The organism is Roseomonas sp. OT10, from assembly GCF_020991085.1.
Taxonomy (GTDB): domain Bacteria; phylum Pseudomonadota; class Alphaproteobacteria; order Acetobacterales; family Acetobacteraceae; genus Roseomonas; species Roseomonas cutis.
The window spans coordinates 114,266-171,629 of the sequence record NZ_CP087720.1; the positions used below are offsets into that span (position 1 = coordinate 114,266).

The following is a 57,364-nucleotide window of genomic DNA, read 5'->3' on the forward strand; positions in this document are numbered from 1 at the left end:
CGCTGCGGCTGCCAGGATCCCAAAAGGTAGCTCCAGAGCTGGATCGCGAAGACGCTTTGTATCCCGGATGGCGCACGGCAATGTGGCCGAAATCGTCCAGAACGCCTTCGTGTGCCAGGATGCGGTTAGCGATCACGAGATCGCCCAGCAGCGCGTGGAGATCCTGGGTCACGCCAGATCTCCCTGCGAGGGCGAGGGCAGGCAAGACGGCTGACGGGGTAGGATAGGTTCCACAGGCATTTCCTCCTGATGACTTTTTAAAGGTCGCATGCGGACGGGCGGCATGCGGACAAAGATGTTGGCTCCCTTTCGCTGCCCTGTGCATCCAGCATGAAGCCGCGGAAAAATGTGGCGATGCCGGCATGATCGTCCAGTGGGAACACATGTGCCACATGTTGATCCGGCCGCACGATCACCACGCAGCCACGGCCGCGTTCGACGCTGCGGAGATCGAAGATATCAGGCCCGTTCCTCCTGTCGGCACAGAACACCTTCTCGTAGTCCGTTAGCCTGTATCGTCCCTTTGCGGGACGCAGCAGTGCGGGCAGGGCGCCGATGGCAATATCGCGATGCGGCTGCTGCAGGACCGCGCGCAGGTCGATCACCGTGTCGATGTCCTGGCCTGCCGGCGTGTAGCGCCGGATCGGTGAGGCGATGTCGTGCTCCAGGAATCGGCACAGCGCCTGGAGGCCCGAGGCCGGGTCGGCGGGGTCCTCCGCAGCGGCAAAGGCAAAGAGGCGCCAGCGCCCATCCGCCCTGACCGTGTGCCCCAGGTGCATCGGCTTGGCGTCCGCGAGCCGAATCACCGGCGCGGAATGGAAGCGCATGCCAATGGTGAAGCCTTGCGCGAGGTGCTGGTGCGTCGCCTCTCCCGTGATCCGAGAGGGTGGATACCGCATCGCCGTTCCGGCGGCAAATCGGCCCTGCTCAACGAAGTACTTCTGGAACTCGGCGGGATCAACGCCCTCGCTATTCGGATCATCAGGATCCTTCGGGGGCGCGGAAAACATCTTCGCCAGTTTGCGGTCGAAGGCAATCAGTTCCTCAGCGACGGCGTGGCGTTCCGCGGAATAGGTCGTCAATAACGCTGGATCGGCCTGTTCACGTAGCACGGCCGCGAGCTTCCAGCCCAGGTTGAACGCGTCCTGCATGGAGACGTTCATGCCCTGTCCGGCCTTGGGACTGTGGGTATGGCAAGCGTCGCCAGCGATGAAGACAGTCGGCAGGCGCGTGCCCGCCTGCTCCACGGGTACGTCATCGAACCGCTCGCACATGCGCTGGCCAATCTCGTAAACCGACCACCACGCCACTTCCCTGACCTCCAGCGTGTAGGGCCGCAAGATGCGCTGTGCCGCTGCAATGAGGTGGTTGACATCGATGTTGCGGCTAGCGACGCGTTCGTCCTCGTTCAATTTGTCTAGCTCGATGTAGAGCCGCACGAGGTAGCCACCCTCGCGCGGGATGATCAGCATGTTGCCTTCCCGAGCGGAATGGATCACCGCTTTCAGCCGCATGTCGGGGAAATCGCTGACAGCGAGCACGTCCATCACGCCCCAGGCCTGGTTGGCGGAATCGCCGCGCAGCGTTACGCCCAGTGCCTGCCGCACCGCACTGCGCGCGCCGTCGCAGCCGATCACGTAGCGGCAGCGGATCGTCTCGATCTTCCCTTCATGCCCGGGATCGATGCACTCGATGCGCGCGGTGACGGGGTGGGATGCCGCCTCGCTGGGCGGCGCGATCTCCAGCCCGGCTAAGCGGCGCTGGTAATCCGGTCGCACCGGCGCCGCGCCACGCCGCATGATGTCGAGGTAGAAGTCGTGAACGCGCGCCTGGTGGAGGATGACGTGCGGGAACTCGGACAGGCCGTCCTCGGTGTCCTGGATACGGCCGCTGCGCCGGATCGTCGAGCGGGCGGTGTCGTCGGGCTTCCAGAACACCGTCTCGTTGACCCAGTAGGCCTCGCGCAGCACACGCTCCGCGAAGCCGAAGGCATTGAACATCTCGATGGTGCGGCAGGCGATGCCGTCCGCTTGGCCCAGCAGCAGCGGGCCAGGCTTCTGCTCCACGATGCGTGTGGTGATGCCGGGGAAGGCGGAGAGCTGAGAAGCGAGCGTCAGTCCCGCCGGGCCGCAGCCGACGATCAGAACGTCCGTCACCTCCGGAAGAGGGAGGGGCGCGGCAGGCGCCACCGCACCGTCCGCCGCAGGCATGTCCGGATCGCCCGTACGGAAGCCGTTGAGGTGGAACTGCATGCTCATCTCCAGTGGACGGCCTTCGATGGCGGCCGAAGATGTGCAGAGCCTGTGACGCGGCACGCGATGAGACGGGGGCGTCGGTGGGCTTGCACGTCATCCTCTCTTGCGCGCTTCTTCAGCGCTAACGGATGAATGCATAAAGTACGTATACGCTCAATCGGTTGCCGGCGGCTGCCTGACAAACTTCTTCAGGAGAGCGATGAACTGCGCCTGCTCCGCCCGCGACAGGGGCTGCATCATCTCCGCCTGCGCCGCCACTACGCGGGCATCGATGGTCCGGAGCAGCATCGCCCCGCTCTTGGTCAGCGTCACGCTCTTCACCCGCCGGTCGTGGCGCGAAGGCTGGCGCGCAATCAGGCCCTTCGCCTCCAGTCGGTCGAGCACGCCGCCGAGCGTGGCCTTGTCGAAAGCGATCAGCTCCGAGAGCCGCGTCGCGTCGATGCCAGGCTGGGCGGCGACGGCCGTCATCGCGGCGTACTGCACGGAGGTGATGTCGTATCCAGAGAGATGGGCGGTGAAGATGGCGCCCGAAACTTGGTGTGCCCGGCGGATCAGATGGCCGGGCATGTCGTACATTGCGTCTATCAACATCAGGCGTTCCGCGGCGGTTGGGGCAGCAGAGCCTCTAGAGCAGATCGCACCGAAGGGAAATCGCTACCGGGGCTGAGCCCTCCACCCTGCCGTCCTGCACGGCTCCCGCGCCTGTGGCCAAGGGCCGACCCATCGGGTGTGCGCCGTTATCCCGGAAAGCGCTGCCCGACCCAGCGCGCGATATAGTCGAACATGTTGCGGACGCTGTTCTGGAACGCATCGGGGTTTGCGTCGCATGTCCGGCAAGGCGTGAAGCCGTGTGTGGCGCCCTCGATGAAGACCAGGTCCTTGTCGGCACTACGAGCGGCCTCGAACTCTTCCTCGGAGTCGCGGATGAACAGGTAGCCCGTCATGCCCATGATGAGGAGCGGCTTGCTGATGCTGCCCACGGCGCAGACCGTGGAGTTGTTCGATGAGCAATGGTCGATGCCGTCGAGGGAGTTGATGGAGCGCACCGCCTGCGTGCTGAGGTAGGAGCGGATGGACAGCAGCTTGGTGCCGCGGTCGAAGCTGTTGGTGGTCGCGAAGGTGTCCAGCTCCGGCGGGCTGACCGATTGGACGATCTGGCGCAGGATGCTGCCATCGTTGCGGAGCAGTTGCTGTGGCCGCATCGTGCGGCGCAGTGGCGCGGCCGTGTCCAGGCTGTGCAACTGCGACGCGCCGCCGGGGCCAGGCCCGGGATTGCCTCCGTGCGGGATGACAACGATGTCGTTGTCGGGGTACGGTCCGCGCCCTTCGGCGATGCGCTGGCGGCGGGCCAGCACGTCGTCAGTCAGCCGGTTCATGCGGGCCGATTGTGCAGCGTAGTACCGGGCCTGGAACTCCGCCGTGTAGCGGGAGGAGCCGTTTGGATCATAGCCGTTCGCCGGCTTGTAAGGGTCCAGGCCCGGGTCGAACCGGCCGGGCGTCTCGTCCAGCACGGCGCCGTTCAGGCTGCGGAGCAGGATCACCGGCACGCCGGGATGCGCGTCCGCCAGGATCAGGGCGTCCGCGGACGGCAGGCCGGCCAGGTCGTCGCGGCAAGGAACCAGCTTGCGGGGATCCTGGCAGAATGCGGTGCCGGCCTCGGCCACGGCCTGGTAGAAGCTCAGTGTCGGGCCGCCGCCGCTGTGCCCCAATAGGACGATGCTGCGGATGCCCGGCTGCCGGCGCAGAAAGGCGACGCCTTCCTTGACGTCGAGCGCGATGCGGTCCCAGTCCACCAACAGCTCGTTATTGACGAAGCGCGTGTTCATGCAGAGCGCGGCAAAGCCACGCCGCGGCAGCTCCGTGCAGCCGATGTGCCGCAGGTAGTCCGATGTCCTGTGGACGATCAGGAACGCCACATGCGCGTTCCGGCCTTCCGGCCGGTAAAACAGACCCTGTGCTGCGCCCAGGGGAACATGGCTCGGAGCTACCTGCGCCTGTGCCGGGCCGGCAAGGCCCATCGCAGCCAGGACGGCCAGGGCCGTGATCCGGATTCTTCGTTTCATCGTAACCTCCTGAGAGCCTGATCCGAAATTAAGTTGAGTGGTATCAGCGGGTTAGCTTGACGCCAGCCCAGGTCATTGATTCAGGGGTTTTTGCGAAAACTTCCGGAGATCAACGATGTGGACCGATACCACTCGGGCGCAGTATGCCCGTGCGGAACTGGCTTTGCCAAGCGATTTGACCGATGCCGAATGGGCACTGCTGGAGCCGTTCTTTCCGCCAGCATCGCATGTGGGCCGCCCGCGCAAGTGGCCACTCAGGCGGATTGTCGAGGCGATCCTGTATCTGCTGCGTGGCGGCCTGCCGTGGCGGATGCTGCCGCCCTGCTTTCCGCCGGTCTCGACGGTGCGGCGCTGGTTCTACCTGTGGCGGGACAATAGGCTGTGGTTGTCATTGAACCATGCTCTGTTGCTGATCGCCCGTGAGGGGACGGGTCGCGAAGCCTCGCCCAGCGCCGGGGTAATCGACAGCCAAAGCGTCAAAACCACGGAAAGCGGCGGACCTCGGGGCTATGATGCGGGCAAGAAGACCAAGGGCCGCAAGCGCCACATCCTGACCGACACCGACGGCAATCTCGTCCATGCGGTAGTCCACACCGCCGACATCCAGGACCGTGACGGTGCGCCGCTGGTGCTGGCCGAGATCATCAAGCGCTTCCCGTGGCTGCGCCATGTCTTCGCCGATGGTGGATATGCTGGCGACAAGCTCAGGGACGCCCTCCGGCGGATCGGCAAATGGACCGTCGAGATCGTCAAACGGTCAGATGCCGCAAGAGGGTTTGTCGTCCTCCCGCGCCGTTGGGTTGTCGAACGCACACTGGCTTGGCTCAATCGGAACCGCCGCCTCGCCAAGGACTTCGAGCAGACCATCGCATCGGCTACCGCATGGCTCTTCATCGCCTCGATCCAGCTCTTCGCACGCCGCATCGCAAGGCCATGAAATCACGCCGGATAATTATGAATCAGACTCTGAGACATAGGCGCCGTTGTCCCCGGTGCTGTCCGTGTGAATCCTCGTGGCGTGCCACGCCGCCAGGGCTAGAGCCTTCCGGCGGCTTCCAGGTAGCTGAGGTCGGTGTAGTCGCCGGCTGAGGCAGGGTGCCCGACATCAGCCGTCCGACCTGGGATGCATTGCCGAATTGGATAATCTCCGCCTCGATGCCCGCGCGCCTGAACCGCCCGTTGCGGGCACCGCCCAGAAAGAGACGTAGAAAAAGGTCCGGGAAACGATTGCCACTGCGAGGCGACGTTGCGCGCGCCCCGTGACGGCCGGGCGCGCCTGTGCCCGGCCCGCGCATTCCTGGCGCCAGCGCCGCCAGGGAAGGGCCCGAGCCGGACAGCAGGGAACGCCAATGACGGCCGGCCCGCACGCCGGCAGCATCCGCACCGCACATGCCGTGTGGCTCCCTTTCGCGACGAGAACCGCGCCCTGGCTGCCACGGACAGGGTGGCTTATCCGTCGATGGTTACGCTGACGGTCTTCACCTGCGTATAGGCCAGGAGCTCTTCCAGGCTTTCCTCCCGCCCGATGCCGGACTGCTTGAAGCCGCCGAACGGGACGCCGAGGAAGTGGTCGGAGCTGTTGTTGATCCAGACGGTGCCGGCCTCGAGCCGCGCCGCGATGCGGTGGGCTCGCGCGACGTCCCGGGTCCAGACGGAGGCGGTGAGGCCGAACTCCACGCCGTTGGCGTCGTCCAGCATCGCCGCCTCGTCGTCCCATCGCAGGATGGACAGGACCGGGCCGAAGATTTCCTCCCGCGCGATCTTCATGCGCATGGTGACGCCGCTGAACACCGTCGGCAGCACAAAGTGGCCGCGCGCCAGCGCCGGGTCGTCGGATCGAGCACCGCCGGCGACGAGCGTCGCCCCTTCCTCCCGCGCGGAGGCGATGTAGCCCATCACCTTGTCGTACTGCGCCTGGCTGACCAGGCAGCCCATGCGGGTTGCCGGATCGGTGGGCAGGCCGGGGCGGATGGCGGCGATCTGGCGGCGGACTTCCTCCACCACCGCGTCGTGGATATCGGCATGCAGGAAAGCGCGAGATGTCGAGCCACAGGACTGGCCGCACCAGGGGAAGTTCATGCCCTTGATCATGCCGGCCGCCACCTTGGCGGGGTCGGCGTCCGGATAGGCGATCAGCGCGTTCTTGCCGCCCAGTTCGAGCAAGCAGGGCACCACGCGCTCGGCCGCCGCGCGCAGCACCGCCTTGCCGGCCGCCACCGAGCCGACCAGCCCGATCTTGTCGACGCCGGGATGCGAGACGAGGGCCGCCCCTGTATCGCGGTCCCCCGACAGCACATTGAAGACGCCGGGCGGGAAATGGTCGCCGGCCAGCTCCATCAGCCGGAGCGCGGACAGGGGCGCCTGCTCGGGTGTCTTGACCACCACGCAGTTGCCCGCGGCCAGGGGTGCCGCCGCGCGCCAGGTGGCGAACATCAGCGGGTGGTTGTAGGCGATGATCTTGGCCACCACACCCCAGGGCTGGCGCAGCGTGTAGTTCAGGACGCCATCGCCGGAGGGGATGGTCTCGCCTTTGGCTTCGGTGGCCAGACCGGCAAAAAGGTCGAAGCCCGCGGCGGCGATGGCCACGTCCTTGATGAGGTCGGTGACAGGGTTACCGCCATCGACGGCATCCACCAGTGCCAGTTCCTCGGCGTGCGCGCGAAGGATGGTCGCGAACTCGCGCAGATAGCTCGCCCGCTGCACCGGCTTCAGCGCGGCCCAGGCGGGAAAGGCGGCGCGCGCGGCGGACACGGCGGCATCCACGTCGTCGGCGCCCGCGATCTCCGCATGGCCGAGGGCCTCGCCAGTAGCAGGGCTGGTCAGGTCCAGCACCCGGCCGGAAGCGGCCACATGGAACCGCCCGCCGTAGAACAGACCCCGGTTCCGCGGCAAGGTCACGGTGGACGGTGCAGTCAGGTCATGCATGGACGCGGAGCTTTCCCCATTCTTCCGCCAGGCATACCGGAACCCGCCGGGCAGGAACTCGGTCCGGCGCCCGGTCTGCTTGGGCTTTATTGCTTAGCCACCTAAGCTATACTGCCCCAGCCGATGACGCGCCGCAAGGCTTTCCGTGGACAGGCGGGACGGATGAGGCCGCGCAGTGCTCCAGGCTTTCAGACGGGATGCGGGCGGCTTTCGCCGATATCCCAGAATACGCCCGCCATCAGACGCAGACCCTCGCGGTATAGGGAAGCAAGGCCGTGCTCATCCGGGCCGTGCTGGCCGCAGCCGCCATAGGACATAGGGAGCCACATGACAGGCACGCCGAGGACGTCCTTGAAGAACTCGGAAGGCCCCGAGGCACCAATGTTGGGGATGATGTTGGCAGCGTGGCCTGCCGTCCGCTCCATGGATGCCGCCACCAGCTTCACCCAGGGGTTGTCGGGATCGGTGCGGGACGGCGGGAACATGTCGCGCTCATCGACGGGCACCACCTGCACCTCCGGGAAGCCCTGGGCGGCGAGATGCGCCCGCAGGGCAGGCACGACATCGGCGGCGGGCACATCCACGGTATGGCGGAGCTGGATGCGCGCCCGCGCCGTGCCCGACACTGCGCCGACCGGGCTTTCTGGCTGGCCGGAGATGCTGGCAAGCACGATGGCGCTGCTCCACATGTAAATGCGTTCGGAGCGGGAGAGGCCTGGCTCGCCCCATCCCTCGTCAGGAACGGGCGTGCCAGGCAGGTCGTCGATGACGACGTTGCGGCTCGCCTCGCGGACTGGCTGGGGGATCTCCTTCGGCGTCCAGCCTGGCACCAGGATGCGCCCATGGCGCGAGATGATGCTGGCGATGGCATGGGACAGGATCACCGGTGGGTCGGCCAGCAGGCCGCCCCAATGGCCGGAATGGTGGCTGCCCTGGCGCAGGTCCACCACCAGGTCGATGGCGATGCCGCCGCGGGTGCCGAGGGTGATGTCCGGGACTCGAAGCGACTGGCGCGGCCCGTCCAGCGCAATGAAGACGTCTGCGGCGCAGGCTTCCCGATGTCGTTGCAGGAACTCCAGCAGGCCAGGCGAGCCGGCTTCCTCGCCGGTCTCGATGAAGGCCTTGACGTTGAAGCCAAGCCGGCCGCCGCGCTCCGCCAGAACAGCGCGGATGGCATCCAGCGCGATTAGGTGCTGCCCCTTGTTGTCCACGGTGCCGCGGCCGTAGATGCGCTCGCCCTCGATCGTGAGGGTCCAGGGGTCGAGGCCCTCACGCCAGCGCTCCGGCATGGCGCGCACGACGTCGCCGTGGCCATAGAGCAGCACGGTGGGCAGCGTCGGGTCCTCTATCCGCGTGCCCAGCAGAACGGGGCCGTGTTCCGGTTTGGGATTGTCCAGGACTTGGTTCCGGAAACCCAGCTCCGCGATCATTGGGCCCAGGACGCCATGGCAGTAGTGTTCGAGATCGGCCTTGTGCCGTAGCGGATGGCTTTCGGTCGGGACGGCGACGAGTGCCCGCAAGCGCTCAATGAAGGCACCGCCATCAAATTCCTCGCGGGCGCGCATGATCGCGCCTTCTCTGGTTGCAGTCATTCAGTCAGCTCCGTGACGAAACTTCGCTCAAGGCGTCCGGGCCGGATCGTTCGGGCGTCGTCGCCCACCTGCCGCCTGCTGGCGTAAGGAGAAACGCCTGATGCGAGCGAACATCCGGCCGCACACAGGCGCGCAGCACAGTGCGCTTGGCCATTAAGCAAAGCTTGTCGGGACATGTCGGTCAACCGCTCTCGTCGATGTCGAAATAGGTGGAGGGCGGATGAATGGGCTCCGTGTCCGAGCATCAGGGCCAGCGTCCAGCACCTGCATGCGGCCGTCGTGCTAGAGGCGCAGCCCGTGTGATCGCCTTCGCGGCGCCTTTATCTGCCCGCACCTGAGCTCGGCTTTGGCCATCTGAGGCGGGCGTAGGCGGCGAGGCGGGTGACTGGCTAGGCTGGCGTGTCCCCGCCAAGAGACGCCGCCATGCTTCACTTGCCCTCCCGCTTCGCCGCGGTGATCCTGAGCTTTGCGCCGCTGTTTTTCCAGCGCAGTTGGCGACACGCCGAGGTGCTGCTGATCGGGGGCATCCTGGCGCCGGGCAAACGTACGGTGACCAGCCTGCTGCAGATCAGCGGGCTCGTGCGGGAGCGGCGCTTTGTGAACTTTCATCGGGTGCTGAACCGGGCAGTCTGGAGCCCCAGGGCTGCATCGCGTGTTCTGCTGGGGCACCTGATCGCGGCCTTCGCACCTGGCGGGCCAGTCGTCCTGGGCATTGACGACACTATTGAGCGCCGCCGCGGCAAGCGGATTGCAGCGCTCGGCATCTACCGTGACCCGGTGCGCTCCAGCCACGGCCACTTCGCGAAGGCTTCTGGCCTGCGTTGGATCAGCCTGATGCTCTTGGCGCCTGTTCCCTGGGCCGGTCGGGTTTGGGCACTGCCTTTCCTGTCCGCGCTGGCGCCCTCGGAGCGGTACTGTCGCGAGCGGGGCCAGCGGCACAAGAAGCTCACCGACTGGGCCCGCCAACTCATTCTGCAGACACGCCGATGGCTTCCAGGGCGCGACATCGTGCTGGTCGGCGACAGCGGCTTTGCGGCCCTGGAACTGCTGGCTGCCCTGACCCGGCACAGGATCACCGGGATCACGCGCCTGCGGCTCGACGCGGCACTCTATGACCCGGCGCCACCCCGGCTGCCCGGCACCAACGGTCGACCCCGCACCAAAGGGGCGCGGAAGCCCAACCTATCCGAGGTGCTGGTTGGCACCGACACGCACTGGCAGCGTGTGGTGATCCCAGGCTGGTATGGGGAGGGGGAGCGTGGCGTGGAGATCTGCTCGGCCACGGCCGTGTGGCGCCATAGTGGGATGCCCATCGTGCCGATCCGCTGGGTGCTGGTCCGTGATCCGCACCATCGGTTCGAGCCGCAGGCCCTGCTGTGCACCGAGCCTGACCAGACGCCCGAGCAGATCCTGCGTTGGTTCATCCAGCGCTGGCAACTGGAGGTGACCTTTCAGGAGACCAGGGTTCATCTCGGTGTCGAGACACAGCGGCAGTGGTCGGACCCCGCCATCGCCCGCACCACGCCATGCCTGCTTGGGGTATTCTCGCTCGTCACCCTCCTGGCCGCCCAGCTCAGGCCCTCAGAACGCAATGCCGCAGCGAGCAGCGCGTGGTACCGCAAGGAACGCCCGACCTTCAGCGACACCCTCGCCGCCGTGCGGCGGCACATCTGGTGCGAGCAAGGTTTCCTCACATCCCGGCACGGAGGTCACGGCGCAAAACCTCGGCGAGCACTCCAGCACGCCTGGACTTACGCACTCTGTCACGCCGCCTAATGGCCAAAGTCGAGCTGAGAGTCTGATTCATAATTATCCGGCGTGATTTCATGGCCTTGCGATGCGGCGTGCGAAGAGCTGGATCGAGGCGATGAAGAGCCATGCGGTAGCCGATGCGATGGTCTGCTCGAAGTCCTTGGCGAGGCGGCGGTTCCGATTGAGCCAAGCCAGTGTGCGTTCGACAACCCAACGGCGCGGGAGGACGACAAACCCTCTTGCGGCATCTGACCGTTTGACGATCTCGACGGTCCATTTGCCGATCCGCCGGAGGGCGTCCCTGAGCTTGTCGCCAGCATATCCACCATCGGCGAAGACATGGCGCAGCCACGGGAAGCGCTTGATGATCTCGGCCAGCACCAGCGGCGCACCGTCACGGTCCTGGATGTCGGCGGTGTGGACTACCGCATGGACGAGATTGCCGTCGGTGTCGGTCAGGATGTGGCGCTTGCGGCCCTTGGTCTTCTTGCCCGCATCATAGCCCCGAGGTCCGCCGCTTTCCGTGGTTTTGACGCTTTGGCTGTCGATTACCCCGGCGCTGGGCGAGGCTTCGCGACCCGTCCCCTCACGGGCGATCAGCAACAGAGCATGGTTCAATGACAACCACAGCCTATTGTCCCGCCACAGGTAGAACCAGCGCCGCACCGTCGAGACCGGCGGAAAGCAGGGCGGCAGCATCCGCCACGGCAGGCCGCCACGCAGCAGATACAGGATCGCCTCGACAATCCGCCTGAGTGGCCACTTGCGCGGGCGGCCCACATGCGATGCTGGCGGAAAGAACGGCTCCAGCAGTGCCCATTCGGCATCGGTCAAATCGCTTGGCAAAGCCAGTTCCGCACGGGCATACTGCGCCCGAGTGGTATCGGTCCACATCGTTGATCTCCGGAAGTTTTCGCAAAAACCCCTGAATCAATGACCTGGGCTGGCGTCAAGCTAACCCGCTGATACCACTCAACTTAATTTCGGATCAGGCTCTGAGAGCCTGCTCTGCAAGTCCCTGCTGACCAGACCGGGCACGCTTTTCCCGCTCGCCGGCGGGCACAAAGGGAGAACTTCGGGCCATTTGGAAGGTCTCGATACGACTTAGCTGCTCAAGATTTTCCCACATTGGGCCCAGAGGGGGCTTTTAGAACAGGCTCAGAGGCGCGCCGAGGTTCCGCCGGGTGCTTCTCCGTCTTGGCCGCCCGCCTCTTCGGAGCGAGCACTGGCTGGGCTTTCTCGTCGCCGGAATTCCGGATCCTGCTGCCCGAAGTTCTGGCGGGCGCGGCGCAACAGCGCGATGAAGAACAACTGCTCCTCCCGGCTCATGTTCCTCAGCACCCGCTCGTTCACCATGCGGGCAACTGGCAGGAGCTGCTCGCGGAGGCGGCGACCCGCGGGGGTCAGCAGGATGTGTACTTTCCGCTTGTCGGTTTCGCTGCGGACACGACGGATCCAGCCATCCGCCTCCATACCACGAAGCGCCACAACCGCCGTTGGCTCCATCATACCCAGACGCTGCGCCAGCTCCCGCTGGGTCAGCCCGTCTTCTTGCCAGAGTAAGCGGAGGAAGTACCAGTGGCCATGCAGGACGCCACGCTCCTGCACGAGTGTGGCCAGCTCCCGCTGGACCGCCCGGTTGAGGTCACGAATGAGGAAACCGGCACTTTCATCGAACGGCAGCGCATCATGAAGGCCATGTTCATTCGGTTCATCCTGCATGGAGGGATTGTAAGGACATCCGCGCTCCTCACCAAGTATCGGCCCGTTCCGACACCCGACGCCAGAATCAGCGCTTTACTTCGATCTCTAAGCACATAAGGATTGGCGCAACAGGGGTGGTCGGGAGCGGGCCCGACCGCATGCCAACAGCTTTGAGGAGGCGGGACGCATGGACAAGTCATTGGTCCAGGGGGAGCTGGAGGCGCCGGTACCGAGCGAGGGCGGCAGCATCTGGGGCAGTGACGTCGTGGCCGGGATGCTCCGCGCCCTCGGCTATCCCTATGTTTCGCTCAACCCCGGGGCGAGCTTCCGGGGCCTGCATGACAGCCTCGTCAACCGCAACGGCAACCGCGATCCACAGATGCTGCTCTGCCTGCACGAAGGCCATGCCGTCGCAATTGCGCATGGCTGGGCCAAGGTTACGGGAAAGCCGCTGGCTGTGGTGCTGCATAGCAATGTCGGCCTCCTGCATGGTTCGATGGGGCTGTTCAATGCTTGGTGCGACCGGGTGCCGATGATGGTGCTGGGCGCAACCGGCCCGGTCGATGCGGCCCGGCGGCGCCCCTGGATCGACTGGCTCCACACCTCTCAGGACCAGGGCGCGCTGGTCCGCTCCTTCCTCAAATGGGACGCGCAGCCCGCTTCGGTCGAGGCCGCCATCGAGGCGATGCTGCGGGCGGACATCCTGACCCGCACCGCGCCGCACGGCCCTGTCTACATCAACCTCGATGCATCGCTGCAGGAGCAGCGGCTGGAAGCTATGCCGGACCTGCCGGATCCGGCACAGTTTGCCGCCCCCGCCGCGCCGATGCCGGCGGCGGCCGATGTCGCGCGTGCCGCTGCGATGCTGGATGGCGCCAAATCTCCCGTCATCCTGGCGGGTCGGACATCGCGCGACCCAGTGGACTGGGGCCGGCGCGTGGCGCTGGCGGAGCGGCTCCACGCGCGCGTCCTGACGGACATCAAGGTCGGCGCCGCCTTTCCGACCGACCATCCCCTGCATGCCGGCGCGCCCGGCTTCTTCCTGGATGCGGCGGGCGCGGCGGTGCTGCGGGAAGCCGACGTCGTCCTCAGCCTCGACTGGCTGGACCTCGCCGGGACCTTGAAGCAGGCGGGCCGGCCGACCGCGCAGATCATCCAGGTTTCGATGGACCACCAGCTCCACAACGGCTTCGGCATGGAGCACCAAGCCCTGCCAAAGCTGGCGCTGCATCTGGCCTGCGCGCCGGATATCGGCGCAGCCGCCATCGCCGATGCCCTGGTGGCCGGGACTGGCAGCGCGCCGGCGGAGGCGCCCACTCGCCCGGCGCTGGCCCGCCCGGCGGACGATGCCGACCTCGATGTCGGCACTCTGGCCGGAGCACTGGGTGCTGGGCTGGAGGGGATCAGCACCTGCTTCGTCCGCCTGCCGCTCGGCTGGAAGGGGGATGCCTGGCATTTCGGCCATCCGCTCGACTTCCTGGGCTATGATGGCGGCGCCGGCATCGGCTCCGGCCCGGGGATGCTGATCGGAGCTGCTCTGGCGCTGCGCGGCGGCAACCGTCTGCCGGTAGCCGTGCTGGGGGATGGAGACACGATGATGTCGGCTTCCGCCCTCTGGACCGCGGCGCATTATCGGGTCCCGCTGCTCGCCGTAGTGGCCAATAACCGGTCCTTCTACAACGACGAGGTCCATCAGGAGCGCGTCGCGAAAGAGCGGCAGCGGCCGGTCGAGAACAAGTGGATCGGCCAGCAAATCAGCAATCCGGACATCGACATCGCTGCCATCGCACAGGCCCAGGGCGTGGTCGGTCTCGGCCCCGTTCGCACGTCGGGTGAGCTTGTGGAGGCGGTGCGGGAAGGCGTGCGCCGTGTGCAGGAGGGCGAATGCGTGCTGATCGATGCCCGCGTACTGCCTGGCTACAACCCCGCGATGTCGGCGGGCCTGACGCGCGATTCCTGATGGCGGTCCCCCTGCGGACCGAATCGATCAAGTCCGGAAAACCGGGCGAGGGAGAGACGAACTTGCAACGCAGAACTTTTCTTCAGGCAGGCTCTGGATTACTGGCCTCCGTCCTGCCGGCGGGGGCACAGCAGCCCGCGGCGTTCCCCACGAAACCCGTGCGGTTCGTCGTGCCATTCACCCCTGGTGGCAGCAACGATGTCGTGGCCCGGTTGGTGGCGGAACAGCTTTCCGCCCGCTGGGGTCAGCCCATCGTGGTGGAGAACCGGCCGGGGGCCAGTGGCAACATCGGCGCGGAGGCCGTCGCGCGCTCCGCTCCTGACGGCTACACTTGGCTGCTGGGCGCGAACCAGATCTTCACCACGAACCCCCACATCGTGCGCGGCCCCTTCGACGTGCTGACGGACTTCGCCTATACGGTGCGACTGGCCAACGTGCCCGTTGTACTGGTGACGCATCCCAGCGTGCCGGCTCGCAGCTTGGCCGATCTCGTCGCCCTGGCGAAGCAGAAGCCCGGCACGCTGAGCTACCCGTCCTCCGGTGCCGGCTCGTTCCAGCATCTGGGCATGGCGCGGCTGGTCGGGGAGGATGCCGTGCACGTTCCCTACCGGGGCGCCAACGCCCTGATGCCTGACCTGCTGGCGGGACGCGTACAGGTGTTCGCGGGGGCGGTGAACTCCCTGCTGCCGCATATCCATTCCGGCGCGCTCCGGGCGATCGCCCTGCTGGGCAGCACCCGCACGCGGCTTCTGCCGGAGGTGCCGACGGTGGTCGAGTTGGGGATGCCGGAAGCCCAGACCTCGGTCTGGCTCAGCATCGCCCTGCCGGCCGGTACGCCGCGCCCGGTGATCGACAAGGTCTATGCCGGCGCGGCCGACGTCATCCGCTCGCCCGAGGCGGCGGCCAAGCTGGCGGAGCAGGGGATCGAGCCGGCCATCCAGTCCCCGGACGAACTGTCCGAAACGGTGCGCTCCGAGTTTGCCAGGGATCGCGAGCTGATCGCCCGCCTCAACATCCGCGCCGACTAGCGGGCGCCCGCAAGACGTCCCGGCATGGTGGCGGGCCCCCATCCGGTGCGCGGTTGCAAAGGCCGCATCGCCGCTGATGCGAGTTTTTCATTGCATCGCTCCTGAACGGGGGCTTGGAGGAACAGATTAAGATGCGACATGTCGTCCTGGCGAAGGCCACCTGCCGCCTCGCGTTGCGAGTGGCCCTGCTGGCCGGGCTGGCGGCAGCCGCCATGACATCCGGCGCGGCCCGGGCGCAGGTCCTGACCTTCGGCAACAACGCCTCCGTGACCAGCATCGATCCGCATTTCTATACCGCGACGCCAAACCTGGAAGTCAGCAAGCAGATCTTTGATGGCCTGACCCGCACGGATGCGGACGGCAAGGTGCAGCCGGGCCTCGCGGTGTCCTGGCAGCAGGCGGGTCCGCAGGCCTGGGATTTCAGGTTGCGCACCGGCGTGACCTTCCATGACGGCACGCCATTCACGGCCGACGACGTGGCCTTCACCCTGTCGCGCGTGCCGATGGTGCAGAACAGTCCCGGCAGCTTCGTCATCTTCACCCGGTCGATCGAGCGGGTGGAGGTGGTCGATCCGCTGACGGTGCGGCTCCACACGCGGGGCTCCGATCCGCTGGTGCCGGTCAACCTGGCCTGGGTGATGATGCTCAGCCGCATCGTGCATGCCGATGCGGCAACAGAACGCTTTAACGACGGCAGCCTGGCCATCGGCACCGGCCCCTTTCGCTTCGCGGCCTATGTGCCTGGGGAGCGGATCGAGCTGAGCCGGAACGAGGCATACTGGGGCGAGAAGCCGGCCTGGAGCCGCGTCACCAACCGCACCATCCGCAATGCCGGCGCCCGCACGGCGGCGCTGCTCTCCGGCGACGTGGACATTATCAACGGCGTGCCCACGGCCGACATGGCGCGACTTCGCGCGGATTCGCGCCTGCGTGTCGAGGAAGCCACCGGCCTTCGCATCGTTTATCTCGGGCTCGATCTCATCCGGCCGGAGGCCAGCTTCGTGAAGGGCCCGAACGGGGAGGCGCTGGAGCGCAACCCGCTGCAGGATCAGAGGGTGCGCAGGGCTCTGTCCCTAGCCGTGGACCGGCAGACCATCGCCGACCGCGTGATGGAAGGGGCCGTGGCGCCGACCGCACAGGTGGTGCGGGAACAGCTGGGGGGCCATGTTCCCGGCCTCACCCCGGCCACCGACCCCGCCGAGGCACGCCGGCTGCTGAGCGCAGCCGGCTACGCCAGCGGGTTCCGCATCACCCTGCACGGTCCCAACGACCGTTACCTGAACGATGCACGTGTCATCCAGGCCATCGGGCAGATGTGGCAGCGTGTTGGCATCCAGACCACGGTGGAGCCGATGCCATGGACCGCCTATGCGGCCCGCGCAAACCGGGGCGAATTCTCGGCCTTTCTCCTCGGCGGCACGGCCGCGACGGGGGAAGCGTCCTATCCCTTGCGCTCCATCCTCGGGCTCCGGGGGGCGGATATGCCGCGCTATGCCAACCGCGACTTCGTTGCTCTGCTGGACCGGGCGACCGCGACCCTTAACGACGGTGAGCGGAATGGATTGTTGCAGGGAGCCGTCAGGATGGCGATGAACGACGTCGCCTTCATTCCGCTCTACATCCAGAAGGCGGCCTTCGCCATGCGGCGCGGGATCGGCTATGCCGCCCGCGCGGACGAGGCCATGCATGCCTCCGAGGTCCGGCCAGTGCCCTGAGGCGCGACCGGACCTTCACCCGTCGCTCAAGCCCCGATGCAGAATCCGAATCCCTGTTCCCAAGGCTCATGTCTGCCAGTTGAGTGGTGAAGCATGGGAAAGCCCGGCCGGAAGAGCGGCCGGGCACCTGCGCGGGATGGAAGGCTAGGGGAGGATCAGGCGATGGCAGCTTGCGCCATGGCCTTCTCGTCCTCTTCCTCTTCCATGCCGTTCAGGTAGGCAACCTCCTCATCCGAAGCGCCGAGAGTGCGCCAGTTCGCTGTCTTGGGCACGATACCCTGGTAGGAGCGCAGCTTCGCCTGCGGCAGGTGCGGCTCCTCGAGCCCGATCGGCGCGGCGCCGGCGGCGTGCCGGGCCACCGCGTCCAGCATGATGCGGCGGAACTGGATCACCGCGATGTCGCTCGCACCGAGCCGCTCGGAGGTGCGGTCCGCGATGGCGCCCATGGACTCCCACATGGCGATGTCCTGATTCGGAATGCCGGGAATGCCGGTGAAGGAATCCCCCGTCTTCATCAGATCCCGGTCTTGGAGGTAGTTGTTCCAGGCATGTCGCTTCATCGGGCGGAACTCCTCGTCCACGTCAACGCCCACCTCCGCCACGCAGAACTTGCGCCAGGCGGCCGTGGAGATGGCCTCCTTGCTCTCGTGCCAGGCTATGAAGTGAAAGTAGCTGCTGGTGTCGTCGCGCGGCACGATGAGGCTGGCGACGTTATAGGTGGAATTGGGCGGGATCAGCGCGATGAAAGGCGCGACGAAGGTGGTGATCCGCACGTAGTCCTGCGTCGCCGCGTTCATGATAGGGCGACGGATGGCGGCGTAGCGCATGCCGTAGTTAGTGACCTGCACCTGGATGCGCGGGTTCTTGTCCGTGGAGGGACGGATCCAGTGCGTGTCCAGCGCCTTCGCCTCGCCTCGGGCGGGCTTCATGTCAGAGGAATGCAGGGAGGAGGAGTGGGCGCTGTCAATCTGACCTTCCATGATCTGGGCCCAGTTGCAGGGCAGCTGGATCTTCACGATTGCAGCATGGGCCTCTGGCGTGGGCGCCCAGGGAGGCGGCTCGAACTCAGGCATGGCGTCGGCAGGACCCATATATACCCAGACGAAGCCGCCCGCCTCCCGCACCGGGTAGGCCTTGTGCTTCAGGCGCTCCGCGAAGCCGCTCTCCTTGGGCTCGGAGGGCATGTCAACGACATTGCCTTCCACGTCGAATTTCCAGCCGTGATACAGGCAACGCAGCCCACAATTCTCATTGCGACCGAACGCGAGCGATGCCTTGCGGTGCGGGCACATCTCGCCGAGCACGCCGAGCCGCCCGTCGCTGTCGCGGAAGGCGACCAGCTTTTCGCCGAACAGGGTCAACCGGACGGGCTTGCCATCGGGCTCGGCCACTTGCTCAGAGAGCAGCGCGGGCACCCAATGGCGGCGCATCAGCTGGCCCATGGGGGCATCGCCCTCCACGCGGCACAGGATCTCGTTTTCCTCGGCGGTCAGCATGGCAGCGTGTCCTTCCGGTGGCTGAACGCGGGGCGGGTCCGCCCTCAGCAAAGTGGTTAGATCTCTAATATCTAGTTCGGACGCACGCCTCGTCAAGCGGATTACCGGTTTCGCTGCTGTGACTCGGCCCGCGTATTAATAATGCGTCGCAATTGAAACTCGCCTCGACATGGCCAGAAAGATTCTCGGGCAGACTTGCGCTAACTATGTTAGATACCTAAGCATAATCCGGGCGGCAGCCGTAACGCCGCCAGAGGAAACATCTCCCCATGCTCGACGCGCCGGAAGCCGACACGGAGCTGATGACCCTGAGCGTTTCGCGGGCCGAGCCCGCCGCCGACGGCATTCAGCTCTTCGAACTGCGACACCCCGACGGGACGGAGTTGCCGCCCTTCACACCTGGCTCGCACATCTCCGTCCGCGTGCCTTCTGGCGCCATGCGGAACTATTCCCTGTGCAATGATCCGCATGAGCGCGATCGTTACGTCATCGCCGTGAAGCGGGAAGAAAAAGGCCGGGGCGGCTCCGTCGGACTGATCGACAACACGCAGGCCGGCGGCAGTCTCCAGGTCTCAGCGCCGCGCAACCTCTTCGAACTCGACCTACGCGCGCCGGAATACATCTTCGTCGCCGGCGGCATTGGTATCACGCCCATCCTTGCGATGATCCGATACCTGCAGGCGGAAGGCGGCAAACCTTTCCGGCTGTTCTACCTGACCCGCGCCGCCACCAGCACAGCGTTTCATAGCGAGATCCTCGACCCCGCCTTCGCCGAGGCGGATGCCGTGGTGATCCACCACGACGAAGGCGATCCCGAAAAGGCCTACGACCTCTGGCCGGTTTTCGAGGAACCGACCAGGGCGCATGTGTACTGCTGTGGTCCACGCCCATTGATGGACGCGGTGCGCGACATGACTGGACACTGGCCGGAACAGTCCGTGCACTTCGAGGACTTCGGCTCCGACCTGGTGCGCCCGCGCGCGGATGATACGCCGTTCACCGTGCAACTTGGACCGGACGGAGACCCGCTGGAGGTACCGGTCGGCAGCACCATCCTGGAAGTCCTGCGCGCCCACGGTCGCAAACTGCCCTCCTCGTGCGAAAGCGGCACCTGCGGCACCTGCCGGACTCGCTACCTCTCGGGCGAGGTGGATCACCGCGACATGGTGCTCAGCCCGTCGGAGCGGAAGTCCGCGCTGATGATCTGCGTCTCACGTGCCAGGTCTGGCAATCTGGTGCTGGACCTCTGACGGTGGCGGAGACGCCGATCCGCCTGGGCGTAGCGGGGCTCGGGCGGGCCTTCATGCTCATGCTGCCCACCCTGGCCCGCGATCCGCGCATCCGCATGGTGGCGGCGGCCGACCCCCGGCCGGAGGCGCGCGCCCGCTTCGAGGCGGATTTCGATGCCCGCAGTTACGAGACGGTGGAGGCGCTTTGCGCCGATCCTGAGCTGGACGCGGTCTATGTCGCCACGCCTCATCAATACCACGTCGCGCATGTGCGTGCCGCGACGGCGATGGGAAAGCATGTGCTGGTCGAGAAGCCCATGGCGCTGGCTGTGGAGGATTGCCTCGCCATGGTGGCCGCCGCGCGGCAGGCGAGCGTCCATCTTATCGTCGGGCATAGCCATTCCTTCGATGCCCCATACCTTCGCGCGCGTGAGATGATTCGCTCCGGCCGTTTCGGCGCGGTGCGGATGATCACGGCGCTGAACTTCACTGATTACCTGTACCGCCCGCGCCGGCCGGAGGAGCTGGACACCGAACAGGGCGGCGGCGCGGTCTTCTCACAGGCGCCGCATCAAGTCGAGGTGGTCCGCCTGCTGGCCGGCCGCCCGGCCCGTGCCATCCGCGCCAGTACCTCCGTCTGGGATCCCGCGCGCGGCACGGAAGGCGCCTACAACGCCCTGCTGGACTTCGGCAAAGGGCTCTCTGCCACGCTGACCTATAATGGTCACGGCCATTTCGATACGGACGAGTTCCAGGAGTGGACGGGCGAGATGGGTACGCAGCGCGATGCTGTCGCCTATGGTGGCGCGCGTGCGGCGCTGCGCGGCATTGCCTCTCCGGCCGACGAAGCGGCACTGAAGGAGAAGCGCGCTTACGGCGTGGGCAGTGGTGCAGCCGAGGCGCGAGCGGCTCCGTCGCCGCCTGCCTACAACCATTTCGGATTGGTCATCGCTTCCTGCGAGAAGGCCGATCTGCGGCCCACCGCGCGCGGCGTGCTGGTCTATGGCGACGACGAACGCTGGTTCGAGCCGCTGCCGCCGCCCGACATCCCGCGGTCGGAGGTGATCGACGAACTCCATGCCGCCGTCGTGCATGGCTTGCCTCCGCTGCACAACGGGGAGTGGGGCCTCGCCACCGCCGAGATCTGCCTCGCCCTGCTCCGATCCTCCCGGAGCGGTCAGGACGTGATGCTGAAGCACCAAGGGCCAACACAGACGGCCTCGAGATAGGGGAAGGGACTGATGACCATCAAATCCTGGGGGCGCCGTGACGCGCTCCGTCTCGCCGTCACCGCCGCCTCTGGCGCAGGCCTGCCCGTGGCCGCCGGCGCGCAGGGCTCGCGCAACGTGGTGCGCTTAATCGTGCCTTATGCGCCTGGCGGCACGACGGATGTCACCGCGCGGCTGCTGTCCAATCGCATCTCAGAGGGATTGGGCCAAACCTGGGTGATCGAGAATCGCTCCGGCGCCAACGGCGCGATCGGCGCGCAGGAAATCGCGCGCTCGGCCCCGGATGGGCTGAACCTGCTCTACTCAAATGAGGTGCATCTTGTCCTCAAGTTTGTACAGAGCGGTGTGCCATTCGATGCGCTGGCGGATTTTACTCCGATCCTGCGCACGGTTCGCATTCCATACGTGCTGGTGGGCGGGGCAAATAACATCCGCCAGGCCGATGCCAGGGCGTTGCTGGCAGCGGTGAAGCAAGACCCGAATCGCTTCACCTTCGCCGGGTCCACGCTCGGCTCGGTCGGCCAACTCGGCGCCGCGGCACTTGGGCAGAAGCTGGGCACAGAATTCACCATTGTCGCCTACCGTGGCTCCGGTCCCGCGGTGAACGACCTGATTTCGGGCGCTGTGAGCCTGATGTTCGCGCCGCTGGGTGCCGTGCAGCCGCTGATCGAGAGTGGCCAACTGAAGGCTTTCGCCGTCACCGCTAGCGGGCGGGTGCCGCTGCTGCCGGAGGCGCCCACCATGGTGGAGCTAGGCTATCCCGATATGGTCTTCGAGGGCTGGACTGGCATCTGGGGCCCGCGCGGCCTGTCGGCCGACAAGGTGGCCGCCGTCCACAAAGCGGCAACCGCCGCCCTGCGGGAACCGGAGATCGTCCAGCGGCTTGCTGCTATCGGCTGCACGCCCATTCTGGAGAGCAGTGCCGATTTCGTCCGCCTGACGCAAACTGAGCAGGCGCGCAACGGCGAGATCGCCCGCAACGCCGGCATCCGCCCCGAATAGAGAGGTTGACCCATGCCGCTGATCCGCGTTGAGCCCGTGCGGGATGAACGCTCCGGCCGATACTTCCTGGAGATCTACAGCCCGCATGACGCGCCGGCACCCTATGTGACGACGGAGCCTCGCTACCAGTCCGCAGCGGCGGCGGAGAATGACCTGGTAGCGATCCTTGCCGCTGCCGCCAGCACCGCGCGCAACAAGTAGGAGCTGAACGCTTTGTCATCTCTGCCTCTTTCTCTTGCCATCGGCGACTATGATCGCATCCGTCCACTCGTGGATGGCGCAGTCCGCATCGATGGCGTCGATCCCGTCTTCTCGATCCTGGACCCGGAAGAGATCTTCTTCCGGGCGTTCAAGTACGCGGATTTCGATATCTGCGAGCTGTCGCTGTCCTCCTTTACGGTGAAGACGGCCAACGGGGATTGCCCCTATGTCGGCATTCCGGTCTTTCCCTCACGCGCGTTCCGCCACACTTCAGTCTACATCCGGACGGATCGCGGCATCACGCATCCCGAGGACCTGAAGGGGCGCCGGGTTGGCGTGCCGGAATACCAGCTCACCGCCAACGTGTGGGTGCGCGCCATCCTGGAGGAATACGGGGTTGGGCCGGCCGATGTCACCTGGGTGCGCGGCGGCTACGAGCATCCCGGGCGGGAGGAGAAGATCGCGCTGAAGCTGCCGCAGGACGTTCGGCTGGAGAGCCTGCCGGCGGGGGCCACCATTTCCTCCGCACTGGCCGATGGCAGCATCGACGCAGTGATCGGCCCCCGCGCGCCCTCCTGCTACGAGAAGGGCCACCCGCAGGTCGGACGTCTGTGGTCGGACCCGGTGGCTGCGGCATCCGAATGGTACGGCAAGCACCGCATCTTCCCGATCATGCACCTTCTGGGCGTGCGCAAGGACGTGGTGGAGCAGCACCGCTACCTGCCGGGCGCGCTGTTCAAGGCCTTCGAGGAAGCCAAGGCCGTGGCTCTGGCGCGCCTGTCCAACACCGCTGCCACCAAGGTGACGCTGCCCTTCGTGGAGGAGCGGCTGCAGCACGCGCGCACGTTGATGGGAGAGGACTTCTGGTCCTACGGTCTGGAGGGAAATCGTCACGTGCTGGACGCCTTCCTGGAGGCCCACCATGCGCAAGGCCTTTCCAGCCGCCGCCTGCAGCCCGATGAGCTGTTTCATCCCGCGTCGCTGGAAGTTTTCCGACTTTGAGGAGGCCTCTTCCCAAGGCACCCTGCTCAGCCGGGCGGCTTGTTGAAAGGCCTGAATTGGCCATTCCAGAGTCGTGATAATGAGGGAGCGCCGTGCAATCATCGCCGTTCGAAATGGCAGAGCTGCCGCACTCCCGGTCGCTCCGCGGACAGGACGAGGGTATGTGGTGCAAGCAAAGCCGGCATAGTCGCCGACTCGAAGCTGGATGCCTGCTGCATCATAGCTTCTGCTCGGCACTGGAAGGTGAGCTTCTTTGGATCCACCTGCGCGGCGGCCGCCCTGGCTATTCGATGAGCAGCCATGGCCAAGCGAAGGTGCTTCGCGATGGGACTGCGATCAGACCACATCGAGGCGCTGTCCTACCTGTCACTCTGCGGCGAGGCGCCTGATGTTCCTGTCGGTTGACGACCTGTTCCTGTACCTGCGGCAAGAGGGCGCGTCGGGTGCCGAGCCGCTGTTGTTGCTGCACTCGCTGGGCACCGACCACCGCATCTGGGACGGCCCGGCCGAGGCGCTGCGGCAGAACTTCCGCCTGATCCTGCCGGACCTGCGCGGCCATGGCCTGACCACGGTGACGCCCGGGCCGTACGATATCGGGAGGCTGGCACGAGACATGCTGGCGCTGCTGGACGCGCTGGGGATCGAGCGGGCACATGTGGCCGGCGTCTCGATCGGCGGCATGGTGGCGCAAGCGATGGCAGCGCTGGCGCCGGAGCGCGTGCGCTCCCTGGTGCTGGTGGACACGGCAATGATCATTCCCCCGGCCGATCTGTGGCGCGGCCGGGCCGCCACGGTGCGTGCCGAGGGTATGGCGCCGCTGGTGGAGCCAGTGGTCGCCCGCTGGGTCACGCCCGCGGCGCTGGATGGTCCGGTGGGGCAGGGCCTGCGGGCGATGCTCCGCCGCACGGATCCCGAGGGCTATGCCGGTGCTGCCGAGGCGATCGCCGACGCCGATCTTCGCGCAGGCGCCCGCAACCTGCGCCAGCCGACGCTGGTGCTGGTGGGCGACGCCGATGCCGCGACGCCGCTGGCCAGCGCCGAAGCGCTGCGTGACGCCATTCCTGGCGCCGTGCTGGAGGTGATCTCAGATGCCTCCCACATCCCAACGGTGGAACGACCCGAGGCGGTGGCCGCGGTCATGCTCCGCTTCTTGGCGCCGGCGGCGGAGGACTCGCTGACGGCCGGCATGGCGGTGCGTCGCGCGGTGCTGGGGGCGACGCATGTGGACCGCGCCAGCGCCACCGTCACCGCCCTCGACGCGCCGTTCCAGGAGTACATCACCCGCAGTGTCTGGGGCGGCATCTGGACCCGGCCAGGCCTGCCGCGTCACACCCGGTCGCTGCTGACCCTGGCGATGATGGCGGCGCTGGGGCGGGAGGGCGAGTTCGTTCTGCACGTCCGCGCCACCCGCAACACCGGCGTGACGCCTGAGGAGATCGCGGAAGTCCTGCTGCAGGTCGGCGCCTATGCAGGCGTGCCCACCGCGAATCATGCACTGAAGCTGGCCAAGCAAACCCTGAGGCAGATGGAGGAAGAGCCGTGAGCGCCATCATCACGGGATACCGCAGACCCCTGACGGAGACGCAGCCGCCCTACGACGCTCCCGATTACGGCAGCACGCACCTGCGGCATCCAAAGCAGCCGCTGCTGCGCCTTCCGCATACCATGACCGAGACCAGCGCTCCCCGCTTCTCGCCCGAACGCTACCCGGCAACCGCCGACCTGACGGCTTTGCGGGACGGGCATGGCCACGCGATGGGCGAGCGCATCATCGTCGCCGGCCGCGTGCTGGATGAGGACGGCCGCCCGGTGCGCAACACCATGGTCGAGGTCTGGCAGGCCAACGCCGCCGGCCGCTACAACCATGAGGGCGACCAGCACGACGCGCCACTGGACCCGAACTTCAAGGGAAATGGCCGCGTCTTTACCGATGCAGATGGCTGGTACCGCTTCGTCACCATCAAGCCCGGCGCCTATCCCTGGCGCAACCACAAGAATGCCTGGCGGCCGAACCACATCCACTACTCCGTCTTCGGCGCCGGCTTCGCCCAGCGGCTGATCACGCAGATGTATTTCCCAGGCGACCCGCTGCTGGCGCTGGACCCGATTTTCCACGCCATTCCCGACGAGGCTGCGCGCAACCGCCTCATCTCGACCTTCGACCTGGAGCTGACCCAGCCGGAATGGGCGCTGGGCTACCGTTTCGACATCGTGCTGCGCGGCCACGAGGCCACCCCGATGGAGGATGATCACCATGACTGACGCGCCGACGCCCGAGGCCGGCCTCGTCGCCTCCGCCAGCCAGACCGCCGGCCCCTATTGGCACCTGGTGGACTTCCCGGAATGGGCCGACACCACGCGCCACTTCGCCGGCGCGGTGCCGCTTGGGGAGCGGATCACGCTGACCGGCCGCGTCACCGACGGCAGCGGCGCACCGGTGGGAGATGCCATGGTCGAGATCTGGCACGCCGACCCTAAGGGCGAATACCCGGATCCCGATGGCCCGCCGGGCGAGTTCCAGGGTTATGGCCGCTGTGCCACGGATGGCGACGGCGGCTTCCGCTTCGTGACCCTGAAGCCCGGCCCGGTGCCGATCGGCGGGCATGAGCGCGCGAATGCGCTGCAAGCGCCGCACGTGGCACTAGCGGTCTTCGCGCGCGGGCTGCTGAGCCACCTCTGCACCCGACTCTATTTCGAGGGCGAGCCGCTGAACGACACCGACCCCGTGCTAACCGCCGTCGAACCGGCGCGGCGCGGCACGCTAGTCGCCCGGCAGACCGCGCCGGGGCACTGGAACCTCGACCTGCGTCTGCAGGGCGAGGGCGAGACCGCTTGGATGGCGGTATAACCGCGAGCAACAGACGGCGTCCCCTGCCGGCGCCGCCTGAGAGCAGGAGCGATCCGTCATGACCCCCGTCGTTATCGCCGTCGCAATCACCGGCTCGGTGCCGCGCAAGCGTGACAACCCTGCGGTGCCCGTGACTCCGGCCGAGCAGGTGGAATCAACCCATGCCGCCTTCGAGGCCGGGGCAAGCCTGGTGCACATCCATGTCCGCAGCCCCGATGAGAGCCCGTCTTCCGACCCCGCGCTCTTTGCTCAGGTGCAGGAAGGCGTGCGTAAGCACTGCCCGGGGATGGTAATCCAGTTCTCGACCGGCGGGCGCGGGCGCGACCCGGCAGCGCGTGGAAATGCGCTGGAACTGCGGCCGGACATGGCATCGCTCTCCACCGGCTCGGTCAATTTCCCCACGATCGTTTACGAGAACCCGGCCTCGCTGGTCACGGACCTGGCGACCAAGATGCAGACTCACCGCGTGCGACCGGAGATCGAGGTGTTCGACCTCTCCCATATCCATGCGGCGCGGCGGCTTGTCGACGAAGGACGGATGGACGCACGCCCGCATGTGCAGTTCGTGATGGGCGTGCGCAACGCCATGCCGGCTGAGGAGCACCTGCTGGACCTCCTGCTGGCCGAGACCCGCCGCGTGCTGCCGCAGGCCACCTGGACCGCTGCCGGCATCGGCGCCAGTCAGGCGCGGGTCATGGAATGGGTGCTGCAACGCGGCGGCGACGGGCTGCGCACGGGGTTGGAAGACAATATCCGTATCACCCGCGAGCGGCTGGCCAGCAGCAATGCCGAGCTGGTGCAACTGGCCGTGGAGGCCGCGGCCCGCCACGACCGCCGCCCCGCCACCCCGGCGGAAGCCCGGCAGATGCTGGGGCTGGGCGCGGCCGCATGACCTTCTCGGCACTGGATTCCGCGCTGGTCGGGCCGCTCTTCGCCACGGAGGATATGCGGGCCTGCTTCTCCGACGAGGCGCGGCTGCGCGCCATGCTGGCGGCCGAAGCGGCGCTGGCGCGGGCGGAGGCAGGGCTCGGCATCGTGCCCGTCGGCTTGTCGGACGCGATCGAGGCCGTGTCTCCCGGAGATCTCGACCTGGCGGCGCTGGGGCGGCAAACGATGCTCTCCGCCGTGCCAACCATCCCTTTCGTGAAGGCGGTGCAGGCCCGCCTGCCTCCGGAGATGGAACGCGACTTCCACCGGGGCGCGACCACGCAGGACATCCTCGATACCGCCTTGGTGCTGCAGCTCCGGGACGCGTTGCGGCTGGTGGCGGCGGAGCTGGATCGCGTCCTGGCCGGGTTGTGCGCGCTGGCCGGGGCGCACCGGGAGACGCCTTGTGTCGGCCGCAGCTATGGCCAGCACGGGGCTCCGCTCAGCTTCGGCTACAAGGTGGCGGTGTGGCTCGCCGGCATCGCGGAGGCGGCGGAACGGCTGCCGGAAATCCGGCAAAGGCTGCTGGTGGCGTCCCTGGCTGGGCCCGTCGGCACGCTGGCCGGGCTGGGGATGCAGGGACCGGCGGTGCTGGAGGCCTTCGCGCGGGAGCTTGGCCTCGGGGCCACGTCCATTGCCTGGCATGCCCGGCGCGGGCACATCGCCGAGGCCGGCGGCTGGCTGGCGCAGTTGCTGGGCGCGCTGGGCAAGATGGCGACCGACATCGCCCACCTGGCCAGCACGGAGGTGGGGGAGGTGGCGGAACCCTACATGCCCGGGCGCGGCGGCTCCTCGGCCATGCCGCATAAGCGCAACCCGGTGTCCTGCACCGTCATCCTGGCGGCCCATGCGGCGGCGCCGGGGCATGCGGCGACGCTGCTGCATGCGATGGCCGTGGCGCATGAACGCCCGGCCGGGCTGTGGCACGCCGAATGGCATGCACTGCCTGCCCTGTTCGGACTGGCCTCCGGTGCGCTGCGGGAGGCGCGGGTGCTCGCGGAAGGGCTGGAGGTGGATGTGGCCCGCATGCGCGCCAATTTCGACCTGACGCGGGGCCTGCTCTTCGCTGACGCCGCCGCCGCCCGCCTGGGTAAGGCGCTGGGCCGGAGCGCGGCGCACGCGCTGGTGGAGCATGCCGCGGGGGAGGTGCGGAGACGCGGCGAGCCGCTGCGGGCCGTCCTGGAGGAGCTGCCGCAGGTCCGGGAGGCCGGTATCGACCTGTCCGCCGCCTTCGATCCCGGCCCGGCGGTGGCTGCCGCCGCTGCCTGGGTGGCGCCCGCCATCCGGAACGCGGAAGCCGCCCGCGGTGCCCTGCGCGTGGGCTGAGCGCCGGTCAATCCCGCGCCTGTGCCGCCATGCAGATGCCGGCCGTCACGGCGGCACGGATTCCGCGCGGCAGGGTTCGATGGCCTCGCGAAGCCCCGTGTCAATGCCGCCGGTTGTCGCTCTACGCGCCCATCATGCCGATCCCTGGCAAGGGCCGGAGCGGTACCCGGGCCGCCAGGCGCGGATGAACTGCATCAGGTTGGCCTGCATGTCCGTCATGACCTTGCCGCGCCGATAGGTGAGGAAGAGAGGCATGGTGATCTGCACGCCGGGAGTACGCACGACGCGGAGCTCACCCCGGGCGATCTCGGTCTGGACGGCCGATGCCTCAATGAAGGCGAAGCCTGCTCCGGCGATGACGGCGCGCTTGATGGCTTCGGGATGACCCAGCTCAAGCGGGACGCGGCGGTTGAGAATGCCCTGGGCGTAAAGCGCCTGATCCTCCAGGTCACGGCGCACCAGCTTGCGCGGCGGCCCGACGAAAGGGAGTTGCGCGACCTCCGAACGCGTTGCGCTGACGCCAACGCGCTTGTCGCCATTGGCAGCGATGAGGAGCAGGCGCTCCTCCCAGAGCGGCTCCAGCACCAGCCCGTTCAGGTCCTGCTTGGGGTCGAGCAGGAGCACGGCGAAGTCACATGCCCCGGTTCGGGCCGCTTCGGTTGCGAGCTTCGTGTTGGCGATCTGCGTCTCGACCTGGGTGCTCGGGTAGCGCCGCAGATATTCCACCAGCAACTCGGTCAGCGCGTAGGTTCCGACGGTCATGGAGGCACCGATGATCGCCATGCCCGAGGCGCCATCGCTGAGGCTGCTCAGCTCGCGCGACATTTCGGAGGTGCGGGTCAGAACCTCTTCCGCCCACCTGTGAAAGCGCAGCCCGGCGTCCGTCAGCACGAGATGCCGGCCGCTGCGCTGCACGAGACGGACCGCCAGCTTCTCCTCCAGGTCACGCAGATGCGCCGTCACGGCCGGCTGCGCCACGCCGAGATACTCCGCCGCGCGCGTTACGCTTCCCAGCTCCACGACGCAGGAGAAGATTTCAAGCTTCTGGATGGTCAGCTGCGGAATGGAGGGGCGCATCGCTCGGCGCACATGAGCAGGCACGGCAGTCTCCCATAACCTTGGTCTTATGAAACGCTAATTTCATTGCTATTAGACTTATTGATGTGGAGCAATATGCTTCAGCCCAATCAGTGATCCCGCAGCGGGTCGGCGAGAGCAGATCATCCAGGCGCTTCCGAGAGCTTGAGCATGGATCAATGAACTCCGGGCTTGCCTGCGTGCGCAAAGGTTGAGGAATCGCATGAATCCTGCAATTCAGGAGGGGCAATCCGCGGCGGGAGACACCTCTGGTCCCGCGTGGATGACGGCGCTGCCCCGGAACCGGGGTCTGTTCTACGGCGGGCGGTTCCATACGGCCGCCTCTGGTCGGGTGCTGGCGCTGAGCAGCCCGGCCACCGGCGAATCCCTGGGTCATGCGGAGATCGCGGGCGCCGACGACGTGGATGCCGCCGTGACGGCGGCACGAGCCGCCTTTCCCGCCTGGGCGGCGCTGAAGCCGGTGCAGCGGGCAACCTACCTGCGGGACTTTGCGGCCATCCTCCGCGCCCATGCCGAGGAACTGGCGCTGGTGGATGCCGTCGATGGCGGCAACCCCGTCACCGACCTCATCAAGGACGTGGCCATCGCCGCCGCGGGCTTCGACCTCTTCGCCGGCCTGGCCACGGAAGCCAAAGGCGAGACCATTCCTTCCGGCGATGGCGTCCTGAACTACACCCTGCGCCAGCCTTGGGGCGTGGTGGCCAAGATCATCGCCTACAACCACCCGCTGATGTTCGCCACCTGGCGCGCGGCGGCGCCGCTGGCCGCGGGCAACTGCGTGGTGGTCAAGACACCCGAGCAGGCGCCGCTCTCGGCGCTGCGGCTGATGGAGCTCGCCGGAGACCATTTCCCGCCCGGCGTGTTCAACGTGCTGTCCGGGGACCGCGAGACGGGCGCGGCCCTGGTCGCGCATCCCGGCGTCGACAAGATCGGGCTGGTCGGCTCGGTGGGCGCCGGCAAGGCGGTGCTGCGCGCGGCGGCCGAGCGCGTGGTGCCGTGCCTGCTGGAGCTGGGCGGCAAGAACGCGCTGATCGCCTATCCGGATGCCGATCCGGCCAAGGTGGCGGCCGGCATGATCAAGGGCATGAACTTCCCCTGGTGCGGTCAGTCCTGCGGCTCGACCTCGCGCGCCTTCCTGCATGCCGACATCCACGATGCGGTGCTGGAGGAAGTCCGCCGCCAGATCGCCACCATCCGCCCCGGCCTGCCCACCGATCCGGCCACCCGCATGGGCAGCCTGGTCAGCCAGGCGCAGTACGACAAGGTGATGGGCTATATCGCCGCGGGCCGGGAGGAAGGGGCGAGGCTGGTCGTCGGCGGGGCGCGGCCCGACGACCCGGCCCTGGCGCGCGGCCACTACGTGCTGCCCACGGTGTTCAGCGACGTGACGATGCAGATGAGGATCGCGCGGGAGGAAATCTTCGGCCCGGTCCTGTCCATCCTGCGATGGGACGACGAAGCGGCGATGCTGCGCGACGCCAATGGCGTGGAGTTCGGCCTGACCGCCTCGGTCTGGACGCGGGACGTCGCGCGAGCCCACCGCCTCGCGGCGCGACTGGAAGCCGGCACCGTCTGGATCAACAACAGCTCCGACCACTTCCTCGGCGTGCCGTTCGGCGGCTTCAAGCAGTCCGGCATCGGCCGCGAGGAAAGCCTCGATGAGCTGCTCGCCTATACCCAGCTCAAAACCGTCAGTGTGACCATCGACATGTGAGGTCGGCCAGGGCCCGGCATGAGCCGGCTGAGGACGAGAAGAAGAACCGGAGGGACCTTTCAATGACCGTCATGACATCCAGCCGCCCGGAAACGGGCGCCGCATCCGACCTTCGGGGCCACGTCGTCATCATCACCGGCGCGGGACAGGGGATCGGCCGCGCCTTCGCCAAGGCCTTCGCCGCCGCAGGCGCCGTGCCCGTCATCGCGGAGATGCACGCCGCGCGTGGAGAGGCCGTGGCGCGCGAGATCACTGAGTCCGGGGGGGAGGCGATCGCCTGCGCCGTGGACGTGGCGGATGCCGGATCGGTGGAGCGCCTCCTCGCCGAGGCGATGGAGCGCAAGGGGCGCGTGGACACGCTGATCAACAACGCCGCCATCTTCTCGACCCTCGCCATGCGCCCCTTCGAGCAAATCCCGCTGGAGGAATGGGAGGCGGTGATGCGCGTCAACGTCACCGGGACCTTCCTTTGCGCCCGCGCCGTCGCGGCGCCGATGCGCCTGGCGAAGCGCGGGCGGATCATCAACATCTCCTCCTCCACAGTCTCGATGGGTCGGCCCAACTACCTGCACTACGTCACCTCGAAAGCCGCGGTGGTCGGCATGACGCGCTCCATGGCGCGGGAGCTGGGGCCGGACGGCGTGACGGTGAACGCGATCCTGCCCAGCGCCACCTTCACCGAGGTCGAGCGCGCCACCGTGACGCCTGAGCAGCGCGTGGCCATCGCCGCCACGCAGTGCATCCCCCGCTCCCAGACGCCGCAGGACCTGGTCGGGGCGGCGCTGTTCCTGGCCTCCGACGCGTCCGCCTTCGTGACGGGCCAGGCTATCGCCGTGGACGGCGGCGCTACGCACCGCTGACGGCCGGACGGCCCTCGGGCCCGGAGCGCCCCTTGGGCCCGGGGCGGGATGTTGGGACACAAAGACCGCGCGTCACGGAGCGCACCGCGTAGGGAGAAGAAGCGATGAACGTATTCACATCCGGCCGCCTTGCCGGACTGGCCACGCTGGTAGTGATGGCGCTGGCCGCCGGTGCCGCCCACGCACAGTCGTCGCTGCAAGTGTCCGTCGTGCTGCCGCTGACGGGCAACGGCGCCTTCCTGGGCCAGGGCCAGCAACGCACGCTGCAGGTGCTTCAGGAGCAGGTGAACAAGGAAGGCGGCATCGGCGGCCGCCCGCTGGAATTCGTCTTCCGCGACGACCAGACCAGCCCGCAGGTGGCGGTGCAGCTCACCAGCGCGGTGGCCGCGCAGCGGCCTCCGGTCATGCTGGGCTCCTCCATCGTCGCCATGTGCAACGCCATGGCGCCGCTCGTGCGGAACGGCCCCGTCACCTACTGCCTGTCCCCGGCCGTCCAGCCGCCGGCCGGCAGCTACATGTACTCCTCGAGCGTCTCCACCCACGACCTGCTGGCCGCGGATATCCGCTATTTCCGCGCGCGCGGCTGGACCCGGGTGGCGCTGATCTCCTCAACCGACGCGACGGGGCAGGATTTCCAGAACGGCATCAGCGCCGCGCTGAAGATGCCCGAGAACGCCGGGATAGAGGTTGTCGAGAATGCCCGCTTCAACCAGACCGACGTCAGCGTCAGCGCGCAGATGGAGCGCATCCGCGCCGCGAACCCGCAGGTCCTGGTCGCCTGGACCACGGGCGGCCCGATCGCCACCATCTTCAAGGGCATCGTCCAGGCGGGGCTGAACATCCCGGTGGTGACCACGAACGGCAACCAGATCTTCGAGCAGATGGATCAATACGCGGAGTTCCTGCCGCGGGAACTCTATTTCGCGACCTCGCTCTTCCTGCCGCATGAGGGCCGTCCCAGCTACGCGCCGGAGGTGGAGCAGGCGCAGCAGCGCTTCTATACCGCGATGAATGCGGCGAAGGTGGCGATCGACATCCGAGCCGGCCTTTCCTGGGACGCAGGGAACCTGATGGTGGACGCGCTCCGCAAGCTCGGCCCCTCCGCCACCGCGGCGCAGGTCAAGGAATACATGGAGGGTCTGACCGACTGGGCCGGCATCAGCGGCGTCTATAATTTCCGCCAGTCGCCTTCCCGCGGCCTCGGCCCGGCCAATGCCATCATCACACGCTGGGATCCCGCCGCGCGCCTTTGGGCGGTGGTGAGCAGCGCGGGAGGCGGGCCCCTGCCGCAATGATGTCCATACGTGGCGCGCACCCATGAACACCTTTCTCCAGATCCTGATCGGCGGCCTGCTGCAGGGTGGCGTCTTCGCCATGGTCGCGCTGGGCTTCTCCCTCGTCTACCGCGTCACCGGCATCGTCAACCTGTCCCAGGGCGCCTTCTGCGTCCTGGGCGCGATGGCCATGTACTTCCTGCAATCCGTGCTGGGGCTGCCGATGCCGCTGGCCCTGGCCGGCGCGGCCCTGGCGACTGTCGTGATCGCGGTGCTGCTGGGCTCCTTCACCCTCTTGCCGGCAATCTCCACCCTGCCGCCCAGTTCCACGCTGATGCTGACGGCGGGCCTTCTGACCTTTTTCGAGGGGCTGGTGCTCATCCTCTGGGGCAGTCAGCCCTATGCGATGCCCCCCTTCTCGGGCGAGGCGCCGGTCGTCATCGGTGGCCTGCGCATCCCGTCCCAGGGCCTCTGGGTCATCGGCGCCTGCGCGGTGATGATTGCGGCGCTCTGGTACCTGCTGCAGCGCACGCGCACCGGCCGTGCCTTGCGCGCCTGCGCCGAGAACACGACCGCCGCACGGCTGATGGGCATCGACGTGCCCCGGATGATGCTGCTCAGCCTCGCCCTCGCAGCGTTCATCGGCGCCGTGACCGGGGTAACGATCGCGCCCATCGCCTCCATGCAGTTTGACACGGCGAACTTCTACACCACCTTCGGCTTCATCGCGGTGGCCATCGGGGGCATCGGCTCCTTCGTAGGCGCGGTGGCTGGCGGGTTGGTGCTGGGCGTGGCGACCCAGTTCGCAGCCGGCTACCTGTCTGAGATCTTCTCCACCACCCTCGCCCTGGTGCTGCTGCTCGCGGTGCTGGTGCTACGCCCTTCCGGGCTGTTCAGCGCGGGGCGGGCGCAGCGGACAGATGTACGGGTGGACCGGCACGCCCACCGCTCGATAGTGCGCTTCGACAGCCGCGCTTCCATCGCCCTCGGGCTCGCGCTGCTCGCCCTCCTCGCGGCAGCCCCGGTGCTGCCTCTGCCGGCGGGCATGACCGGCTCCCTCTGCATCGCGCTGATCGTGTTCATCGCGGTGCTCGGGCTGGACGTGCTCATGGGCTTCGCCGGCCAGGTCAGCCTTGGCCAATCCGGCTTCATGGCCATCGGCGGCTATGCGGCCGCCATCCTTTCCGCCACCTACGGCCTGTCGCCCTTCCTCAGCATCCTCGCCGCTCTGCTGCTGTCCGGCACCTGCGCCGCGGTGCTCGCGCTGGTGACGATGCAGCTGCGCGGCCATTATCTCGCGCTGGCCACCCTCGCTTTTGCGCTGCTGATCGATTCACTGGCCGTCGGTTTGGTCGATCTGACGGGCGGCCCATCCGGCTTCGTGGGCATCCCGGTGCTGGAGATCGGGCCGGTCGCCTTCGACACGACGGAACGGATGTACTATCTGATCCTCGCTGTCGTCGTGCTGCTGGTGCTGCTCTTCGCGGGGGGGCTGCGCTCCGGCTTCGGCCGCGCCTTGATGTCGGTGCGCGCGGACCAGGCCGCAGCCTCGGCCCTTGGCATGCGGGTCGGCTACATCAAAGTCGTGGCCATGGTGCTGAGCGCGCTGCTCGGGTCGTTGTCCGGCAGCCTGTACGCCTTCCAGTTCCAATTTCTGTCGCCCGACATGGTATCCACCATGCGGTCCTTCCAGCTCATTGCCATGCTGGTGCTGGGCGGCGAGGCGACACTGATCGGCGGGTTCTTAGGGGTGGTGCTGCTGACCCTGTTGCCAACCCTGTTCCAGCCCCTGGCAACCTACCGTATGCTGGCGGAGGGGGCGCTGCTGGTGCTCGTCTTCCGCTTTCTGCCAGAGGGTCTCTACGGGCGCGCGGTCATGGTGCTCGACCGGGCGTGGCCGGTTGCACCATCCCCAGGACGGCTGGCTGCGCGGGAGACGCGTGCATGACCAGCATCGCCCTTCAGGCCCTCGGCCTGTCCAAGCGCTTCGGCGGCGTGCTGGCCCTGCGGGACGCGTCTTTCGCGGTGACGGAGGGCAGCCTCTGTGCGCTCATCGGCCCCAACGGCGCTGGCAAGTCCACCATCTTCAACCTGGTTACCAACTTCTACCCGGCGAGTTCGGGCGAGGTCTTGCTGTTCGGCGAGCGCCTGGCGGGCCGCTCCGCCGCGGGCATCGCCGCAGCCGGGCTGGTCCGTACCTTTCAGACGGCCCGCGTCTTTCCCGGCATGACGACGCTGCAGAACCTGCTGGCCGGGGCGCGCATGCGCGAGCATTCCTCCGCCGCGGCGCAGATGTTGTGGCTGCCGGGCGCGCGGCGGGAGGAGCGGGCCCTCACCCGCCAGGCGGAGGCGCTCCTCGATCTCGTCGGCCTTTCGGCCTTCCGCGATGCGGCCGCCACCGATCTGCCCATGGGCGCGCAAAAGATGCTGGAGGTGATTCGCGCCCTGATGGCGCGCCCCCGCGTGCTGTTGCTGGATGAACCTGCCGCCGGGTTGAACGACACCGAAACGTCGGAGCTGTCCGCCCTGCTTTGCGCCGTGCGCGCCCATGGCATCACGGTGATGGTAGTGGAGCACAACATGAACCTCGTGATGAACATCGCCGATCAGATCGTGGTGCTGGATGCCGGCAGCGTGGTCGCCGACGGCACGCCGGCCGAGATCCGCATCAATCCACGGGTAATCGAGGCCTATATCGGGAAGGACGAGATGTCCGGTGCTTGAGCTGCGGGAGATTTCTGTCGGCTATGGCCGCGATGTCGTGCTGCCTGGCTGCAGCCTGCAGGTCCGGCCGGGTGAGGTGGTGGCGTTGATCGGCGCCAACGGTGCCGGGAAGTCCACCCTCGTGAAGGCGCTGTCCGGCCTGCTGCCATGTCGTGGCGGCAGTATCCTGCTGGACGGCGAGTCCATCGAGGCTCTGTCCCCGCGCGACCGGGTCCGCCGCGGCATCGCCCACGTGCCGGAGGGGCGGCAAGTCTTCGGAGGGCTGTCGGTGGAGGATAACCTGATCCTGGGCGCCTATGCACAGGCAGATCTCCGGGACGCCGCCTCGATCAAGGAACGGATCGCGGAAAGCTGCCTCTTCTTCCCTGCCCTGCTGGAGCGGCTTCGAGAGCCAGCCGGCAATCTTTCAGGCGGGCAGCAACAGATGCTGGCGATCGCACGCGGGCTGATGGGCCGTCCGCGATACCTTCTGCTTGATGAGCCTTCGCTGGGCCTCGCCCCCTTGCTGGTCAGCGAGATTTTCCGCCTGGTGAGCCGCCTGCGGGAGGCCGGGCTGAGCATCCTGCTGTCCGAGCAGAACGCGCGGCAAAGCTTGGCGGTGTCTGACCGGGCCTATGTGTTGGAAGCTGGGCACGTGACGATGCAGGGCGTTTCCAGGGATATCCTTGAAACGGATGAGATCGCCGAGAAGTACCTGGGGGGTGGCACGGCCATCGGGGCCGCCCCCGGCCGGCAGATGGCGCTGGACATCCGCCTGAAGGACATCCTGGCGTCCGGCTGAAATGCGGGCGCTCCGAGGCGGGACGGGCTGCAGATGGCGAGGCTCGTAATGGCGCAGCCCAGGCTTCAGCACAGCACCGCTCGGGCGGGCCTGGAGCAGGAGCGCCTGCGCAATCAAGCCGCGCCGCGTTGTGCCTCGCTTCCTCAGCTCAGCGGGTCCGGGGCGTGTCCCGTCAGTTGTTCAAAGCGGCGTGCATAGAGTGGCCAGACCTGGGGATTGACCAGGTGCGGCGGCACCTTCCCGGCCAGCACGTCGATCCATTGCTGCGCCGCCATCACGGACATCTGCCGCAACGCTTCCGCGGTGATGCCCGCGGTGTGCGGGCTGGCGATGACGTTGTCGAAGCACAGCAGGGGATGGTCGGCCGGCGGCGGTTCCCGCAGGAACACGTCGATGCCGGCGCCGGCGATCCGCTTCTCCGCCAGCAACGCCTGGTCCCCGGAGCCAAACTGGGGGATTTCACCTCGGGCACTTCACGGCAATCAACAATCCTGCCTCTCAAGCTCGTTGCGGACCCGCAGTCGGCGCGTCTGATGGGGACTTCCGGCCATCCTATGCCAGACCAAGAACTACCTGCAGTCTCCGCGGCCCGCAGGCAGGGTTTTCCTTGGTGTGAGATCTGACAGGTCCCCGCCGCAGAGCTGCTTCAGCGCGCGCAGCCGATCCGGCGGCAACCTTGCAGCGCTCGTTGCGAGTTCGATGGCCACATCCAGTAATGCCGGCCTTGCTGCCAAACGCGACGCGAGCCCCAATGAGAGAGCCTCCTGGGCCGTGATGTTGCGTCCTGTCGTGAGGAGGTCGAAGCATAGGCGCGGAGGCAGGTGGCGCCGCAGGACGGGCGCGATGAGTGATGGCAGGATGCCGTGCTGCGCCTCCGGGAAGGACATGCGGCTGTCCTCGGTCATCGCCAGGTAGTCGCAGCAGAGGGCGAAGGCTGCTCCGGCTCCGATGATGGCCCCCTGAACAGCCGCGACGACCGGCTTTCCAACCCGGCCGGGCGTCGCCAGGAGCGCTTCGCTCAACCGAAGGCGCATCCTCTCCGCCGCGCGATCGGCCGATAGCGCCCGCATTTCCGCGAGATCATTCCCGGCGCAGAAGACGGATCCTTCGGCCGCGACGACAATCGTCTGCACATCGTCGGCGGCCTCCGCTGCGTCGATGGCTGCAATGAGCGCTTCGGTCATAGCGCGATCGAGAGCGTTGCGCTTCTCGGGCCGGTTCAGGACTAGGAGACGGGCCAGACCGCGATTCTCCTGGCGGATCATCCGTCCGCCACCGCACTCGCTGGCGGGTCTTCAAACCCTTGCACCAGACCCATGGCACGGAGGACCGGCAGCCGGTCCTCCATTCCAAGCTCCCGGAGAATGTCTGCACTGTGCTCGCCGAGCATCGGCGGGGGCCTCAATTCCATTTCGCGCTGGCCGTCATACCAGATCGGGCGCCGAGGTGCCCTCACCGCGCCGTGTATCGGATGATCCAGCTCGTACACGGTTCCGAGATGCTGCACCTGAGGATCGGACTCGACATCCTGTATCTCGTGAACCGGCGCGAAGGGGACATCGGCCTCTTCCAGCCGTACCGTCCATTCGCGACGCGAGCGCTCGGCAAACACCTTCGCCAGCGCATGCGCCAGCTCACCGTACTGCGCGACCCTTCCCTCCCGGGTAGAGAAGCGGGGATCGTCATTCCATTCCGGGCGGTCGACGGCACGGAGCAGAGCCTGCCAGAACTTTTCTGGCGAGGAGAGATGCAAACCGATCTGCTTGTTGTCCGAGCAGGTGAGAACATAGGCCTGCGAGAGAGCGGCGCGCGTGTAGGTGCCGATCGACACGCCGGTCGCCGCGTACTGGGAAACGGCGTCGGTCATCAGCGCTATGGTCGCGTCCAGCATATTGACCTCAACGAGCCGGCCGATGCCGCGTGACGCTCGCTCAAGCAGGGCGCCCATGATCCCGTAGCAGGCGAACAGGCCCGTCGCGGCGTCCGCGAGGGCTGGTCCGGGCACCCGAGGTTCCGAGAACTCCCGCATCAGGGCAGCCATCCCGCCGATGGCCTGGCCGACCGTGTCATAGGCCGGCCGGCGCGAATACGGGCCATCGCGACCAAAGCCTGTCACCTCGCACAGGATCAGGCGTGGATTGTGCGCATGAAGGATCTCCCAGCCGATCCCGAGGCGCTCCGCGACACCCGGCCGGAAATTCGTCACCATGACGTCTGCCCGGGCCGCGAGGGCGAGAAGAACTTCCCGCCCGGCCGGCTTCGAGAAATCCAGGGCAAGGCTGCGTTTTCCACGATTGTGAGCCTGGAATTGCGGCCCGTAGAGGCCGCCCTGGAAACGCCGGAACGGATCGCCGCCGTCCGGCCGCTCCACCTTCACCACATCCGCCCCCAGCTCGGCCAGCAGCATGGCCGCATAGGGGGCCGTGATGAAGGAGCCGAGATCAAGCACGCGAAGCCCGCTGACGACCTTCATGTGATCTCACCCGACCTTCAGGCCCATGAGGCCCGCGAGCAGGTTCCGCTGCATCTGCGAGGTGCCGGCGCCAATGGTGGTGCTGCGCGCATCCCGGAAGTGTCGCTGCATGTCGAATTCCATGCTGTAGCCATAGGCTCCCATGACCTGCATCCCCGCATTCGCCGCACGCACATAGGCTTCCGACCCAAAAAGCTTCGCCATCGTAATCTCTGCCAGGGCATCTCCACCTTGCTCCAGCGCCCACGCGGCCCTGTGGGTCAGCAGCCGGGCGGCCTCAACATCCACGCGCATATCCGCCAGGAGATGCGCGAGCGCCTGATTGCTGCCGATCGGGCGGCCGAACTGCGCGCGCTCCCCGGCATAGGTGACGGCCATGTCGAGGACGGCCTGAGCGCTGCCGCAATACCCCGCCGCGGAGCACAGGCGCTCCAGGCGGAGGCCCGAGAGGAGGTAGCTCCATCCCGCGTTGGGTTCTCCCACCAGCGCGTCCGGAGGCACGCGCACGTCGTCGAAGGTGATCTCGTAGGTTCCGACGCACCTCCGGCCGAGCATGTCGAGCTTGCGCAGTTCCACGCCGCTCGCCGAGTTCGGAACAAGGAACAAAGAGATCGCATTCCGGGTTGGCGCCTGCGGATCGGACCGGGCATAGACGTTGAGCAAGGTGTTCGGGGCCCCGGCACCGGTCGACCAGAGCTTGCGGCCGTTCAGCCGCCACGCCTCTCCGTCCCACTTGGCCGCGGTGCGCATGGCCGCCGCATCGGACCCGGCATCCGGCTCGGAGACGCAAATCGCCATCCGCTGGACGCCAGAGATGATGGCGGGGACGATGTCTCTGCGCTGGGCCTCTGTGCCGTGACGCAGGATGTTCAGGCCGCAGAACACGCCGGCGGCATAGGCGGTGAAGAAGTCGAAGCCCTTCGCAGACATGGCCTCCGCGAGGACGACGAGGTCCAGCGGGGTGCCCCCGAGACCTCCATGCTCCTCTGGAAAGGGAAGGGCGAAGAGTCCGGCCTCGGCCCAGGCGTCATAGAGTTCCAGAGGATACCGGCCCTCCCGGTCGAGCGCACGGATATAGGACCGCGTCGCATGGCGCTCCATCAGTGCCCCTACGGTCTCTGCGAGTTGCCGCTGCGTTTCGCTCAGAGCGAAATCCATGCCGCGGCCTCCTCTGCATGCTCCTGCGGCACGGTCATGGCGCCTCCGCCTCCAGGGCATGCTGAGTCACCTCGCCTTCCGTTTGCTCCCACAGAGTGCGGGCGATGGGAGCCCGGAGTTCCTCGGCGATGTGTCCGACCAGTCCGACGGCGCGGCCAATGACCGCCACGCCGCGGCACAGGCGCCAGTCGAATCCCATCTCGGTCATGACGGCCCCGATGGCGCCGGTCGCGTTGATCGGCAGGGTGCGGCCGGTCCGCTGCTCCGCCGCTTCGGCGATCCTTCGCAGCAGCGCGACATGCGGGCCCGAGAAGCCATGCTCGGCCGCGATGTCGAAGAGCCGGGCCGTCCTGGGGTCCACGGGCTTGTGCACGGGATGCCCGAGCCCGGGGATGGGCCGCCGGGCCGCGATGTAGCTCTCGACGATCTCTGGCGCATCACGGCCATTCGCCTCCTGCAGCATGCGGGCGGCAGCTTCCGCGCCGCCGCCGAACATTGATCCCATCCCACATAGCCCGGCCGCGACAGCGGCCTGGAGTGCCTCCGGTGCGCCAAGATAGACGAGCCGCGCGGCCATGGCCTGCGGGGTCATGCCGTGCTCCACCAGGGTGACCAGGAGGGCGTTGAAGACCCGCGCCTCGGCCTTCGTCGGGATACGCCCGGTGATCTCAAGGAAGGCCATCGCGCCAAGATCGAGATGGCCGATGATCTCGCCGGGCAGGTCCCGGCCCTGGACAACCACGCGATCGGGCGTGCTGAATCCCATGTCGGAACGGATCGGCGTTCTCGCCCCTGCGCCTTGCGGGTCGGTCATACGGCTCACTCCACGCGCGCGCCACTGGCGCCGATAACCTGCGACCATAGCTCGGTCTCTCGACGGATCAGGGCCTGGAACTCCTCCGGGGTGCTCGGGGCGATCTCGCCACCGAGCGCCGCGATCGCCTGGCGCACTTCCGGCGTGGCGAGGGCCGCCGCGATCGCGTCTCGCAGGCCGGCCACGATCGCGCGGTCCACTCCGGCCGGGGCCACGACGCCATACCAGGAGGCCATGTCGAAGCCGGGTACGTCCCGCGCGATGGGAGGCCAGTCCGGGTAGGAGGCGATGCCTGCGGCCGGGGAGACCGCAATCGGCCGCAGGCGGCCCGCCTCGATCTGCGGAACGGCCGCGGTGATGCCGGACAAGGTCATCTGCACCTCGCCATTGGCCACGGCGGTCACCGCCGGGGCGACGCCGGAATAGGGCACCTGGAGAATTTGCGTGCCAGTGAGCTGCTTGAGCCATTCCATGGCGACAGCATGGGGGCTCGCCGGTCCGAGGGACGCGTAGCTGAACCGATTAGGCTGGGCACGAACAAGGCTCAGCAACTCGGCAAGTGTCGTCGCCTGGACGCTGGGATGCACCACCAGGACGTGAGGAATCCTTACGACGGTGCTGATCGGCAGGAGATCGCGCTGCGCATTGTACGGAAGGCGCATGTTCATGCTGGGATGGATGCAGACGGCATTCGTGATCAGGCCGATGGTGTAGCCATCGGATGCGGCCCTGACGACCGCCTCGGTGCCGATGCTCTCGCTCGCGCCGGGCCGGTTCTCTATCACCACCGGCTGCGCTAGAGTCGCTCTCAGCCGTTCGGCGAGCAGGCGTGCCGCGATATCGGTCCCGCCGCCAGGTGGATAGGGCACGATCAAGCGAAGGGTACGTTCGGGAAACTCCCGAGCTGCGGCTTCGGCGAGCGGTGCTGCGACTGCGGCGGCAAGCACGAGCCTCCGACCGATGCCAATATCACACGACTTGATCATGTTGCCTCCCTGAATGTTCAGTGCCGCCATACAAAGGCTGCGCGCTCCATGCCGCTTCGCGATACGCATGTCAGTGCCCGCGGCAGCGAGCCGACCTACTCGCTATCGATGTGAGTCGTCCGGTGGCGCGGCCGGCTGTGCACGAGACAGGGACCGGCGCCAGCGCCGACGGCTGTGTGACAGACCGAGGCCCGCGAGCAGGCCCGCCAGGCGGATTGGCGCTCCGATCCCTTCGACGACCGGTACCCCTATCTCCTTCGAGAGTTCGACCGGATCCATCATCACGGGGCATTGCGTTATGCCGAGTGCGAGAATCACGTCGCACTGATCGTCGCGGACGAGGCTGCGGGCTTGTGCGACGAAGTTCTCCGCCATCGCAGCTCGGTTGTTGCTGATGTCCGGGAGGTCGAACCCCGAGCAACGCCACCCCGCCATCTTGTGCTCCATCCCATAGCGCCGGACGATGGCCTGAAGCATGGGGAGCAGATCCTCGTGGTAGACGATCCCTCCGAAGCGGTCGCCAAGGACGCTTGCGACATGGAGCATCGCCTCGGTCGGCCCGATCACGGGGATGTCCACAGCCGATCGGCCGCCATCCACCCCGAGATCGAGTGTTCCGAGGGGAACGACCGCGTCATATCCGAGGCTCTCGGCCCTGCGAAACGCCTCGATGAAGGCCGGGGCTACGAGCTGGATCTCCGCAGGCGTGAGGCCGTGGAGGTAAGGTGTCGCCGGCACCTGGACGATCCCGACCTCCACATCGGCAGAACTGAAGGCGAGCGCGGCGTTCTCCCGACGACGCTTCTCTTTCTCCGGGTATTCGCCGACGACGAAGGCCACGCGAACCATCTCCTTCCCTCCTTCAGGGTGACCGCACAGGGGCTTCGGACAGCGTTCCGAGGAGATGGCCCATGCCAGGCTGCGCGGCGCGTCCACACTGGCGCAGGAAGGCCCAGTAGCTTGCGGTCGGATTGGTCACGACCGGGCGGCTGAACTCGGCTTCCAGCGCAGGCACGGCCTGCAGGCTGAGCCAGGAACCGCCTGCGAGGAGGAGGCCCTCGGCCGAGGGGTGATCCCGGAATGCGCGCCTCCCAAGAGCAATCGCCATATCCGCTCCGGGATCGGGCTGGATCGCGAGAACCTCCTGGGCCGTGTGCGGTTCGGCCACAACGCCGACTGGATCGAGGCCCGCCTCGCGAAGATAATCCGCGACCCGCGCCATGAGCTCGGCATTCCATTTGGCGGCGACGGCGACTTTCCTGACCCCGAGTTCCCGGAGCGCGTCGATCGACTCCTCGAAATCCGCGGAGCAGGAGATCGAGGTGCGCCGCTCAGCCTCCTCGATCATCGCGAGCATGCGCTGGCGGCCCACATGGGCGGATACCGGAATGCCGCCTTGAGTGATGCGCTGGACGCCTCGCCCACCAAGGAACTCGATGGCAGGCCAGAACTTCTCGAGGGCCTGTTCCGTGCCGGAGGAGCTGAAGGCCTGGAGGCCGATGGGGGCGCAGACGAGCATGCAGTCCTGCGGTGCAACGCGGTAGAACTGGTAGTGGATATAGTCTCCTACGTTCACTGGAAGGACGTATCCCAACTGGTGTTTGGGCCGGAGATCCATGGGGCTGCCTCCGATTTATTCTGGCTGTACATTTGCGCGGCGAATGACGTCGCGGTACTCAGAGTCTGATTCATAATTATCCGGCGTGATTTCATGGCCTTGCGATGCGGCGTGCGAAGAGCTGGATCGAGGCGATGAAGAGCCATGCGGTAGCCGATGCGATGGTCTGCTCGAAGTCCTTGGCGAGGCGGCGGTTCCGATTGAGCCAAGCCAGTGTGCGTTCGACAACCCAACGGCGCGGGAGGACGACAAACCCTCTTGCGGCATCTGACCGTTTGACGATCTCGACGGTCCATTTGCCGATCCGCCGGAGGGCGTCCCTGAGCTTGTCGCCAGCATATCCACCATCGGCGAAGACATGGCGCAGCCACGGGAAGCGCTTGATGATCTCGGCCAGCACCAGCGGCGCACCGTCACGGTCCTGGATGTCGGCGGTGTGGACTACCGCATGGACGAGATTGCCGTCGGTGTCGGTCAGGATGTGGCGCTTGCGGCCCTTGGTCTTCTTGCCCGCATCATAGCCCCGAGGTCCGCCGCTTTCCGTGGTTTTGACGCTTTGGCTGTCGATTACCCCGGCGCTGGGCGAGGCTTCGCGACCCGTCCCCTCACGGGCGATCAGCAACAGAGCATGGTTCAATGACAACCACAGCCTATTGTCCCGCCACAGGTAGAACCAGCGCCGCACCGTCGAGACCGGCGGAAAGCAGGGCGGCAGCATCCGCCACGGCAGGCCGCCACGCAGCAGATACAGGATCGCCTCGACAATCCGCCTGAGTGGCCACTTGCGCGGGCGGCCCACATGCGATGCTGGCGGAAAGAACGGCTCCAGCAGTGCCCATTCGGCATCGGTCAAATCGCTTGGCAAAGCCAGTTCCGCACGGGCATACTGCGCCCGAGTGGTATCGGTCCACATCGTTGATCTCCGGAAGTTTTCGCAAAAACCCCTGAATCAATGACCTGGGCTGGCGTCAAGCTAACCCGCTGATACCACTCAACTTAATTTCGGATCAGGCTCTCAGCAGTCTCTGACTGGATGACCTCCCGGAACTGCTCCGGCGTGCTGCCGACGGCGGTGAAGCCGAGCGCCGCAAGCTGCTCACGCAGCCGCGGCTCTGCCAGTGAGGCCGCCACATCCTGCTGGATCCTCTTTGCGAGTTCCGGCGGCATGTTCGCCGGGCCCCACAGACCGTCCCATGCCATTATGGAGAAGCCGGGGACGCCGCCTTCCGAAATCGTCGGGATATCCGGCATAAGCTCGGAACGCTGCGGTGAGGTTACCCCGAGCGCCCTGAGCTGCCCGCCGCGGATGAGAGGAAGGGATGCGGCGGAGGTCCCGACGCCGAAGTCAACCCGGCCGCCGATGATGTCCAGCATGCCTTCCTGGATGCCCTTATAGGCAATGTTGACGACGTCAAGCTCCGCCCGCTGGCGGAAAAGTTCCCCGCCGAGGTGATTGGGGCTGCCGACGACCGCTGACGCCCAGCTCAGCTGTCCCGGTTGGCGGCGCGCGAGATCAAGCAGCTCCCGCGTGGTCTTGATCGGCGACTTCGCGCTGTTGACGAGGATCAGAGGCGAGGTCGCCAGCTGCGTGATGGGTGTGAGATCCTTGTCGGGATCGTAGCCGAGGTCCCGATACAGATAGCGGTTGACGTTGACGTTCGGCGTGTAGATCAAGAGCGCGTGCCCGTCCGGACTGGAACGAGCGACGAATTGCGTGCCGATGTTGCCGCCGGCGCCAGGCCTATTCTCGACGATCACCGGCTTGCCCCAAATGTCTGTGAGCCAAGGAGCAAGCAGCCGGGCAATGCTGTCAGCGGCGCCGCCAGCCCCGGTCGGGACGGTAATGACGACCGGTCGGCTGGGAAATTCCGCGGACCGCGCCGGCCCGGCCATGCTGGGCAGCAGGGCCATCAGCGCAAGAGCGAACATGCCGATGCGTGTCATTGTTGTGTTCTCCATCTCCAGGACCATTCGCTACCGATCGCTTCGGACGGGCGCGGGGCCCAGGCGAATGCCGAGGCAGATCACGCCGCGCCGGCCCCGTGGCTCTCCAGACCAGGACGGTACTTGCCCTGGAGGAAGTCGCCGATGCCCTCCTTGCGCCACGCATCGCCCTGGGCCACGACCAATTCCTGCTCCTTGGCAAAGGAGTAGCTGCACGCCGCATCCCAGCTCATCTCGAGCGACATGCGGTAGCCATCCTTCGTCGCCTTCATGGCGTGCGGATCCTTGGAGGCGAGCTCCCGCGCAACCTGCATGGTGGTCTCCAGAAGCTCCGCGCGCGGCACTGCGAGATTGATCAGGCCGATCTGGGCTGCCGTCTTGCCGTCGAAGGGACGGCCCGTCATGCCGTACCAGAGCGCATCGCGAGGACGCAGGAGATTGGCTAGCGACTTGCTCACCGTACCGCCCGGGAAAAGCTTGAAGTTGATCTCCGAGAGGCCGAAGGTCGCGTCCTCCGCCGCGATGGCGAGGTCGCAGCCTTCGACGATCGAGAAGGCCCCGCCGAAGCAGTAGCCGTTGATCATCGCGATCGTGGCCTTGGGATAGTAGCGCAGCGTGCGACCGCGCCACTCGGCCGCCTGTCTCCAGACCCGTTCATACTCCGCGGGCTTGTCCTTCAGGGCGATGAAGAACTCCTTCAGGTCCATGCCGGCGCAGAAATTGTCGCCGGCACCCGTGATGATGACGACGCGAACCTCATCATCGTAGCGGAGCTTGGCGAGAACCTCGGTCATCTCCTGGTGCAGCTGCGGGCTCATGCAATTGCGCTTGTTAGGGCGGTTGAGGGTGACCGTTGCGATCCCGTCCGCCTTCGCGATCTTCAGTGTTTCGAGTTCCATTTTTCTACCCTCTTGTTGCAGGCAGCCGGTGACGCTGGCGATCAGGAGACCTGACGCGCCTGATTCGACCAGAAGGGAGCCCGCAGCGCCTTCTTGTCGATCTTTCCGTGGTGCAGCCGGGGAAGCTCGCGGACGAACTCCAGGGATCGCGGCTTCTTGTAGCTGGCGATGCGGGTCCGGACGTGCTCGACGAGATCCTGCGCAGTGAGTGCGCAGCCGGCGCGCAGCACGACGAAGGCCTTCACGGCCTCGCCCCAATGGGCGTCCGGCACCGCGATCACGGCCGCCTCGGCAACATCGGGATGGGTGCGGATCGCCTCCTCGACTTCCCAGGAATAGATATTCTCCCCGCCGGAGACGATCATGTCCTTCTTGCGGTCGACGATGAACAGGTAGCCCTGGTCGTCGAGGTAGCCGACATCTCCCATGTGCAGCCAGCCGTTGCGAATGGCATCGCGAGTGGCGGCCTCGTTGTTCCAGTACCCCGCCATCATCGAGGGGCCGCGAAAGAGCACCTCCCCGATCTCGCCAGCGCCGCATTCGGATCCGTCATCCCGGGCGATCCGGATGTCGTTGCCCAGGAAAGGATGGCCGGCCGAGGACAGCCGTTCGACCGCGCCATGTGAGCCCTCCACCACGTGCTCGTGGGGCTTCAGGAGGGTTCCGCCGAGGCATTCCGTCGAGCCGTAGATCTGAGTGAAGATGGGCCCGAAGGCGGAGATCGCCCGTCGGAGCAAGGGCACCGGCATCGGCGCCGAGGCATAGTGGACATTCGTGAGGCTCGTGAGGTCGTAGGATGCGAAGTCCGGATAGTCGAGGAGACGCTGGATCATGACTGGGGCGAGATGCGCGCCCGTCGCCTTCTCCCGCTCGATGCTCTCGAGCACCGCCTTCTCGTCGAAGGCGGCGTGGAGGAGGATGGTGCCGCCGAGGAGCGAGAAGTACAGCGCCTCGATCTTCCCGCCGATGTGGAAGAGCGGCATGACGATGAGCGTGACGCCGTCCGGACGTGCCTGCCCCTCATGGGAACCGGCGATGGCTCCGGCTAGCAGGCTCGCATGGGTATGGATGACACCCTTCGGACGCCCCGTGGATCCGCTCGTGTAGACGATCAGCGCGGCATCCTCGGGAGACGGGCGCTGACGCGGCCGGGCCGGGCCGGCACTCGCGAGCAACGCCTCGTAACCCTCCGCGCCCTCATCATCCAGCGAAAGCAGCAGACGCAGCCCTCGCGCCTCCGCCGCCAGGCTGCGCGCCTCTGCCGCCATGTCGCCGGCGTAGATGAGCGCCGAGGCCGCGGCATCTCGGAATATGTCGAGCAGCTCCGGCACGGCGAGCCGGTGGTTCAGCGGTACGACGATGAGGCCGCTCACCTCGCAGGCCGCATAGACCTCCATGTATTCGGAACGGTTCCGGGCGAGGATCGCGACCCTGTCTCCGGGCGCCAGTCCTCGGTCATGGAGGGCATTGGTGAGCCGGTAGGCCCGGATCAGGAACTCGGCATGGGTGAGCCGCCGTCCCTCGAAGATGAGGGCGGTATCCTCCGGCCGATTGTGCGCATTCCGCTCGAGGATGTCGCCGAGGATCACCGCGGGGTCACTCCCATGGCGGCCGGTGCGCTGGCGAGGAGCGGGCAGGCATCCCGCGAGCTTGGACGCATGGAGCGTTCGCCGGGGATCGTCTTGACCACCTCCAGGTAGTCCCAGGCCTCCTTCACCTGGGCCGGCGCCTTGGCGCGGAGAACATGCATGTCGAGGGCTGCCCGTCCGTTCGGCAAGATCCGTCCACGGCCGAAGAGCGGATCGTCGATGGGGATCGCCTTCATCCGGCGCACCACCGCGGCGCCGTCGCCCGCATCCGGCACGTCGGCCAGCGCCTTGAGATAGTGCAGGACCGCCGAGTAGACGCCGGCCTGCATCATCGTGGGCATGCGCTGTCTGTTCTGCTGCGACCAGCGCTGCGCGTAGGCCCGTGTCCGTTCATTCAGGTTCCAGTAGAAGCTCTCGCTGAGCAGCAGTCCCTGCGCCTGCTCCGGTCCGATCGCGTCGACGTCGCTGATCATCGCGGCCAGTCCGACCACGGTCTGCTTCGGGGTGATTCCGAATTCACGGGCCTGCTTGATGGCGCGGGTCGTATCGTCGCCGCCATTCGCCAGGCCGATCACGTCCGCCCCGGACTGCCGCGCCCGCAGCAGCAGCGCCGAGAAGTCGGTGGTATCGATCGGATGCCGCGCAGAGCCGATGACGCGGCCGCCGGATTCCGCGGCCGTGTCCGTCACCACAGCCTGGAGGCTGTGCCCGAAGGCGTAGTCCGCGGTGATGCAGAACCAGGTCTTCCGTCCCTCATCCGCGAGCGCCTGGGTCAGCGCGGAAGCGGTCGACCAAGTATCGTAGGTCCATTGGACCGTGTTGGGGCTGCAGGAGGATCCGGTGAGGGCCGTCGCGCCCGCGGCGGAGATCAGGACCACCTTGTTCTTCTCGCGAGCGAGCGCGGCGGCGGCGAGAGCGATGGCCGAGTTGCCGATGTCGACAATCGCCTCGACATTGTCGACATCGAACCAACGCCTTGCAATGGAGGCGCCCACATCCGGCTTGTTCTGGTGATCCGCCGCCAGCACCTCGATAGGGCGTCCGTTCACTTGGCCGCCGAAATCCTGGACCGCCATGCGAGCGGAGATCGAGGCTCCCGGGCCGGTCGAACTGGAGAACACGCCCGACTGGTCGTTCAGCACGCCGATCCGGAACGGTGTCGCCGCAAGGCTTCGACCGAACTGGACGGGAACCAAGGCAGCTCCGAGCATAGCGCATGCACGTCGAGTCAGCATCGCTTCCTCCTACCTCTGGCCGGTCTTCTCCGAAGCTGGCCTTGCCCAGATGGTAGGGGTGAGTTTCCGATGCAGAAAATCGTATTGCTTTATATATAATATCGCGTTCTGCGATAAATGGTCTCTATTCGAGGAGGTAGTGCTGCGGCGAGTACCGGCACGATCCGGCAGCTTTCCCTGTCCCGCCTGTTTCGAAGCGTCAGGTCCGAAAGAGATCCGCGAAGGTGCGGCGTAGCCACTGATTTGCTTTGTCCTTCTGCATTCGCTCGTGCCAGAACATGCAGACACTGAAGCTGGGCACCTCGAAGGGAAGCGGCAGGCTGCGCAAGCCGGCACAGGCCGGCATCGTCTGGGAGAAGCGGCGGGGCACCGTCATGACGAGATCCGTTTCCGACACAACCGCCGCTGCCGCCATGAAGTGTGGCAGGGTGAGGACGACCTCTCGTTCAAGCCCGATCCGGGCCAAAGCATCGTCCACGATCTCCTCACGGCGGGTGCGACGCGAGACGCACACATGTGCCGCACGGCGGTACTCATCCAGAGTGGGAACGTCACTGATCCCCGGATGACCGTCCCGGCACATGCAGATGAACTCTTCTGAGAACAGCTTCTGGCGGCGAAGGCGTCCGACCGGACGCGCTAGGTATCCGACCGCAAGATCCGCACGACTGCTTTCTAACATCTCGGCATGGGATCGACCGGTCAACTGCGTCACGCGAAGGCGGACTCCAGGCGCGACACGGCGTAGGTGCGAGACGAGCCTGGGCAGGTAGTAAACCTCGCCAATGTCTGAAACCAATAGATGGAATGTGGCGTTCGATTCGCTTGGCAGGAAGTTTTGCGTCTGCGTCAGGCCAGCGCGGATGAGGTCAAGCCCCTCGTCGATGACACGCAGCATCTCCTCGGTTTGCCGAGTCGGCTCCATGCCGCTCCGGCTGCGGACGAAGAGGTCGTCTCCGAGAGCCGTTCGTAGTCGTGCAAGTGCCCCACTCACGGCGGGTTGGGACAGCCCCAGCAGTGTCGCGGCGCGAGATACGCTTCTCTCCCGCGCGACGGCGCTGAGGATTCGAAGGAGGTTGAGATCAAGGACAGAGGTATCGGCTGCCATAGTGCGAGGTATCGCGACGTTTGAAGACAAAAGGCATGGTTCACGCCGAGGAGAAGGCCAACTCGCCCTTCCAGGCTTGACCCGTCACTCCGGCCGCGGCCTGATCAGCTCGGAGAACCGGTTCCCGAGTTTCGCCGACTAGGCAGACGCAGGCGTCTCTGCCGGGACGCCACGCAAACCATCTCCTGGCGGGTCTTGCGGCTGTAGGAGGCAGCAAACACCTCCGCCAGACGGCCGCCGGGGCTCATGTCTCGGCGGCCTTCGGCGAGCGTTGCGTCAAGGCAGCGCGTCAGGAGGATGTCCCATCAGTTCTTCAAAGCGGCGTGTATAGAGTGGCCAGACCTCGGGATTGACCAGGCGCGGCGGCACCTTCCCAGCCAGCACGTCGATCCATTGCTGCGCCGCCATCACCGACATCTGCCGCAACGCTTCCGCAGTGATGCCCGCGGTGTGCGGGCTGGCGATGACGTTATCGAAGCGCAGCAGGGGATGGTCGGCTGGCGGCGGTTCCCGCAGGAACACGTCGATGCCAGCGCCGGCGATCCGATTCTCCGCCAGCGCCTGAGCCAGGGCGGCTTCATCGTGGATGCCTCCACGCGCGGTGTTAATGAAGTAGGCGGTCGGCTTCATCCGCGCGAACTCCGCCGCGCCGAACAGGTTGAGCGTCTCGGCATTGCGCGGGCAATGGACGGACACGAAGTCGGACTGGGCCAGCAGTGCGTCCAGCGTTATCTGCTCGGCGCCCCGGGCGCTGATCTCTGCCGCGTCCAGGTAAGGATCGTAAGCCAACACCCGCATGCCGAGCAGCCCATTGCACAAACCGGCCAGCCGCCGTCCGATCAGCCCTAGGCCGACGATGCCCAGCGTCTTGCCCTGCACGTCGTTGCCCTGCAGCGCGTACCGGTCCACCGTCCCGCCGCGGCGCAGCGCCTTGTCCGCCACGGCCATCCGCTTGGACAGCACCAGCATCATGCCCAGCGCGTGCTCGGCCACGGCCTCGGAATTGCTGCCGGACTGGTGCAGCACCAGCACGCCGGCCGCGGTGCAGGCTTCGGTGTCGATGTAGTCATAGCCGGCACCGGTCGAGCTCATAGCGAGCAGGCGCGGGCTGCGCGCGATCAGCGCGGCATCGCCGAACCAGGGTTCCCGCAGCTCGGTCCGGGCCTGCACCTGGTAGCCGTGGGCGCGCGCCATGACGTCGTCATTGGTCGACCGGGGGTCGTCATAGCGCAGCCGCCGCAGGTCGATATCCGGCTCGGCGGCCAGGATTGTCTCGGCCACGGGATCGACCCATTCCTCGAAAAAGACCAGCGTCTTCGGCTTCTCGTTCATGCTGTTTCCCTCTCCCTTCTCGTGACGGCCTGGAGCGGCCATCAACCCTGCCGGCCCATGCGGGCTGACAACGCCCTTGCCCCGCGCATCAGAGCCTTCGCGGCCGTTCCCTGCACGCGCGTGTCCAACACTCCGCTGACGCCGACGATAGTCAGCGCGGCGGCGAGGTCGCCATCGTGGCGGAACACCGGCGCACTGATGGAGCATATGCCCGGAAGCACCGCGCCGGCGCCAACGCTCATGCCATCGCGCCGTGTTGCCTCTAGGATGTCCTCGAACTCCCGGCGAGCCTGTGCCGGGTCCGCGCTCTCCGCTAGCTCCGCTTCCACCAAAGCTTGCGTCAGCTTCGGGCGCAGATAGGCCGCGAAGATCCGCCCATTGGAGGAGCGCGTGACAGGCAGCACCGTGCCCGGGTTGATGTTGATGGTGACGGCTGCGCCGTTACCCACCCACCGCAGCAGGGTGGGGCCTCGCGGGGTCCAGATGGCGAGCGAGACGGTTTCCATGACCTCGTCGCGCAATTGTTCCATCACCGGCTGGCACAGGCTCGTCACGTCCAGCCGGCGCAGGGCCGCCAGCCCCATCCGCAAGGCGAAGGGCCCGAGGTCGTAGCGTCCCGTCCCCGGGTCCTGCGCCACCAGCCCCGCGCTCATGTACCCGGCTAGGTAGCGGTGCGCCTTGGCCGCCACCATGCCGGCGCGCCGGGCCAGTTCCGACAGGTTCAGCGGGCCGTGGGAATCCGCCAGTTCCTCCAGCAGCCGGGTACCGACCACCACCGACCGGACTTCCTGCCGGGAGCTCTCGGAAGCGCCGTCCGGCGATTTTTCCTTTGACATCTAAGCAGTCCGTCAGGTTCATAATTCGGAATTCAATTAATCAATGCATAACGGGAGGCCGCGTTCAAGATGCAGCATTGCCGCCAATCCTTTCCCAGCATCACCGCGCCCGGAGCCCGGCCGTGAGCCCGCCCGACGGTACGGTTCCCACCCCCGGCCACGACGTGGCCGCGCAGCCTTACCGCCTCGGCATCGACATCGGCGGCACCTTCACTGATCTCAGCCTCATCGACGAGCGCACCAAGGCCGTGGTGTCGCACAAGGTGCAGAGCACGCCGCGCGAGCCCTCCCGCGCCGTGGCGCGCGGCGTGGCGGAGATCATGCGCAGCGTGGGCGCCACGCCGGCGGCCATCGGTTCCTTTGTCCATGGAACCACCATCGCGCTGAACGCGGTGCTGGAACGGCGCGGCGCGCCGGTCGCCATGGTCGTGACGGACGGCACGCGGGACATGCTGGAACTGGCGCGGCTGCGGAAGCCGGACATCTTCAACCTGCTGGCGCGGCTGCCGCCGCCCCTGGTGCCGCGCCGCCGGATGCTGGAAGTCGCCGGGCGCGTCGCCGCGTCCGGCGAGGAGCTGGAGCCGCTGGACGAGGCGCAGCTGGAATCGGTGGCGGGAACCCTGGACGACGGGGTCGAGAGCCTCGCGGTCTGCTTCCTCAACGCCCATGCCAATGACGGCCAGGAACGGCGCGCGGCGGAGGTGCTGCAGCAGGCCAGGCCGGACCTGCACGTGTCACTGTCCTCAGCTCTGTGGCCGGAGATTCGCGAATATGAGCGCGCGACGGTTGCGGCGCTGAATGCCTACGTGCAGCCGGTGATGTCGCGCTATGTCGATTCGCTGCGTCGGGACATGGCGGATGTTGGGGTGCAGACGCGGCTGTACATCACGCGCTCCAACGGCGGCGTCATGTCGGCCGAGACTGCGCGCATGGAGCCGGTCCATACCATGCTGTCCGGCCCGGCCTCCGGCGTGGTGGGCGCGGCCTATGTGGCGGGGCTGAGCGGCGTGTCGGAAGCGGTGACGCTGGACATCGGCGGCACCAGCGCCGACGTCGCCGTGATCCGCGACGGCCGCCCGGTCCAGTCCACCGAGGCGGTGGTCGGCGACTTCCCCATGATCATGCCCTCCGTGGACGTCTTCGCGGTCGGCGCCGGCGGCGGGTCGATCGCGTGGTTCGACGAGGCCGGCCTGCTGAAGCTCGGCCCACGTTCCGCCGGCGCCATGCCGGGACCCGCCTGCTACGGCCAGGGCGGGGAGGAGCCGACCACCACGGACGCCTACCTGTCCTGCGGCTACCTGGACCCCGCGCGCTTCGCGGGCGGCAACCTCCCGCTGCATCCGGACAAGGCCCGCGCGGCGGTCGGGGGCGTCGCCGCGCGGCTTGGCGTCAGCGTGGAGGCGGCGGCCGAGAGCATGCTGACGCTGGCGACGGCCACCATGGCCAATGCCATCATGCCGATGCTGACCAAGCGCGGCATCGACCCGCGCAACTTCACCCTGATCGCCTTCGGCGGCGCCGGCCCGACCCATGCCTGCCTGCTGGCGGAGGACATGGCCATCCCGCGCATCCTGGTGCCCCCCGCGCCGGGGGCGCTCTGCGCCTACGGGGCCGCCATCGCAAATTTCAGCGCCGAAACTGTGCGCTCCTGTCGCGCGCCGCTGGCGCGCATGGCGGCGGACACCATCCGCGACATCGTCACGCAGCTGGAAACCCAGGGGCGCGCCTGGCTGGCCGCGGAACGGCCGGACATCGCGCGCATCGAGCTGCGCCGCACCGCCAGCATGCGCTACCAGGGTCAGGCCTTCGACGTGGAGGTGGAGATCCCGTCCGACGTCGCGACCGGTGATCTTGATGCCGCGACGCTCAGCCGGCTGTTCCACGCCGCCTACGAGGCCCTCTACCACAACAGCGACCTCAGGGCAGCGGTCCTGCTGGTGGACCTTCGCGTCTCGGTCATCGGCCGGACGGAGCCGCCGGGCGCGCGGCCACTGCCGCAGGCCGCCGAAGGGGAGGCGCCGGTGCCGCGCGGGCGCAGGCCCATCTTCTTCACGGGGCGCTATCACGACGCGGCCATTCATGACCGCGCTGGTCTCAAGGCCGGGCAGGTCATCCACGGCCCGGCGGTGATCGAGCAGTTCGACACCACCACCTTCGTGACGCCGGGCTTCTCGGCCTGTTCCGACATCAACGGCAACCTCATGCTGACCCGGGAGGCCCCGTGAACGCGTCCTCACGCCGCACCGATCCCATCATGCTCGAAGTGCTGATGGGACGCTTCCGCTCGATCGCCGAGGAGATGGGCTACGCGCTGCAGCGCACCGGCCACACCGTCTTCGTCAACGAGACCGCCGATCTCGGTGTCGCGCTGGTGACGCCCGGCGGCGAGATCTTCGGCTATCCCCGCTCCATTGGCATCACTATGTTCGCGGGCCTGGACTTCCGCGACGTTCTGCGGCGGGCCGGGCCGCTGGAGGAGGGCGACATCCTCGCCTGCAACGATCCCTACAGCACGGGCGGCCTGTCCTCCCACCTGCCCGACATCAGCCTGATCATGCCGGTCTTCGCCGGGGGCGAGCTGCTCTGCTACGCCTATGCCTACGTCCATTCCACCGATGTCGGCGGCAAGGTGCCGGGTAGCCTTTCGCCCTCCAGTTACGAGGTTTTCCAGGAAGGCATCCGTATCCCGCCGACGCGCATCTACCGCGGCGGTGTGGAGCAGTCCGAGGTGCTGGAGCTCATCCTAGCCAATTGCCGCGTGCCCAAGGACAACATCGGTGACATCCGCGCCATGGTCACGGCGCTGCGCATCGGCGAGGCAAGGATGCGTGAGGCCGCGGTACGGAACGGCCGCGACGTGCTGGCCGGTGCCATGGCGGATGCTCTGGACTACAGCGAGGCACGGGCGCGCGGCGTGATCGCCGGCATCCCCGACGGTACCTACCGCTTTCACGACTACCTCGATGACGACGCCACCAGCCCGATCCCGATCCGCTTCGAGGTCGCGGTCACAGTAGCGGGCGACAGGCTGCACCTGGACTTCACCGGTTCCGACCCACAGGTGCGCGCCGCGTTCAACATCCCCTCGGCCGGAAAGCCACATCCCTGGCTGATCTACAAGGTGATGTTCCTGCTGCTGACCCTACAGCCGGACGTGCCGGTCAATGCGGGCCTGCTGCGGCCTGTGACAGTGCTGGCGCCGGAGGGATCCATCGTCAACTGCCTGCAGCCGGCGGCGGTGGGCCTGCGGACCACGGCCGGCGTACGGCTGCAGGACGCGGTCTGCGGCGCGCTGGCGCAGGCGCTGCCGAATGCAGTCCCCGCCGCCGGCGCGGGCTACATCGCCCCTGTCGTGATGGCCGAGCCGGACTTCGCCACGGGCGGCACCAAGGTGAACGTGGTGGAGCCAATGGTGGGCGGCACCGGCGCTTCCCCCGCCGGCGACGGACTGAACGCCCGCGACGTGGTGGATATCGCCAATCTTCGCAACAGCCCGCTGGAGATCGTGGAAGGGGCGGCCTCGCTGCTGGTGCGTCGCTACGGCCTGCGGCCGGATTCCGGCGGCCCGGGGCGCCATCGCGGCGGGCTGGGCGCCGTGCTGGAATTCGAGGTGCTGGCCCCCACCGCCATCCTGACGGCGCGGGGGCAGGAGCGGCACCGCTTCCAGCCCTGGGGCATGGTTGGCGGCCGGCCGGCGGCGGGGGCCGGAGCGCAGATCCGCCGCGCCGGCGAGGCGTCCTTCAGCGAGCTGCCGAAGATCGACAGCCTCCAGGTCTCCGCCGGGGACGTCCTGCGCATCCTGACGCCCGGCGGCGGCGGCCATGGCTCGCCGCTGTCGCGCCCGGCGGCGGAGGTGCTGGAGGATGTCCGCGACGGCTTCGTCTCGGCCGCCGCGGCGGCGGACGACTACGGCGTCGTGATCCGCGACGGCGCGGTGGATGCCGAGGCCACGCGGGCGCTGCGCGCCGAGCGGCAGGAAGCGGCCGCCGGCCCGGCCTTCGCCTTCGGCACGGAGCGCGAGGCCTACGAGTGTCGCTGGACGGAGGCGGTCTGGGAGCGGTTCTCGACCCTGCTCTACGACCTGCCCGTGCCGCTCCGCAGCGAAGCCCGGCGGCGCCTCTGGACGACGCTGGAAGAGCGGGCCGCCCGCCACGGGGCGCTGACGCCGCAGGATGTGACGGAGGCCTGGGCGGCGCTGAACGCCACCCGACCGGGCATGCCACAACGGGTGGCGGAACCGCAATCCGCGCTGGCCTGACGCGTTTTCGACATCAAGGGAGGAACAACAACGATGAACATGGAAACGAGGCCGCCGCCGGCGCCCTTGTTACTGTCCGATGAGGCGGTGCAGCGGATCGCCGGCCAGCGCCGGCTGGTGGCTTTCGGCCTGGCCGGGCTGCTGATGCTGGCCTGGATGGCCTTCATCCTGCTCGTGGCCTATGCCAAGCCGACGCTGGCGACGGAAGTCATGCCCGGTATGTCCCTGGGCATTCTGGCCGGCCTGGGCGTGATGGCGGTCGCCTGGCTGCTGACCTGCCTCTACATGCTCTGGGCGGAACGCTGGCTGGACGTGGTGCTGGCCGGGCGGGGGAGGACGCTGCCATGAACCCGCAGGCCGCGGCGCCGGGGATGAACCCGGCCGCCATCATCCTGTTCCTCGCCTTCGT

At 67.2% G+C, this 57,364-nt stretch carries 50 protein-coding genes and 1 pseudogene (1 of these 51 only partly in view); 25 read left to right on the forward strand and 26 right to left on the reverse strand.

Annotation, left to right across the window (positions count from 1 at the left end; all coding sequences use genetic code 11):
* Positions 1-257: 257 nt before the first annotated feature.
* The 3 genes from LPC08_RS24860 to LPC08_RS24870 form a co-directional block, all read right to left on the reverse strand.
* Positions 258-2,252, reverse strand: a complete 1,995-nt coding sequence (locus LPC08_RS24860) for an FAD-binding monooxygenase (RefSeq protein WP_230453356.1) — start codon at positions 2,250-2,252, stop codon at positions 258-260.
* 156 nt (positions 2,253-2,408) lie between these two features.
* The gene (locus tag LPC08_RS24865) at positions 2,409-2,831 is read right to left on the reverse strand and encodes a MarR family winged helix-turn-helix transcriptional regulator (protein WP_230453357.1); all 423 of its coding nucleotides are present in this window, start codon (positions 2,829-2,831) and stop codon (positions 2,409-2,411) included.
* Positions 2,832-2,992: 161 nt separating this feature from the next.
* Positions 2,993-4,318 (reverse strand): alpha/beta hydrolase, encoded by a 1,326-nt coding sequence (locus tag LPC08_RS24870; RefSeq protein WP_230453358.1) that lies wholly within the window; start codon positions 4,316-4,318, stop codon positions 2,993-2,995.
* Positions 4,319-4,433: 115 nt separating this feature from the next.
* Between LPC08_RS24870 and LPC08_RS24875 the strand changes: the two genes are divergently transcribed.
* The gene (locus tag LPC08_RS24875; RefSeq protein WP_230450819.1) at positions 4,434-5,255 is read left to right on the forward strand and encodes an IS5 family transposase; all 822 of its coding nucleotides are present in this window, start codon (positions 4,434-4,436) and stop codon (positions 5,253-5,255) included.
* A 512-nt stretch (positions 5,256-5,767) separates the two neighbouring features.
* On the opposite strand, the gene LPC08_RS24880 is transcribed toward LPC08_RS24875, so the two are convergent.
* A complete protein-coding gene (locus LPC08_RS24880) occupies positions 5,768-7,243 on the reverse strand; it encodes an aldehyde dehydrogenase family protein (protein ID WP_230453359.1) in 1,476 nt (491 codons plus the stop codon).
* A gap of 188 nt (positions 7,244-7,431) precedes the next feature.
* Positions 7,432-8,808: a M20/M25/M40 family metallo-hydrolase gene (locus LPC08_RS24885; protein ID WP_230453360.1), complete on the reverse strand. Its 1,377-nt coding sequence runs from the start codon at positions 8,806-8,808 to the stop codon at positions 7,432-7,434.
* Positions 8,809-9,258: 450 nt separating this feature from the next.
* Between LPC08_RS24885 and LPC08_RS24890 the strand changes: the two genes are divergently transcribed.
* Complete coding sequence (locus LPC08_RS24890) at positions 9,259-10,611, forward strand: IS701 family transposase (protein ID WP_230453361.1); 1,353 nt, start codon at positions 9,259-9,261, stop codon at positions 10,609-10,611.
* 48 nt (positions 10,612-10,659) lie between these two features.
* Here the strand turns inward: LPC08_RS24890 and LPC08_RS24895 are convergent, their stop codons facing one another.
* Entirely contained in the window at positions 10,660-11,481 is an 822-nt protein-coding gene (locus LPC08_RS24895) for an IS5 family transposase (protein WP_230450819.1), read from the reverse strand.
* A 264-nt stretch (positions 11,482-11,745) separates the two neighbouring features.
* Complete coding sequence (locus LPC08_RS24900) at positions 11,746-12,309, reverse strand: MarR family winged helix-turn-helix transcriptional regulator (RefSeq protein WP_230453362.1); 564 nt, start codon at positions 12,307-12,309, stop codon at positions 11,746-11,748.
* A gap of 169 nt (positions 12,310-12,478) precedes the next feature.
* On the opposite strand from LPC08_RS24900, the gene LPC08_RS24905 reads away from it, so the two are divergent.
* From LPC08_RS24905 to LPC08_RS24915, 3 genes are all read left to right on the forward strand, one after another.
* A complete protein-coding gene (locus tag LPC08_RS24905) occupies positions 12,479-14,251 on the forward strand; it encodes a thiamine pyrophosphate-binding protein (protein ID WP_230453363.1) in 1,773 nt (590 codons plus the stop codon).
* Positions 14,252-14,421: 170 nt separating this feature from the next.
* On the forward strand, positions 14,422-15,279 hold the full coding sequence (locus LPC08_RS24910) for a Bug family tripartite tricarboxylate transporter substrate binding protein (protein ID WP_230453364.1): 858 nt from the start codon (positions 14,422-14,424) through the stop codon (positions 15,277-15,279).
* A 131-nt stretch (positions 15,280-15,410) separates the two neighbouring features.
* Positions 15,411-16,994, forward strand: coding sequence for an ABC transporter substrate-binding protein (locus tag LPC08_RS24915; protein ID WP_230453365.1), 1,584 nt, complete (start codon positions 15,411-15,413; stop codon positions 16,992-16,994).
* A gap of 155 nt (positions 16,995-17,149) precedes the next feature.
* Here the strand turns inward: LPC08_RS24915 and LPC08_RS24920 are convergent, their stop codons facing one another.
* On the reverse strand, positions 17,150-18,490 hold the full coding sequence (locus LPC08_RS24920; protein ID WP_230453366.1) for a Rieske 2Fe-2S domain-containing protein: 1,341 nt from the start codon (positions 18,488-18,490) through the stop codon (positions 17,150-17,152).
* A gap of 269 nt (positions 18,491-18,759) precedes the next feature.
* Here LPC08_RS24920 and LPC08_RS24925 point away from each other — a divergent pair, with 269 nt between their 5' ends.
* The 10 genes from LPC08_RS24925 (at position 18,760) to LPC08_RS24970 (ending at position 28,254) form a co-directional block, all read left to right on the forward strand.
* Positions 18,760-19,740 carry a PDR/VanB family oxidoreductase gene (locus LPC08_RS24925; RefSeq protein WP_230453367.1) on the forward strand — a complete coding sequence of 327 codons (981 nt, stop codon included), beginning with the start codon at positions 18,760-18,762 and terminating at the stop codon, positions 19,738-19,740.
* A gap of 2 nt (positions 19,741-19,742) precedes the next feature.
* A complete protein-coding gene (locus LPC08_RS24930) occupies positions 19,743-20,948 on the forward strand; it encodes a Gfo/Idh/MocA family oxidoreductase (RefSeq protein ID WP_230453368.1) in 1,206 nt (401 codons plus the stop codon).
* 12 nt (positions 20,949-20,960) lie between these two features.
* Positions 20,961-21,950 (forward strand): Bug family tripartite tricarboxylate transporter substrate binding protein, encoded by a 990-nt coding sequence (locus LPC08_RS24935; RefSeq protein WP_230453369.1) that lies wholly within the window; start codon positions 20,961-20,963, stop codon positions 21,948-21,950.
* A gap of 12 nt (positions 21,951-21,962) precedes the next feature.
* Positions 21,963-22,151: a hypothetical protein gene (locus LPC08_RS24940; protein ID WP_230453370.1), complete on the forward strand. Its 189-nt coding sequence runs from the start codon at positions 21,963-21,965 to the stop codon at positions 22,149-22,151.
* 12 nt (positions 22,152-22,163) lie between these two features.
* Positions 22,164-23,153 (forward strand): ABC transporter substrate-binding protein, encoded by a 990-nt coding sequence (locus LPC08_RS24945; protein WP_230453371.1) that lies wholly within the window; start codon positions 22,164-22,166, stop codon positions 23,151-23,153.
* 388 nt (positions 23,154-23,541) lie between these two features.
* The gene (gene pcaDC / locus LPC08_RS24950) at positions 23,542-24,696 is read left to right on the forward strand and encodes a bifunctional 3-oxoadipate enol-lactonase/4-carboxymuconolactone decarboxylase PcaDC (protein ID WP_230453372.1); all 1,155 of its coding nucleotides are present in this window, start codon (positions 23,542-23,544) and stop codon (positions 24,694-24,696) included.
* A 5-nt stretch (positions 24,697-24,701) separates the two neighbouring features.
* The gene (gene pcaH, locus LPC08_RS24955; RefSeq protein WP_230453381.1) at positions 24,702-25,415 is read left to right on the forward strand and encodes a protocatechuate 3,4-dioxygenase subunit beta; all 714 of its coding nucleotides are present in this window, start codon (positions 24,702-24,704) and stop codon (positions 25,413-25,415) included.
* A complete protein-coding gene (gene pcaG, locus LPC08_RS24960; protein ID WP_230453373.1) occupies positions 25,408-26,001 on the forward strand; it encodes a protocatechuate 3,4-dioxygenase subunit alpha in 594 nt (197 codons plus the stop codon). Before pcaH ends, pcaG begins: the two co-directional genes overlap by 8 nt.
* A 58-nt stretch (positions 26,002-26,059) precedes the next feature.
* Positions 26,060-26,893, forward strand: a complete 834-nt coding sequence (locus LPC08_RS24965) for a 3-oxoadipate:acetyl-CoA acetyltransferase (protein ID WP_230453374.1) — start codon at positions 26,060-26,062, stop codon at positions 26,891-26,893.
* Positions 26,890-28,254, forward strand: a complete 1,365-nt coding sequence (locus LPC08_RS24970; RefSeq protein ID WP_230453375.1) for a class-II fumarase/aspartase family protein — start codon at positions 26,890-26,892, stop codon at positions 28,252-28,254. The genes LPC08_RS24965 and LPC08_RS24970 overlap by 4 nt, the downstream gene beginning before the upstream one ends.
* A gap of 132 nt (positions 28,255-28,386) precedes the next feature.
* Here the strand turns inward: LPC08_RS24970 and LPC08_RS24975 are convergent, their stop codons facing one another.
* On the reverse strand, positions 28,387-29,331 hold the full coding sequence (locus LPC08_RS24975) for a LysR family transcriptional regulator (protein ID WP_230453376.1): 945 nt from the start codon (positions 29,329-29,331) through the stop codon (positions 28,387-28,389).
* A 283-nt stretch (positions 29,332-29,614) separates the two neighbouring features.
* Here LPC08_RS24975 and LPC08_RS24980 point away from each other — a divergent pair, with 283 nt between their 5' ends.
* The 6 genes from LPC08_RS24980 to LPC08_RS25005 all read left to right on the forward strand — a co-directional run bounded on the left by LPC08_RS24980 (position 29,615) and on the right by LPC08_RS25005 (position 36,705).
* On the forward strand, positions 29,615-31,066 hold the full coding sequence (locus LPC08_RS24980) for an aldehyde dehydrogenase family protein (protein ID WP_230453151.1): 1,452 nt from the start codon (positions 29,615-29,617) through the stop codon (positions 31,064-31,066).
* 62 nt (positions 31,067-31,128) lie between these two features.
* A complete protein-coding gene (locus tag LPC08_RS24985) occupies positions 31,129-31,926 on the forward strand; it encodes an SDR family NAD(P)-dependent oxidoreductase (RefSeq protein WP_230453152.1) in 798 nt (265 codons plus the stop codon).
* Positions 31,927-32,030: 104 nt separating this feature from the next.
* Entirely contained in the window at positions 32,031-33,221 is a 1,191-nt protein-coding gene (locus LPC08_RS24990) for an ABC transporter substrate-binding protein (protein WP_230453153.1), read from the forward strand.
* Positions 33,222-33,243: 22 nt separating this feature from the next.
* Positions 33,244-35,148: an ABC transporter permease gene (locus tag LPC08_RS24995; protein WP_230453154.1), complete on the forward strand. Its 1,905-nt coding sequence runs from the start codon at positions 33,244-33,246 to the stop codon at positions 35,146-35,148.
* Positions 35,145-35,924 (forward strand): ABC transporter ATP-binding protein, encoded by a 780-nt coding sequence (locus LPC08_RS25000; protein WP_230453155.1) that lies wholly within the window; start codon positions 35,145-35,147, stop codon positions 35,922-35,924. Before LPC08_RS24995 ends, LPC08_RS25000 begins: the two co-directional genes overlap by 4 nt.
* The gene (locus LPC08_RS25005) at positions 35,917-36,705 is read left to right on the forward strand and encodes an ABC transporter ATP-binding protein (RefSeq protein ID WP_230453156.1); all 789 of its coding nucleotides are present in this window, start codon (positions 35,917-35,919) and stop codon (positions 36,703-36,705) included. Before LPC08_RS25000 ends, LPC08_RS25005 begins: the two co-directional genes overlap by 8 nt.
* A gap of 143 nt (positions 36,706-36,848) precedes the next feature.
* Here the strand turns inward: LPC08_RS25005 and LPC08_RS25010 are convergent, their stop codons facing one another.
* From LPC08_RS25010 to LPC08_RS25085, 17 genes and pseudogenes are all read right to left on the reverse strand, one after another.
* A complete protein-coding gene (locus LPC08_RS25010) occupies positions 36,849-37,133 on the reverse strand; it encodes an NAD(P)-dependent oxidoreductase (RefSeq protein WP_370643373.1) in 285 nt (94 codons plus the stop codon).
* Positions 37,134-37,274: 141 nt separating this feature from the next.
* The gene (locus LPC08_RS25015; RefSeq protein ID WP_230453157.1) at positions 37,275-37,970 is read right to left on the reverse strand and encodes an enoyl-CoA hydratase/isomerase family protein; all 696 of its coding nucleotides are present in this window, start codon (positions 37,968-37,970) and stop codon (positions 37,275-37,277) included.
* Complete coding sequence (locus LPC08_RS25020) at positions 37,967-39,178, reverse strand: CaiB/BaiF CoA transferase family protein (RefSeq protein WP_230453158.1); 1,212 nt, start codon at positions 39,176-39,178, stop codon at positions 37,967-37,969. The genes LPC08_RS25015 and LPC08_RS25020 overlap by 4 nt, the downstream gene beginning before the upstream one ends.
* 6 nt (positions 39,179-39,184) lie before the next feature.
* Entirely contained in the window at positions 39,185-40,336 is a 1,152-nt protein-coding gene (locus LPC08_RS25025; protein WP_230453159.1) for an acyl-CoA dehydrogenase family protein, read from the reverse strand.
* A gap of 34 nt (positions 40,337-40,370) precedes the next feature.
* Positions 40,371-41,150 (reverse strand): citryl-CoA lyase, encoded by a 780-nt coding sequence (locus tag LPC08_RS25030; protein WP_230453160.1) that lies wholly within the window; start codon positions 41,148-41,150, stop codon positions 40,371-40,373.
* Between the two features lie 5 nt (positions 41,151-41,155).
* The gene (locus tag LPC08_RS25035; RefSeq protein ID WP_230453161.1) at positions 41,156-42,205 is read right to left on the reverse strand and encodes a tripartite tricarboxylate transporter substrate binding protein; all 1,050 of its coding nucleotides are present in this window, start codon (positions 42,203-42,205) and stop codon (positions 41,156-41,158) included.
* Between the two features lie 33 nt (positions 42,206-42,238).
* Positions 42,239-42,976 (reverse strand): aspartate/glutamate racemase family protein, encoded by a 738-nt coding sequence (locus tag LPC08_RS25040; protein WP_230453162.1) that lies wholly within the window; start codon positions 42,974-42,976, stop codon positions 42,239-42,241.
* 22 nt (positions 42,977-42,998) lie between these two features.
* A complete protein-coding gene (locus LPC08_RS25045; protein ID WP_230453163.1) occupies positions 42,999-43,754 on the reverse strand; it encodes an aspartate racemase/maleate isomerase family protein in 756 nt (251 codons plus the stop codon).
* Positions 43,755-43,845: 91 nt separating this feature from the next.
* Positions 43,846-44,667 (reverse strand): IS5 family transposase, encoded by an 822-nt coding sequence (locus LPC08_RS25050; RefSeq protein ID WP_230450819.1) that lies wholly within the window; start codon positions 44,665-44,667, stop codon positions 43,846-43,848.
* An 83-nt stretch (positions 44,668-44,750) separates the two neighbouring features.
* Positions 44,751-45,698, reverse strand: a complete 948-nt coding sequence (locus LPC08_RS25055; protein ID WP_230453164.1) for a Bug family tripartite tricarboxylate transporter substrate binding protein — start codon at positions 45,696-45,698, stop codon at positions 44,751-44,753.
* Positions 45,699-45,778: 80 nt separating this feature from the next.
* Positions 45,779-46,597 (reverse strand): p-hydroxycinnamoyl CoA hydratase/lyase, encoded by an 819-nt coding sequence (locus tag LPC08_RS25060; protein WP_230453165.1) that lies wholly within the window; start codon positions 46,595-46,597, stop codon positions 45,779-45,781.
* 41 nt (positions 46,598-46,638) lie between these two features.
* Entirely contained in the window at positions 46,639-48,186 is a 1,548-nt protein-coding gene (locus tag LPC08_RS25065) for a class I adenylate-forming enzyme family protein (protein WP_230453166.1), read from the reverse strand.
* A complete protein-coding gene (locus LPC08_RS25070) occupies positions 48,183-49,421 on the reverse strand; it encodes an ABC transporter substrate-binding protein (protein WP_230453167.1) in 1,239 nt (412 codons plus the stop codon). The genes LPC08_RS25065 and LPC08_RS25070 overlap by 4 nt, the downstream gene beginning before the upstream one ends.
* 199 nt (positions 49,422-49,620) lie before the next feature.
* Positions 49,621-50,319: a LysR substrate-binding domain-containing protein gene (locus LPC08_RS25075; protein ID WP_230453168.1), complete on the reverse strand. Its 699-nt coding sequence runs from the start codon at positions 50,317-50,319 to the stop codon at positions 49,621-49,623.
* Between the two features lie 69 nt (positions 50,320-50,388).
* Positions 50,389-50,529, reverse strand: a pseudogene (locus LPC08_RS26350) (LysR family transcriptional regulator); the annotation flags it as partial.
* Between the two features lie 276 nt (positions 50,530-50,805).
* The gene (locus LPC08_RS25080; RefSeq protein WP_230453169.1) at positions 50,806-51,861 is read right to left on the reverse strand and encodes a hydroxyacid dehydrogenase; all 1,056 of its coding nucleotides are present in this window, start codon (positions 51,859-51,861) and stop codon (positions 50,806-50,808) included.
* 41 nt (positions 51,862-51,902) lie between these two features.
* Positions 51,903-52,637, reverse strand: a complete 735-nt coding sequence (locus LPC08_RS25085) for an IclR family transcriptional regulator (RefSeq protein ID WP_230453170.1) — start codon at positions 52,635-52,637, stop codon at positions 51,903-51,905.
* A gap of 182 nt (positions 52,638-52,819) precedes the next feature.
* On the opposite strand from LPC08_RS25085, the gene LPC08_RS25090 reads away from it, so the two are divergent.
* The 4 genes in view from LPC08_RS25090 to LPC08_RS25105 are tightly spaced (at most 33 nt apart) and all read left to right on the forward strand, a layout consistent with a single transcriptional unit that may run on beyond the window.
* A complete protein-coding gene (locus LPC08_RS25090; RefSeq protein ID WP_230453171.1) occupies positions 52,820-54,922 on the forward strand; it encodes a hydantoinase/oxoprolinase family protein in 2,103 nt (700 codons plus the stop codon).
* Positions 54,919-56,955, forward strand: a complete 2,037-nt coding sequence (locus LPC08_RS25095) for a hydantoinase B/oxoprolinase family protein (RefSeq protein ID WP_230453172.1) — start codon at positions 54,919-54,921, stop codon at positions 56,953-56,955. Before LPC08_RS25090 ends, LPC08_RS25095 begins: the two co-directional genes overlap by 4 nt.
* Positions 56,956-56,988: 33 nt before the next feature.
* A complete protein-coding gene (locus tag LPC08_RS25100; protein WP_230453173.1) occupies positions 56,989-57,303 on the forward strand; it encodes a DUF485 domain-containing protein in 315 nt (104 codons plus the stop codon).
* Positions 57,300-57,364: the 5' portion of a solute symporter family protein gene (locus LPC08_RS25105; protein ID WP_230453174.1), read on the forward strand. It continues 1,480 nt past the right edge of the window; only the first 65 of its 1,545 coding nucleotides appear in the window; its start codon is at positions 57,300-57,302; the stop codon falls past the right edge of the window. Before LPC08_RS25100 ends, LPC08_RS25105 begins: the two co-directional genes overlap by 4 nt.

Excerpts from the sequence above, each read along its gene's own strand:
- LPC08_RS24860 (WP_230453356.1), bottom strand. The coding sequence starts at position 2,252 with ATGCAGTTCCACCTCAACGGCTTCCGTACGGGCGATCCGGACATGCCT.
- LPC08_RS24865 (WP_230453357.1), bottom strand. The coding sequence starts at position 2,831 with ATGTACGACATGCCCGGCCATCTGATCCGCCGGGCACACCAAGTTTCG.
- LPC08_RS24870 (WP_230453358.1), bottom strand. The coding sequence starts at position 4,318 with ATGAAACGAAGAATCCGGATCACGGCCCTGGCCGTCCTGGCTGCGATG.
- LPC08_RS24875 (WP_230450819.1), top strand. The coding sequence starts at position 4,434 with ATGTGGACCGATACCACTCGGGCGCAGTATGCCCGTGCGGAACTGGCT.
- LPC08_RS24880 (WP_230453359.1), bottom strand. The coding sequence starts at position 7,243 with ATGCATGACCTGACTGCACCGTCCACCGTGACCTTGCCGCGGAACCGG.
- LPC08_RS24885 (WP_230453360.1), bottom strand. The coding sequence starts at position 8,808 with ATGCGCGCCCGCGAGGAATTTGATGGCGGTGCCTTCATTGAGCGCTTG.
- LPC08_RS24890 (WP_230453361.1), top strand. The coding sequence starts at position 9,259 with ATGCTTCACTTGCCCTCCCGCTTCGCCGCGGTGATCCTGAGCTTTGCG.
- LPC08_RS24895 (WP_230450819.1), bottom strand. The coding sequence starts at position 11,481 with ATGTGGACCGATACCACTCGGGCGCAGTATGCCCGTGCGGAACTGGCT.
- LPC08_RS24900 (WP_230453362.1), bottom strand. The coding sequence starts at position 12,309 with ATGCAGGATGAACCGAATGAACATGGCCTTCATGATGCGCTGCCGTTC.
- LPC08_RS24905 (WP_230453363.1), top strand. The coding sequence starts at position 12,479 with ATGGACAAGTCATTGGTCCAGGGGGAGCTGGAGGCGCCGGTACCGAGC.
- LPC08_RS24915 (WP_230453365.1), top strand. The coding sequence starts at position 15,411 with ATGCGACATGTCGTCCTGGCGAAGGCCACCTGCCGCCTCGCGTTGCGA.
- LPC08_RS24920 (WP_230453366.1), bottom strand. The coding sequence starts at position 18,490 with ATGCTGACCGCCGAGGAAAACGAGATCCTGTGCCGCGTGGAGGGCGAT.
- LPC08_RS24925 (WP_230453367.1), top strand. The coding sequence starts at position 18,760 with ATGCTCGACGCGCCGGAAGCCGACACGGAGCTGATGACCCTGAGCGTT.
- LPC08_RS24935 (WP_230453369.1), top strand. The coding sequence starts at position 20,961 with ATGACCATCAAATCCTGGGGGCGCCGTGACGCGCTCCGTCTCGCCGTC.
- LPC08_RS24940 (WP_230453370.1), top strand. The coding sequence starts at position 21,963 with ATGCCGCTGATCCGCGTTGAGCCCGTGCGGGATGAACGCTCCGGCCGA.
- pcaDC (WP_230453372.1), top strand. The coding sequence starts at position 23,542 with ATGTTCCTGTCGGTTGACGACCTGTTCCTGTACCTGCGGCAAGAGGGC.
- pcaG (WP_230453373.1), top strand. The coding sequence starts at position 25,408 with ATGACTGACGCGCCGACGCCCGAGGCCGGCCTCGTCGCCTCCGCCAGC.
- LPC08_RS24965 (WP_230453374.1), top strand. The coding sequence starts at position 26,060 with ATGACCCCCGTCGTTATCGCCGTCGCAATCACCGGCTCGGTGCCGCGC.
- LPC08_RS24970 (WP_230453375.1), top strand. The coding sequence starts at position 26,890 with ATGACCTTCTCGGCACTGGATTCCGCGCTGGTCGGGCCGCTCTTCGCC.
- LPC08_RS24975 (WP_230453376.1), bottom strand. The coding sequence starts at position 29,331 with ATGCGCCCCTCCATTCCGCAGCTGACCATCCAGAAGCTTGAAATCTTC.
- LPC08_RS24980 (WP_230453151.1), top strand. The coding sequence starts at position 29,615 with ATGACGGCGCTGCCCCGGAACCGGGGTCTGTTCTACGGCGGGCGGTTC.
- LPC08_RS24985 (WP_230453152.1), top strand. The coding sequence starts at position 31,129 with ATGACCGTCATGACATCCAGCCGCCCGGAAACGGGCGCCGCATCCGAC.
- LPC08_RS24990 (WP_230453153.1), top strand. The coding sequence starts at position 32,031 with ATGAACGTATTCACATCCGGCCGCCTTGCCGGACTGGCCACGCTGGTA.
- LPC08_RS24995 (WP_230453154.1), top strand. The coding sequence starts at position 33,244 with ATGAACACCTTTCTCCAGATCCTGATCGGCGGCCTGCTGCAGGGTGGC.
- LPC08_RS25000 (WP_230453155.1), top strand. The coding sequence starts at position 35,145 with ATGACCAGCATCGCCCTTCAGGCCCTCGGCCTGTCCAAGCGCTTCGGC.
- LPC08_RS25015 (WP_230453157.1), bottom strand. The coding sequence starts at position 37,970 with ATGATCCGCCAGGAGAATCGCGGTCTGGCCCGTCTCCTAGTCCTGAAC.
- LPC08_RS25020 (WP_230453158.1), bottom strand. The coding sequence starts at position 39,178 with ATGAAGGTCGTCAGCGGGCTTCGCGTGCTTGATCTCGGCTCCTTCATC.
- LPC08_RS25025 (WP_230453159.1), bottom strand. The coding sequence starts at position 40,336 with ATGGATTTCGCTCTGAGCGAAACGCAGCGGCAACTCGCAGAGACCGTA.
- LPC08_RS25030 (WP_230453160.1), bottom strand. The coding sequence starts at position 41,150 with ATGACCGACCCGCAAGGCGCAGGGGCGAGAACGCCGATCCGTTCCGAC.
- LPC08_RS25035 (WP_230453161.1), bottom strand. The coding sequence starts at position 42,205 with ATGCGTATCGCGAAGCGGCATGGAGCGCGCAGCCTTTGTATGGCGGCA.
- LPC08_RS25045 (WP_230453163.1), bottom strand. The coding sequence starts at position 43,754 with ATGGATCTCCGGCCCAAACACCAGTTGGGATACGTCCTTCCAGTGAAC.
- LPC08_RS25050 (WP_230450819.1), bottom strand. The coding sequence starts at position 44,667 with ATGTGGACCGATACCACTCGGGCGCAGTATGCCCGTGCGGAACTGGCT.
- LPC08_RS25055 (WP_230453164.1), bottom strand. The coding sequence starts at position 45,698 with ATGACACGCATCGGCATGTTCGCTCTTGCGCTGATGGCCCTGCTGCCC.
- LPC08_RS25060 (WP_230453165.1), bottom strand. The coding sequence starts at position 46,597 with ATGGAACTCGAAACACTGAAGATCGCGAAGGCGGACGGGATCGCAACG.
- LPC08_RS25070 (WP_230453167.1), bottom strand. The coding sequence starts at position 49,421 with ATGCTGACTCGACGTGCATGCGCTATGCTCGGAGCTGCCTTGGTTCCC.
- LPC08_RS25075 (WP_230453168.1), bottom strand. The coding sequence starts at position 50,319 with ATGCTGCGTGTCATCGACGAGGGGCTTGACCTCATCCGCGCTGGCCTG.
- LPC08_RS25080 (WP_230453169.1), bottom strand. The coding sequence starts at position 51,861 with ATGAACGAGAAGCCGAAGACGCTGGTCTTTTTCGAGGAATGGGTCGAT.
- LPC08_RS25100 (WP_230453173.1), top strand. The coding sequence starts at position 56,989 with ATGAACATGGAAACGAGGCCGCCGCCGGCGCCCTTGTTACTGTCCGAT.